This is a genomic window from Erwinia sp. INIA01, assembly GCF_025947915.1.
Lineage (GTDB): Bacteria > Pseudomonadota > Gammaproteobacteria > Enterobacterales > Enterobacteriaceae > Erwinia > Erwinia coffeiphila.
On record NZ_JAPDNC010000006.1, the window covers coordinates 230,686 to 275,047 of the forward strand.

42 protein-coding genes and 6 tRNA genes (1 of these 48 cut by a window edge) are annotated in these 44,362 nt (G+C 55.7%); 28 read left to right on the top strand and 20 right to left on the bottom strand.

Going from position 1 to position 44,362, the window contains the following annotated elements; genetic code table 11:
- The 3 genes from tkt to rpiB form a co-directional block, all read right to left on the bottom strand.
- Window positions 1-740 carry the 5' portion of a transketolase gene (gene tkt, locus OMR58_RS12995; RefSeq protein WP_264546147.1) on the bottom strand. Its footprint begins 1,261 nt before the window's first position, so 740 of the gene's 2,001 nt are visible here — the first part of the coding sequence; the start codon lies at window positions 738-740; its stop codon lies beyond the left edge, outside the window.
- Window positions 741-808: 68 nt separating this feature from the next.
- A complete protein-coding gene (gene tal / locus OMR58_RS13000) occupies window positions 809-1,759 on the bottom strand; it encodes a transaldolase (RefSeq protein WP_264546148.1) in 951 nt (316 codons plus the stop codon).
- Window positions 1,760-1,990: 231 nt separating this feature from the next.
- Window positions 1,991-2,461, bottom strand: coding sequence for a ribose 5-phosphate isomerase B (rpiB, locus tag OMR58_RS13005; RefSeq protein WP_264546149.1), 471 nt, complete (start codon window positions 2,459-2,461; stop codon window positions 1,991-1,993).
- A 314-nt stretch (window positions 2,462-2,775) separates the two neighbouring features.
- Here rpiB and OMR58_RS13010 point away from each other — a divergent pair, with 314 nt between their 5' ends.
- The 7 genes from OMR58_RS13010 (at window position 2,776) to maeB (ending at window position 11,247) form a co-directional block, all read left to right on the top strand.
- Window positions 2,776-3,888 (top strand): MDR/zinc-dependent alcohol dehydrogenase-like family protein, encoded by a 1,113-nt coding sequence (locus OMR58_RS13010; RefSeq protein WP_264546150.1) that lies wholly within the window; start codon window positions 2,776-2,778, stop codon window positions 3,886-3,888.
- A gap of 73 nt (window positions 3,889-3,961) precedes the next feature.
- Window positions 3,962-5,233, top strand: a complete 1,272-nt coding sequence (locus OMR58_RS13015; RefSeq protein WP_105593285.1) for an MFS transporter — start codon at window positions 3,962-3,964, stop codon at window positions 5,231-5,233.
- The gene (locus OMR58_RS13020) at window positions 5,233-5,976 is read left to right on the top strand and encodes an SDR family oxidoreductase (RefSeq protein WP_264546151.1); all 744 of its coding nucleotides are present in this window, start codon (window positions 5,233-5,235) and stop codon (window positions 5,974-5,976) included. The genes OMR58_RS13015 and OMR58_RS13020 overlap by 1 nt, the downstream gene beginning before the upstream one ends.
- A gap of 29 nt (window positions 5,977-6,005) precedes the next feature.
- Window positions 6,006-7,007 carry a dihydroxyacetone kinase subunit DhaK gene (locus OMR58_RS13025; RefSeq protein ID WP_264546152.1) on the top strand — a complete coding sequence of 334 codons (1,002 nt, stop codon included), beginning with the start codon at window positions 6,006-6,008 and terminating at the stop codon, window positions 7,005-7,007.
- Window position 7,008: 1 nt separating this feature from the next.
- Window positions 7,009-7,656, top strand: coding sequence for a dihydroxyacetone kinase subunit DhaL (gene dhaL / locus OMR58_RS13030; RefSeq protein WP_200563802.1), 648 nt, complete (start codon window positions 7,009-7,011; stop codon window positions 7,654-7,656).
- 174 nt (window positions 7,657-7,830) lie between these two features.
- Window positions 7,831-8,793: a sugar-binding transcriptional regulator gene (locus tag OMR58_RS13035; protein WP_105593289.1), complete on the top strand. Its 963-nt coding sequence runs from the start codon at window positions 7,831-7,833 to the stop codon at window positions 8,791-8,793.
- Window positions 8,794-8,967: 174 nt separating this feature from the next.
- Window positions 8,968-11,247, top strand: coding sequence for an NADP-dependent oxaloacetate-decarboxylating malate dehydrogenase (gene maeB, locus OMR58_RS13040; protein WP_105593290.1), 2,280 nt, complete (start codon window positions 8,968-8,970; stop codon window positions 11,245-11,247).
- Window positions 11,248-11,352: 105 nt separating this feature from the next.
- Here the strand turns inward: maeB and hemF are convergent, their stop codons facing one another.
- On the bottom strand, window positions 11,353-12,261 hold the full coding sequence (gene hemF / locus OMR58_RS13045; RefSeq protein ID WP_264546153.1) for an oxygen-dependent coproporphyrinogen oxidase: 909 nt from the start codon (window positions 12,259-12,261) through the stop codon (window positions 11,353-11,355).
- 39 nt (window positions 12,262-12,300) lie between these two features.
- Window positions 12,301-13,182 carry an N-acetylmuramoyl-L-alanine amidase AmiA gene (amiA, locus tag OMR58_RS13050; RefSeq protein WP_264546154.1) on the bottom strand — a complete coding sequence of 294 codons (882 nt, stop codon included), beginning with the start codon at window positions 13,180-13,182 and terminating at the stop codon, window positions 12,301-12,303.
- A 207-nt stretch (window positions 13,183-13,389) separates the two neighbouring features.
- On the opposite strand from amiA, the gene OMR58_RS13055 reads away from it, so the two are divergent.
- From OMR58_RS13055 to OMR58_RS13110, 12 genes are all read left to right on the top strand, one after another.
- Entirely contained in the window at window positions 13,390-13,815 is a 426-nt protein-coding gene (locus tag OMR58_RS13055) for a GNAT family acetyltransferase (protein WP_105593360.1), read from the top strand.
- A 70-nt stretch (window positions 13,816-13,885) separates the two neighbouring features.
- Window positions 13,886-14,335: a DUF2919 domain-containing protein gene (locus OMR58_RS13060; RefSeq protein WP_105593295.1), complete on the top strand. Its 450-nt coding sequence runs from the start codon at window positions 13,886-13,888 to the stop codon at window positions 14,333-14,335.
- Window positions 14,336-14,420: 85 nt separating this feature from the next.
- Complete coding sequence (locus OMR58_RS13065) at window positions 14,421-15,053, top strand: RpoE-regulated lipoprotein (RefSeq protein WP_200563808.1); 633 nt, start codon at window positions 14,421-14,423, stop codon at window positions 15,051-15,053.
- Between the two features lie 104 nt (window positions 15,054-15,157).
- Window positions 15,158-16,054 carry a Dyp-type peroxidase gene (locus tag OMR58_RS13070; protein WP_105593297.1) on the top strand — a complete coding sequence of 299 codons (897 nt, stop codon included), beginning with the start codon at window positions 15,158-15,160 and terminating at the stop codon, window positions 16,052-16,054.
- A 347-nt stretch (window positions 16,055-16,401) separates the two neighbouring features.
- Complete coding sequence (locus OMR58_RS13075) at window positions 16,402-17,415, top strand: sulfate ABC transporter substrate-binding protein (protein ID WP_105593298.1); 1,014 nt, start codon at window positions 16,402-16,404, stop codon at window positions 17,413-17,415.
- A 4-nt stretch (window positions 17,416-17,419) separates the two neighbouring features.
- Window positions 17,420-18,250, top strand: coding sequence for a sulfate/thiosulfate ABC transporter permease CysT (cysT, locus tag OMR58_RS13080; RefSeq protein WP_105593299.1), 831 nt, complete (start codon window positions 17,420-17,422; stop codon window positions 18,248-18,250).
- Window positions 18,250-19,125: a sulfate/thiosulfate ABC transporter permease CysW gene (gene cysW / locus OMR58_RS13085; RefSeq protein ID WP_105593300.1), complete on the top strand. Its 876-nt coding sequence runs from the start codon at window positions 18,250-18,252 to the stop codon at window positions 19,123-19,125. Before cysT ends, cysW begins: the two co-directional genes overlap by 1 nt.
- Window positions 19,115-20,203 carry a sulfate/thiosulfate ABC transporter ATP-binding protein CysA gene (gene cysA, locus OMR58_RS13090; protein WP_105593301.1) on the top strand — a complete coding sequence of 363 codons (1,089 nt, stop codon included), beginning with the start codon at window positions 19,115-19,117 and terminating at the stop codon, window positions 20,201-20,203. The genes cysW and cysA overlap by 11 nt, the downstream gene beginning before the upstream one ends.
- Before the next feature lie 79 nt (window positions 20,204-20,282).
- Complete coding sequence (gene cysM / locus OMR58_RS13095) at window positions 20,283-21,161, top strand: cysteine synthase CysM (RefSeq protein WP_264546155.1); 879 nt, start codon at window positions 20,283-20,285, stop codon at window positions 21,159-21,161.
- A gap of 166 nt (window positions 21,162-21,327) precedes the next feature.
- Window positions 21,328-22,008, top strand: a complete 681-nt coding sequence (locus tag OMR58_RS13100) for a response regulator transcription factor (protein WP_200545537.1) — start codon at window positions 21,328-21,330, stop codon at window positions 22,006-22,008.
- A complete protein-coding gene (locus tag OMR58_RS13105) occupies window positions 22,005-23,354 on the top strand; it encodes an ATP-binding protein (RefSeq protein ID WP_200545536.1) in 1,350 nt (449 codons plus the stop codon). Before OMR58_RS13100 ends, OMR58_RS13105 begins: the two co-directional genes overlap by 4 nt.
- Before the next feature lie 56 nt (window positions 23,355-23,410).
- A complete protein-coding gene (locus OMR58_RS13110) occupies window positions 23,411-24,109 on the top strand; it encodes a GntR family transcriptional regulator (protein WP_264546156.1) in 699 nt (232 codons plus the stop codon).
- A 45-nt stretch (window positions 24,110-24,154) separates the two neighbouring features.
- Here OMR58_RS13110 and crr read toward each other — a convergent pair whose 3' ends face one another.
- The 5 genes from crr to cysZ form a co-directional block, all read right to left on the bottom strand.
- Entirely contained in the window at window positions 24,155-24,658 is a 504-nt protein-coding gene (gene crr / locus OMR58_RS13115; protein WP_105593306.1) for a PTS glucose transporter subunit IIA, read from the bottom strand.
- Between the two features lie 44 nt (window positions 24,659-24,702).
- Window positions 24,703-26,430: a phosphoenolpyruvate-protein phosphotransferase PtsI gene (ptsI, locus tag OMR58_RS13120; protein ID WP_105593307.1), complete on the bottom strand. Its 1,728-nt coding sequence runs from the start codon at window positions 26,428-26,430 to the stop codon at window positions 24,703-24,705.
- A gap of 269 nt (window positions 26,431-26,699) precedes the next feature.
- Complete coding sequence (ptsH, locus tag OMR58_RS13125) at window positions 26,700-26,957, bottom strand: phosphocarrier protein Hpr (protein ID WP_048915267.1); 258 nt, start codon at window positions 26,955-26,957, stop codon at window positions 26,700-26,702.
- A gap of 393 nt (window positions 26,958-27,350) precedes the next feature.
- Window positions 27,351-28,322: a cysteine synthase A gene (gene cysK, locus OMR58_RS13130; protein WP_105593309.1), complete on the bottom strand. Its 972-nt coding sequence runs from the start codon at window positions 28,320-28,322 to the stop codon at window positions 27,351-27,353.
- 194 nt (window positions 28,323-28,516) lie between these two features.
- The gene (gene cysZ / locus OMR58_RS13135) at window positions 28,517-29,278 is read right to left on the bottom strand and encodes a sulfate transporter CysZ (protein WP_264546157.1); all 762 of its coding nucleotides are present in this window, start codon (window positions 29,276-29,278) and stop codon (window positions 28,517-28,519) included.
- A 221-nt stretch (window positions 29,279-29,499) separates the two neighbouring features.
- Here cysZ and zipA point away from each other — a divergent pair, with 221 nt between their 5' ends.
- The 3 genes from zipA (at window position 29,500) to OMR58_RS13150 (ending at window position 32,780) form a co-directional block, all read left to right on the top strand.
- On the top strand, window positions 29,500-30,483 hold the full coding sequence (gene zipA / locus OMR58_RS13140) for a cell division protein ZipA (RefSeq protein WP_264546158.1): 984 nt from the start codon (window positions 29,500-29,502) through the stop codon (window positions 30,481-30,483).
- A 67-nt stretch (window positions 30,484-30,550) separates the two neighbouring features.
- Complete coding sequence (gene ligA / locus OMR58_RS13145; RefSeq protein WP_264546159.1) at window positions 30,551-32,563, top strand: NAD-dependent DNA ligase LigA; 2,013 nt, start codon at window positions 30,551-30,553, stop codon at window positions 32,561-32,563.
- A gap of 1 nt (window position 32,564) precedes the next feature.
- Window positions 32,565-32,780 carry a DUF3820 family protein gene (locus tag OMR58_RS13150; RefSeq protein ID WP_105593313.1) on the top strand — a complete coding sequence of 72 codons (216 nt, stop codon included), beginning with the start codon at window positions 32,565-32,567 and terminating at the stop codon, window positions 32,778-32,780.
- Between the two features lie 544 nt (window positions 32,781-33,324).
- Here the strand turns inward: OMR58_RS13150 and OMR58_RS13155 are convergent.
- Window positions 33,325-33,732, bottom strand: coding sequence for a hypothetical protein (locus OMR58_RS13155; RefSeq protein WP_264546160.1), 408 nt, complete (start codon window positions 33,730-33,732; stop codon window positions 33,325-33,327).
- A 345-nt stretch (window positions 33,733-34,077) separates the two neighbouring features.
- Window positions 34,078-35,094: a bile acid:sodium symporter family protein gene (locus OMR58_RS13160; protein WP_200563829.1), complete on the bottom strand. Its 1,017-nt coding sequence runs from the start codon at window positions 35,092-35,094 to the stop codon at window positions 34,078-34,080.
- 94 nt (window positions 35,095-35,188) lie between these two features.
- Here OMR58_RS13160 and OMR58_RS13165 point away from each other — a divergent pair, with 94 nt between their 5' ends.
- Entirely contained in the window at window positions 35,189-36,109 is a 921-nt protein-coding gene (locus OMR58_RS13165) for a LysR family transcriptional regulator (protein ID WP_264546161.1), read from the top strand.
- A gap of 190 nt (window positions 36,110-36,299) precedes the next feature.
- Complete coding sequence (locus OMR58_RS13170; RefSeq protein ID WP_105593316.1) at window positions 36,300-37,148, top strand: EamA family transporter; 849 nt, start codon at window positions 36,300-36,302, stop codon at window positions 37,146-37,148.
- 3 nt (window positions 37,149-37,151) lie between these two features.
- On the opposite strand, the gene OMR58_RS13175 is transcribed toward OMR58_RS13170, so the two are convergent.
- The 5 genes from OMR58_RS13175 to OMR58_RS13195 form a co-directional block, all read right to left on the bottom strand.
- The gene (locus OMR58_RS13175) at window positions 37,152-37,652 is read right to left on the bottom strand and encodes an Lrp/AsnC family transcriptional regulator (protein WP_264546162.1); all 501 of its coding nucleotides are present in this window, start codon (window positions 37,650-37,652) and stop codon (window positions 37,152-37,154) included.
- 997 nt (window positions 37,653-38,649) lie between these two features.
- A tRNA-Lys gene (locus OMR58_RS13180) sits at window positions 38,650-38,725 on the bottom strand.
- Window positions 38,726-38,729: 4 nt separating this feature from the next.
- Window positions 38,730-38,805: transfer RNA gene (locus tag OMR58_RS13185), tRNA-Val, on the bottom strand.
- Window positions 38,806-38,834: 29 nt separating this feature from the next.
- Window positions 38,835-38,910 (bottom strand) — tRNA-Val (locus OMR58_RS13190).
- A 41-nt stretch (window positions 38,911-38,951) separates the two neighbouring features.
- Window positions 38,952-39,027 (bottom strand) — tRNA-Val (locus OMR58_RS13195).
- Window positions 39,028-39,298: 271 nt separating this feature from the next.
- Here OMR58_RS13195 and gltX point away from each other — a divergent pair.
- Entirely contained in the window at window positions 39,299-40,708 is a 1,410-nt protein-coding gene (gene gltX, locus OMR58_RS13200) for a glutamate--tRNA ligase (protein ID WP_105593317.1), read from the top strand.
- Window positions 40,709-40,740: 32 nt separating this feature from the next.
- On the opposite strand, the gene OMR58_RS13205 is transcribed toward gltX, so the two are convergent.
- Entirely contained in the window at window positions 40,741-41,214 is a 474-nt protein-coding gene (locus tag OMR58_RS13205; RefSeq protein ID WP_105593318.1) for an Rrf2 family transcriptional regulator, read from the bottom strand.
- A 139-nt stretch (window positions 41,215-41,353) separates the two neighbouring features.
- Between OMR58_RS13205 and OMR58_RS13210 the strand changes: the two genes are divergently transcribed.
- Window positions 41,354-42,253, top strand: coding sequence for an NAD(P)/FAD-dependent oxidoreductase (locus OMR58_RS13210; RefSeq protein ID WP_264546163.1), 900 nt, complete (start codon window positions 41,354-41,356; stop codon window positions 42,251-42,253).
- Between the two features lie 200 nt (window positions 42,254-42,453).
- Here the strand turns inward: OMR58_RS13210 and OMR58_RS13215 are convergent, their stop codons facing one another.
- Together OMR58_RS13215 and OMR58_RS13220 are read right to left on the bottom strand one after the other, a co-directional pair.
- Window positions 42,454-42,807, bottom strand: coding sequence for a YfeC-like transcriptional regulator (locus tag OMR58_RS13215; RefSeq protein ID WP_105593320.1), 354 nt, complete (start codon window positions 42,805-42,807; stop codon window positions 42,454-42,456).
- 157 nt (window positions 42,808-42,964) lie between these two features.
- The gene (locus OMR58_RS13220) at window positions 42,965-43,753 is read right to left on the bottom strand and encodes a formate/nitrite transporter family protein (RefSeq protein WP_200548105.1); all 789 of its coding nucleotides are present in this window, start codon (window positions 43,751-43,753) and stop codon (window positions 42,965-42,967) included.
- Window positions 43,754-44,162: 409 nt separating this feature from the next.
- On the opposite strand from OMR58_RS13220, the gene OMR58_RS13225 reads away from it, so the two are divergent.
- Window positions 44,163-44,238 (top strand) — tRNA-Ala (locus OMR58_RS13225).
- 48 nt (window positions 44,239-44,286) lie between these two features.
- Window positions 44,287-44,362 (top strand) — tRNA-Ala (locus OMR58_RS13230).

The window sequence follows — 44,362 nt, forward strand, 5'->3', positions numbered from 1 at the left end:
ATAATCGTTTTACAGATAATCAGTGACGGTTTGTCAGTCACGCTTTGTGCTTCTTTAATCGCGGCGGAGATCGCTTCAGGATTATGTCCGTCAATATCGCGGATCACGTGCCAGTGATAGGCTTCGAAGCGCTTCGCCGTATCATCGGTGAACCAGCCGTCCGTTTCACCATCAATGGAAATGCCGTTGTGGTCGTAAAAACCAATCAGCTTGCCCAGCCCCAGCGTACCGGCCAGGGAACTGACTTCATGAGAGATGCCTTCCATCAGGCAGCCATCGCCCATAAACACATAGGTAAAGTGGTCAACGATCTGATGATCCGGGCGGTTAAACTGCGCCGCCAGCGTCCGCTCGGCGATAGCAAACCCGACGGCATTGGCCAGCCCCTGGCCCAGCGGTCCGGTGGTGGTTTCCACACCTGGAGTGTAGCCGATTTCCGGGTGCCCCGGTGTTTTTGAATGCAGCTGGCGGAAGTTTTTCAACTCTTCCATCGGCAGGTCATAACCGGTGAGATGCAGCAGGCTGTATAGCAGCATGGAGGCGTGGCCGTTGGAGAGAATAAAACGGTCGCGATCGGCCCAGGCGGGATTGGCCGGGTTGTGATGCAGGAAGTCGCGCCACAGTACTTCTGCAATATCCGCCATGCCCATCGGTGCGCCGGGGTGGCCGGATTTTGCTTTTTGTACGGCGTCCATGCTCAGGGCGCGGATGGCATTTGCCAGTTCTCTACGTGAAGACATATTTGCTCCCGAAATGCAGAGGGCGGATCGGTTATCCGCCCTGATGATGGAAAGGATTGGCTGAGGAATTACAGTTTGGCGGCCAGCACGTCTTCCAGCTTTTGCTGGTCAACGGCGAACTGGCGGATACCTTCAGCCAGTTTCTCTACCGCCATGGGGTCCTGATTGTGCTGCCAGCGGAACTCCGCTTCGGAAAGCGGTGCAGGCTGGTGGAAGGCTTCGGTTGACGGTGTGAGCTTGCGTTCAACCGGCGCGGTGCTGGCCTGGAGTTCTTCCAGCAGATTAGGGGAAATGGTCAGGCGATCGCAGCCCGCCAGCGCCAGAATCTGCTCGGTCTTACGGAAGCTGGCTCCCATAATCACCGTGTGATAGCGGTGCTGCTTATAATATTCGTAGATGCTGCGAACGGATTTAACGCCCGGATCTTCATCAACCACATAGGGATCAAGCGGCTTACGGCTGTTGTACCAGTCATAAATACGGCCCACGAACGGGGAGATCAGGAATACGCCGGCTTCGGCACAGGCACGCGCCTGGGCAAACGAAAACAGCAGTGTCAGGTTGCACTGAATGCCGTTTTTTTCCAGCTCTTCAGCCGCTTTAATCCCTTCCCAGGTGGAGGCCAGCTTGATCAGAATCCGCGAGCGGTCAATGCCGTGATCCTCATACATTCTTACCAGCTTTTCAGCCTTAGTTACGCACATGCCGCGATCGAACGACAGGCGCGCATCCACCTCGGTGGAGACGCGGCCCGGCACGCTCTTCAGAATTTCCAGGCCGAGATTCACGGCGACTTTATCGCTGGCGTTGATAATCTGGGTTTCTTTGCTGCCGCCCTGTTTTTTGGCGTAATCGATGGCGTCGGTGATCAGATGTTTGTAGGAATCCAGCCCGGCGGCTTTAAGAATAAGAGACGGATTGGTAGTCGCATCTTCCGGGTGATAGTTGCGGATCGATTCAATGTCGCCGCTGTCTGCCACTACCGTGGTGTACTGTTTCAGTGCGTCTAGCTGATTCATCTGTCTAAGCTCCTTGTAAGCAATCTTGTACCCGACAGCCGGTAACAGATGCGCCCAGTGCGTTTCTGAACCGCGGGGGTACTGCGGTTGTTGCGAAATAATCTCAGGCGGATCACAGTGCATCAGGCAGGATTGAACTGGAATGCGCTTTTTCTGATTGTTGCAATGGGCCTGCCCAATGGTTTGCCGCAGGCCGCGTATACCGGGGCCTGCAGGCAATTCACCTGTCATTTACGAACTTTTGAGCTGTTCGTAGTAGCCTATTTTTTCAACTTTTGGCGCTGAGCGTCCGCCTTCAAATTCCGCATTGAGCCATGCTGCAAGAATCGATTTTGCCAGTTCGGCCCCGATGACCCGGGCACCTAAGGTAATGATCTGCGCGTCGTTACTTTTACGAGCGCGTTCTGCGGAGTACGTATCGTGGCACTGCGCGGCACGAATACCCGGTACTTTATTTGCTGTGATACTCATCCCAATGCCTGTACCACACACGAGAATGCCACGCTGGTGACGGCCATTTTTGATGGCTTGTGCCACCGTCCAGGCGATATCCGGATAGGCACATCCGCCATCGTGCTGCGCATCAGCGCTGTAATCAGCGGTGTAATCAGCGGTGGTAAAGCCGGACTGGTGAAGATAATCAATTAAGGCATTTTTCAACTCAATGGCGGCATCATCAGCGCCAATTGCAATAGAAAGCATAGCAGATCTCCAAAAGAAGGTGACGAAAGTGGCCGGCGATCCGGCGGATCGTGCCCACCGCTTTGCTTACCCTATGCGCAAAATTACAAATGTTCAATACATGAGCATATGATTGATGTGTTTTAAGCGATATAAAAAATTAAAAGAGGGATTGATCACACTAATTTAGATTTTCGAGGGTGTTAAACGGCTAAAAACTACGTTGCACGACGCTCGTCACAGTTTTCATCTTCGGTTGTTGGCTTCCTGGCACGCTATGCGTACTGTTCATTTAATCAATTCATGTTCAAATGATCAATAAACGGAGACGGATTATGTGCCAGACATGTACAGAACAGAACCGACGCGTGGCGGATATCCCGCAGCGAATGAAAGCGGTTGTAGCCTACGCACCGGGGGATTATCGGCTTGAGGAAGTGGATGTGCCCACCATCGGGCCGAAGGAAATCCTGGTAAAAGTTGAAGCCTGCGGTATCTGTGCAGGCGACGTTAAGGCCTATGAAGGTGCACCGAGCTTCTGGGGTGATGAAAAGCAGCCAGCCTATATCAAAGCGCCGATGATCCCGGGCCATGAGTTTATTGCTCACGTTGTGGCGCTGGGTGATGAAGTCACTGAATTTAACCTCGGCGATCGGGTGATCTCCGAGCAGATCGTACCGTGCTGGGAATGCCGCTTCTGCAATCGCGGCCAGTACTGGATGTGTGAAAAACACGATCTTTACGGCTTTCAGAACAACGTCAACGGCGGCATGGCGCAGTACATGAAGTTTACCAAAGAGGCCATTAACTACGAGGTGCCGGCGGATCTGCCGATTGAAAAAGCCATCCTGATCGAGCCATACGCCTGTTCGCTTCATGCCGTGCAGCGCGCCAACATCAAGCTGGGTGATGTAGTGGTGCTGGCCGGGGCAGGCACGCTGGGGCTGGGGATGATCGGCGCGATTAAAAAATCCGGTGCGGAAAAACTGGTGGTTCTGGACCTCTCCGATCGTCGCCTTGAGCTGGCGAAAACCTTCGGCGCCGATCTGGTGATTAACCCCGCGCGGGAGGACGCGATAAAAATCGTCAAAGAGATGACCGAGGGCTACGGCTGCGATATTTACATCGAGGCAACCGGTGCCGCGAAGTCGGTAGAACAGGGGCTGACGATGATCCGCAAGCTCGGCACTTTCGTGGAGTTTTCGGTGTTTAAAGATCCGGTCAGCGTCGACTGGAGCATTATCAGCGACCGTAAAGAACTGGATCTCCTCGGTTCACACCTTGGGCCTTACTGTTACCCGCTGGTCATCAGCGGCATCGCAGATGGATCGCTGCCGACCGAAGGTGTGGTCACCCATACGCTACCGCTGGAACGTTTCGCTGAAGGGTTCGACCTGATGAAGCGCGGCGTTGATTCAATCAAAGTGGTACTCAATCCAAATCTCTGATCCAGGCCTGGCGGGTGCGGCAGTCCTGGTCCACGCCGGGCGCACCTCCTGAAGGCAACACCGGGAGGATACAATGTTACAACGAATGATTGCACGTACGGGGCTGTCGCCAAAGCTGATGCTGGGCTACGCGGGCGTACTGATTTTTATGATGGGCGAAGGGCTGGAGCAGGGATGGCTTTCGCCTTACCTGATTGAAAAAGGGCTGAGCGTGCAGCAGTCTGCGCTGCTGTTCAGCGTTTACGGTTTTGCCGCCGCGATTGCCGCCTGGTTTTCCGGCGTGCTGGCTGAAATCTATACCGCAAAGCGTGTGATGCTGGTGGGGCTGGTGCTGTTTATGATCGGTTCGGTACTGTTTCTGACCATCGGTCTGCCGAGCAATCACCTGATGACCATGATCCCTACCTATGCGCTTCGCGGTCTGGGTTACCCGCTGTTTGCCTACGGCTTCCTGGTCTGGGTGGCCTACGAGGCTCCGCGCGAAAGACTGGGCTCAGCCGTAGGCATCTTCTGGTTCGTCTACAGCGGTGGGCTGAGCGTGCTCGGCGTGCTGTACTCCAGTATCGCGCTGCCGATTCTGGGTGAAATCCATACCCTGTGGAGTGCTCTGATCTTTGTGATGCTGGGCGCAACGATCGCACTGTTCCTCAATCGTGGGAAAGATGAGTCGGAAGCGCAGCGAGAAAAGCCGACGCTGGCCTATGTGCTGAAGGGCATCACCATTGCCTTTGAAAATCCAAAAATCGGCCTGGGTGGCATTGTCCGCACCATTAATACCTCGGCGGCCTACGGCTTCGTGGTGTTTATGCCAACCTACATGATGGATTTCGGCTTTACCCGCACCGACTGGCTGCATATGTACGCCGCGCTTTGGGGCGTCAATATCATCTTCAACCTGCTGTTTGGCATCATCAGCGACGGCCTCGGCTGGCGCAACGTGGTGATGTGGTTCGGCTGCATCGGCTGCGCTATTACCACCGTACTGTTCTTCTATATGCCGCAGTGGCTGGGAGCGAACTATCTGGCCACCATCGTCATCGCCGGACTGTTCGGGGCCTGCCTGGCCGCGTTCGTCCCTCTCTCCGCCCTGATGCCGTCGCTGGCACCGGAAAATAAAGGTGCTGCGATGTCGATTCTTAATCTGGGTGCCGGGTTAAGCACCTTTGTTGGCCCGGCGGTCGTCGGCTTGTTTATCGGTCCGTTTGGTGCCGCCGGGGTGATCTGGATTTATACCGGCCTCTATCTGCTGGCGGCGGTGCTGATGAAATTTGTCACTCTGCCAGCGGGGGATGCGTCTGCGGACAGCGGCAACACCCGATTAATCAAACAGAAAGGAGCACTCTGATGAGCACAGAACTGACGGGCAAAGTTGCCCTTATCACCGGCGGCGCAGCGGGAATCGGCCACGCTATCGCCGAGTGTTTTTTACATCATGGTGCCCGCGTCGCACTTTTCGATCGCGATCCAACGGTCGCCGACGTGGCCAAAGCGCTGGACCCACAGCGGGCAATTGGCCTGGCGGTTGATGTCACCAGCCGCACAGCGGTTTATCAGGCCGTTGAACGGACCGTGGCGCATTTTGGCAGGCTGGATATTGCGGTGAACTGTGCGGGCGTGGCACTGCTGGCCCCCGCTGAGACGTTGAGCGAGGAAGCGTGGGACCGCACGCTGGATATCAATCTGAAGGGGACCTTCCTGGTTTCACAGGCGGCAGGCCAGCATTTCCTGCGGCAGAAAAGCGGCAACATTATCAATATGGCCTCGCAGGCCAGCGTGGTGGCGCTGCCCCAGCATCTGGCCTACTGCGCCAGTAAAGCGGCGGTGGTTGGGCTGACTCAGGTGCTGGCGCTTGAGTGGGGGCCGCACAACATTAACGTCAATGCCATTTCGCCAACGGTGGTGTTGACCGAACTGGGGGCAAAAGCCTGGGCCGGTGAAGCCGGGGAGGCGCATAAAAAACAGATCCCGCTGCGTCGGTTTGCGGAGCCAGCGCACATTGCTGCTACGGCGCTGTTCCTTGCTAGCCCGGGTGCGGCAATGATGAACGGGGCCAACGTGGTGGTCGATGGCGGCTTTACCATTTGCTGAAGTCAGAATTTTGCTAACAGGAGTGACAGATGAATCGCATTATTAACGATCCTGATTATGTTGTAGAGGACGCTATCCAGGGATACCTGAAAGCCCATCCGGCCATTTATCAGGCCACCGACAACCCTCGGGTACTTAAGCGCCCACAGGCTCCGATTACAGGCAAAGTCGGCGTGGTGACCGGCGGCGGCTCCGGCCATGAGCCGGCATTCCTTGGCTACATGGGGAAAAACATGCTGGACGCGGTGGCGATTGGCGAGGTGTTTTCTTCGCCGACGGCGGGCGCTTTCCTCGACGCGTTTAAAGCGGCGGACGGCGGCGCGGGCGTGGCCTGTCTGTACGGCAACTACGCGGGCGATAACATGAACGTTAAGATGGCGATTAAAAAAGCCACCACCGCCGGTATTACTGTCAAAACCGTGGTGGCGAACGACGATGTGGCATCCGCCCCGGTTAGCGAAATCGAAAGGCGTCGTGGCGTGGCGGGCGAAATACTGATGTGGAAAGTGGGCGCGGCAGCGGCGGCGCAGGGATACGATCTGGACGGTGTGATCGCCGTGGCGCAGAAGGCCATTGACCGCTGTCGCTCGATTGGCGCGGGCCTCAGCTCCTGCACGATCCCGGCAGTGGGTAAACCCAACTTTCATATCGAGCCCGGCACGATGGAGATCGGTATCGGCCACCACGGCGAGCCGGGTATTGAAGTGATCCCGACTCAGAGCGCGAAAGAGATGGCTGCCACTATGCTGAACTTCGTGCTTGCCGAGCAGGTTGCTTCGCCGCCGCCGGAAGTGGTGGTACTGGTCTCTGGCCTGGGCGCAACCCCGGTGATGGAGCTGTATATCTACTATGCAGAAGTGGAAAAGTTGCTGACTGAAAAAGGCATTCGCGTTCACCGCGCGCTGGTCGGCAACTACTTTACCTCGCTGGAAATGATGGGCGTCACGCTAACGGTGATGACGCTTGATGATGAACTGAAAAAGCTGGTGGACCTGCCGACTCAGGCACCTGGCCTGATGCAGGGAGAATAAGATGATGACGCAACTTTCAACGCAGCACGGCAGCCAGCTGGTCAGCGAACTGGTCACGGTGATTAAAAGCAATCGTGACTATCTGAGTGAAATTGACGGCGCTATCGGCGATGGCGATCACGGCATCAATATGGCGAAAGGTTTTACCCTTTGTGGCGAACAGCTGAATGAACGACAGTCGCTGGCGGAGGCCTTTGATACCCTGTCCGACGCGTTGATGGAGGGGATTGGCGGATCGATGGGGCCGCTGTACGGCAGCTTCTTTATGGGGATGGCCGATAACATTCGCAGCAAATCCGCCCTGACGGCCAACGATTTTGCCGCTATGCTGCGGGCGGGGCTGACCGAGCTGCAGGATATCAGCGAGGCGGGCGTAGGCGATAAGTGCCTGATGGACACGTTGATCCCGGCGGTTGAGACAGCCGAGCAGCGGGCGGATGAGGGCTATACTGTGATGCTGCAGGCGATTCGCAACGCTGCCCGTCAGGGGCGCGATTCGACAAAAGATCTGGTGGCGAAGATTGGCCGCGCCAGCCGTCTGGGTGAGCGTTCGCGCGGGGTGCTGGATGCCGGTGCGGTATCCTGCTGCCTGCTGCTGGAACAGATGGCGGCCAGCGCACAGCAGCAGCTGTTGGCGGAGACGGCCTGAGCGCTCCGGCAAGAAAAATCCGACCTGCTCGTTCGGTAAAATGGTATAAATTAGCAGCCCGTCAGGCGCATAAGGAGCGGCCGTATGCCGCTCCTTATGTGATAATTGACATCGATCGCGGCAGGAAGACTCCTGCCCAAACAGCACGACTCAGACAGAGAGACGACTGCCCGGATGGAAAAAAACACGCTATCTCAGGATACCGAACTGCTGACGGAAATTGCCGTCGCTTACTATCAGGACGAGATTACCCAGGAAGAGATTGCGCGAAAGTTTGGTATCTCCCGCATCAAGGTCGGGCGTCTGTTAAAGCGTGCAAAAGAAGAAGGCATTGTGGAGATCAACGTGCGCTACCATCCGGTGTTCAGTACCCGGCTGGAGCAGCAGCTACTGGAGCGTTTTTCGCTGCAGCGCGCGCTGATAGCACTCGATCATCACGATGACGAAGAGCAGCGGCGGCAGGTTGCTGCGCTGGTCGCGATGCACCTTTCGCAAACCTTAAAAGACAACGCGGTGGTGGCGGTAGGGCAGGGGCGCAACGTCGCCGCCGTTGCCGATCATCCCGGCAGCGTACCGACCCGCAACTGCCACTTCATCAGCGGTATTGGTGGGACTCATCGCCCCGGTGATGCGATAAACGCCGACCATATCAGCCGCCGTCTGGCGAAAAAATTCGGCGGCATTAGCGAAACGCTGTACGCCCCGGCCTATGTGGAAAACCGCGCGCTTAAAGATGCCTTTATGCAAAACGGAACTATCAAAGAGACGCTGGACCGCGCCCGCAAGGCGGATGTGGCGCTGGTGGGTATCGGCGATATGAACGAAAACAGCTATATGGTGAAGCTTGGCTGGTTTACGCCTCATGAGATTATCGACGCCAGCCTGAATCAGGGAGTGATCGGTGATGTGGCCGGGTACGACTTTTTCAACGCGCAGGGTCAGCATGTCGATACGGTGATGAACGATCGGGTGATTGGCCTGAGCATCGACGAGCTGCGCAAAATCCCCTGCGTGATTGCGATTGCCTCGGAAAATACCAAAGCCATGGCGATCCTCGGCGCGCTGCGAACCGGTGCCATCGATATTATCGCCACCACGGCGCAGAATATCCGTACCTTACTAAATATGACCAAATAACCTGCTGCCCCGGCGGACTGAACCAGACGGTCCGCTGTCATACCTCTCCTTTAACGCACGAACTGCCTGTTTTTCCGATTGCTCCGTGTCAACGATGTGGGCTGCCTCAAGTTTTTCCCTGCGTTGCCACTTCTATACTGGGACGTTTGTACCTACAGAAAAAGGAACGCGTTAATGGACGACCAGTTAAAGCAGAGTGCGCTCGATTTTCATCAGTTCCCCGTCCCGGGAAAAATTCAGGTTTCCCCGACGAAACCGCTGGCAACGCAGCGCGACCTGGCTCTGGCCTATTCGCCCGGCGTGGCGGCTCCGTGCCTGGAAATCGCCGAGGACCCGCAGGCGGCGGATAAGTACACCGCCCGCGCTAACCTGGTCGCGGTCATTTCCAACGGTACAGCGGTGCTGGGGCTGGGCAATATTGGCGCGCTGGCCAGTAAGCCGGTGATGGAAGGGAAGGGCGTGTTGTTTAAAAAGTTCGCCGGTATTGATGTTTTTGATATCGAAGTCGATGAGCTGGACCCGGATAAACTCATTGACGTGGTGGCGGCGCTGGAGCCGACCTTTGGCGGGATCAATCTGGAAGATATTAAAGCGCCGGAGTGTTTCTACATCGAGCAGAAGCTGCGCGAGCGGATGAAAATTCCGGTGTTCCATGACGATCAGCACGGTACTGCTATCATCTGTACCGCTGCGGTGCTGAACGGCCTGCGGGTGGTGAAAAAGACCATTTCAGACGTGCGGCTGGTGGTTTCCGGCGCTGGCGCATCGGCAATCGCCTGTATGAACCTGCTGGTGGCGCTGGGTATGCAGAAACACAATATCGTGGTCTGTGACTCAAAAGGCGTTATCTACCAGGGGCGCGAGGCCAATATGGCCGAAACCAAAGCGGCCTATGCGGTGGTGGATAGCGGCAAGCGTACGCTGGACGATGTGATCGCCGATGCCGATATTTTCCTCGGCTGCTCCGGTCCGAAAGTGATGACGCCGGAAATGGTGAAAAAAATGGCGCGCGATCCGCTGATCCTCGCGCTGGCTAACCCGGAGCCGGAAATCCTGCCGCCGCTGGCGAAGGAAGTGCGCCCGGATGCGATTATCTGTACCGGCCGTTCGGATTATCCTAACCAGGTGAACAACGTTCTATGCTTCCCGTTTATCTTCCGCGGCGCGCTGGATGTCGGTGCCACGGCAATTAATGAAGAGATGAAGCTGGCGGCAGTTCACGCCATTGCCGATCTGGCGCTGGCGGAGCAAAGCGAAGTCGTGGCCTCGGCCTATGGCGATCAGGAACTGTCTTTTGGTCCTGAATATCTGATCCCGAAACCGTTCGATCCACGGCTGATTGTGCAGATCGCACCGGCGGTGGCTAAAGCGGCGATGGACTCCGGCGTGGCGCGCAGGCCGATCGCCGACTTCGACGCCTACCGCGAAAAACTCACCGAGTTTGTTTATAAAACCAATCTGTTTATGAAGCCGGTGTTCTCGCAGGCGCGGAAAGATCCGAAACGCGTGGTGCTGGCCGAAGGCGAAGAGGCGCGGGTACTGCACGCCACTCAGGAGCTGGTCACCCTGGGGCTGGCGAAACCGATTCTGATTGGTCGCCCGAGCGTGATTGAAATGCGTCTGCAAAAGCTGGGGCTGAAAATCGAGCTGGGTAAAGATTTTGAAGTGGTCAACAATGAGTCCGACCCGCGCTTTAAAGAATACTGGAACGAGTATTACCAGATTATGAAGCGTCGCGGCGTTTCTCCGCAGCAGGCACAGCGTGCCGTTATCGGTAATCCGACGTTAATCGGTGCCATTATGGTACATCGCGGTGAAGCGGATGCGCTGATCTGCGGCACCATCGGCGACTATAAAGAGCACTATGCGGTGGTGGAAAAACTGTTTGGCTTCCGTGGAGACGTCAAGGTTGCCGGGGCGATGAACGCGCTGGAGCTGCCGAGCGGGAATACCTTTATTGCCGACACTTACGTCAATGAAGACCCAACGCCGGAGCAGCTTGCCGAGCTGACGCTGATGGCGGCTGAAACCGTGCGCCGCTTCGGGATTGAGCCGAAGGTGGCGCTGCTGTCCCACTCCAGCTTTGGCACTTCCAACGCGCCGGCGGCCTGCAAAATGCGTGAAACGCTTGAACTGGTGAAGGCGCGTGCGCCGGATCTGGAGATCGATGGTGAAATGCATGGTGATGCCGCACTGGTGGAGAGTATCCGCCACGATCTGATGCCGGACAGCCCGCTGAAAGGCGCGGCAAACATCCTGATTATGCCTAACGTCGAAGCGGCGCGAATCAGCTACAACCTGCTGCGTGTGTCCTGTTCGGACGGCGTGACGGTGGGGCCGGTACTGATGGGCATCGCTAAACCGGTACACGTGCTGACGCCGATCTCTTCGGTGCGGCGCATTGTGAACATGGTGGCACTGGCGGTGGTGGAAGCCCAGACGGCACCGCTGTAAGCGGTTAATCAACACTTCCGGACGTACGGTACGGACGGGGGCCGACAGAATCGGCGGTATTTTTGTCGGCCCCCGTTATTGCCGCTATTCAATCATTTCGTAACGTTAAAGCCAGTCTTTCACCGGCAGGAAGTCGCGATACAGTGCGGCCTCCGGGCTGTCATCGGCGGGCTGATAGTCATATTCCCAGCGCACCAGCGGCGGCATCGACATCAGAATGGATTCCGTACGCCCGCCGGTTTGCAGGCCGAACAGCGTTCCGCGATCCCACACCAGATTAAATTCCACATAGCGGCCACGGCGATAGAGCTGGAACTGGCGCTCGCGCTCGCCCCACGGCAGCGCTTTACGGCGTGCAACAATCGGCAGGTAGGCGTCCAGGAAGCCGTTGCCCACGGCCTGCATAAAGCGGAAGCTGTGGTCGAAGTCCGGTGTGTTCAGATCGTCAAAGAACAGGCCACCGATGCCGCGCTGCTCGTCACGGTGCTTCAGATAGAAGTAATCGTCGCACCATTTCTTGTAGCGGGGATAGACGTCTTCACCAAACGGCAGGCACAGATCGAAGGCGGTCTGATGCCAGTGCAGCGCATCCTCTTTGAAACCGTAGAACGGGGTCAGATCGAAGCCGCCGCCAAACCACCAGACCGGGTCCGCGCCAGGTTTTTCCGCAATAAAAAAGCGCACGTTGGCGTGGCTGGTTGGCACGTACGGATTTTCCGGGTGGATCACCAGCGATACGCCCAGCGCTTCGAAACTGCGCCCCGCCAGCTCAGGGCGATGAGCGGTAGCCGAAGCGGGCATCGCATCGCCGTGAACGTGTGAGAAGTTAACCCCGGCCTGCTCAAAAACGCTGCCGTTGCGCAGAACGCGGCTGCGCCCGCCGCCGCCGCCGGGGCGCTCCCAGCTGTCTTCGGTGAAGCTGGCGCTTCCGTCCGCCAGGGACAGCTGCTGGCAGATGTTATCCTGCAGTTCCAGCAGGAACCGTTTGACCACGGCGATATCAGGTACGTTCATGAGTTAACCTTCTTAACGAAAAGACCGACGGAGTATACCTCAGCCCATCCGTCTGCCCGCATCATACTCATTAAAAAAGCTGACAATACCATTGGCGATCGCACCGGCGATCTTCTGACGGAACGCGGTGGTCCCCAGCAGCTTTTCCTCCTGCGGGTTGGTGATAAACGAGGTTTCAACCAGCACGGAAGGAATAGAAGGGGATTTCAGCACGGCAAACGCCGCCTGCTCGGTGTGCTGACTGTGCAGGTGGTGCATCGGGCGGATCTGATTCAACACGTGCTTACCCAGAGTCAGGCTGTTTTTAATGGTGTCGGTCTGTACCAGATCGAACAGCACCTGCTGCAAATAACGATCTTTGGTCGCCACCTCCACGCCGCCGACGTTATCAGCGGCGTTCTCTTTTTCCGACAGATACTTCGCCATGGTGCTGCTGGCTCCGCGATTGGAGAGGGCAAACACCGAGGCACCATTAGCTACCGGGCTGGTAAAACCGTCGGCGTGAACCGACATAAACAGATCCGCGCCGTGCTGGTGGGCGATCTCCACCCGCTCGCCGAGGGGGATAAAGTGGTCGGTTTCTCGCGTCAGGCGTACATCAATATGCGGATGTTCGCTCAGCAGATGGCGAATGTGGTTAGCGATTTCCAGCACGATATGTTTCTCTTCCGATCCTTCCTGTCCCACCGCACCGGAATCAATACCGCCATGGCCCGGATCGATCATTACGATTTTTTTGCCGGTGGCAGGTCGTGGAGGATGAGGCGAAACCGCCGTGTCCTGCATGCGGGGAGTGACTCTAAGAGTGACATCTTCCTCTTTTGCCAGCACTGATTTGCGTGCCATCAGCATCAGTGCCAGGCTGGAAAGGATGAACTGCCGACGTGAGCTGAGCGGCCGGAGCTGAAGAATCTTTTTCATAAGATAATCCTGAAGCAAAAAGTGCTTATTGTTATATCGTAACAGTGACCGGGCGGCGAGAAAGGAGCTATTTCATCTTTTTACTTTTTATTTCAGTATGCTAATGACGTTTTTATTCTTTTTTTCTCCGTACGCAATCGTCAGACTTGCACCAGCAGAAGAATGCGTGATAATCAGCAGATTATGCTTAACCTTAGGTCTATTCCCATGGAAATCCGCGTATTTCGGCAGGAAGATTTTGAAGAAGTGATTACCCTCTGGGAGCGTTGCGATTTGTTACGTCCCTGGAACGATCCGGAAATGGATATCGAACGTAAACAGAACCACGACCCGGATTTGTTTCTGGTGGCGGTGGTCGGCGGTGAAATCGTTGGTTCAATTATGGGCGGCTACGATGGACATCGCGGTTCAGCCTACTATCTTGGCGTTCATCCTGATTACCAGGGGCGCGGCTTTGCCAACGCGCTGATTAACCGACTTGAGAAGAAGCTGATTGCGCGCGGCTGCCCGAAGATCCACGTCATGGTGCGGGAAGAAAATGACGCGGTGCAGGGTTTTTACGAAAAACTGGACTACGAAACCGTCGACAGCGTGCTGCTGGGGAAACGACTTATTGAAGATCGTGAGTACTGATTAACCCCGTCTTATTGTCGCCGGGCAGTATGTGCCCGGCGGCTACCGTTACGTCACCATCTTGAAGACTATGCTCAAATACACTCCCGATGACTACGATGCTCGCGGCCAGCTGCGTCTGCCGCTGAGCTTCTGGGCGATTCTATTATTACAGGCGCGCACATGGGTGCTGTTCGTGATGGCCGGAGCGTCGCGCCAGCAGGGAGCCGCGCTGCTGGAGCTGTTCTACCCTGATACCCACACCTTTTGGCTTGGCCTTGCGCTGGGTGGCCCGGCGGCGGTGGGCCTGCTGCTGACCGGCTACCGCCAGCGGCTGCCGCGTCTCTGGCAGGCATGGCGCTGGGTACTGATGGCGACGCTGGCAGTGATGCTTGTAATGCAGGGCGTGTCGCTGTGGCAGCAGGATGAGCAAACCTCGCCGCTGGTGCTGTTTGTCTCCCTGCTCGATCTGCTGGGCCTGCTTGCCCTGTGGCGCCAGCGTCGGCTGGCCGACTGTTTTGATCCAGAGCAAAATCAGTAGCGTCATCCATCCTGCGGGTTAAACTTTTTGGCGATCCGCGACTCAAAGCAGTTCGGACGTTTTGCTACTGATACCAGGAGTTGTAATGAATAATTTTCGCCCGGCGCTACTGATCGCCACTGTGTTACTGGCTGGCTGTGCCGGCTCCGGCAGTCAAACGGGCAGCGCCAGCCAGTCCACCTGGTGGAACCCCGTTTCCTGGTCATGGTCCGGGCTGAATCCCGTGAACTGGTTTGGTTCCTCTCTTCAGATCGCCGAGCAGGGGGTGGGTGGTGTTAACGGCAGCACGCCGCTGCAGCAGAAAGCCATTGAAGACGGTCTGAAGGGGCAATATACGCTGAGAAACGGTATGCGCATGGTCGATGGCAGCGTGGTTTCTTTCTGGCAGGCGCTGGATGACAACAAAAAGGTAGAGATGGAGCTGAGTGGCCGCACCACCGTCAAACGTATTGAGGTCATGGATAAAGATGTGGCAACCGACAGCGGTGTGAAAATTGGCACTCGCTTCAGCGACCTGTACAGCAAAGCCTTTGAGTCCTGTAAAAAGGGCACAGGCGCGGATCGCGATGGCGTGGAATGCCGTGCGCCAAACAGCCAGCATATCAGCTATGTGTTCAGCGGCGACTGGCGCGGGCCGGAAGGGCTGATGCCGTCGGATGACACGCTGAAAAACTGGACGGTCAGCAAAATTATCTGGCACAGCCAGAACGCCGACTAAAACCACAATTATCTTGCGCTTAAGCAGGCTCCTGGCGCAGGCTTCAGGTATCATACTGGCGTAAAAACCGACCAGATATAACCTGAGAGCCAGGAGTTTACAGTATGTCCGATTTTCAGAGCGGGATTTTGTTAGAACACCGCCGTTTTGCTATCTACATTGAAGCGATGTGCCAGGGTGATATTGCCGCGATCCGCAGCGGCAGCCATCTTTTCCTCCAGCAGCTGTCACTGCTGCAACAGCGTTATCCCGACGCCGGTCTTGGCGCGGTCATTGCCTTCGGCAGCGGCCTGTGGAACGACCTCAATCCGACCAACAGCACCGCTGAGCTGAAGGATTTTCAGCCGCTGGGTAAAGGCATTGCGCCCGCTACCCAGCGCGACATGCTGATTCATATTCAGTCGCTGCGCCACGATGTGAATTTCAGCCTGGCGCAGGCCGCGCTGGCCGCCTTTGGCGATGCGATCCGTATTGAAGAGGAAACTCACGGCTTTCGCTGGGTGGAAGAGCGGGACCTCAGCGGCTTCGTTGACGGCACGGAAAACCCGCAGGGCGAGCAGCGTGAAGCGGTGGCGATTATTGCCAGCGGCGAAAATGCAGGCGGCAGCTACGTCCTCAGCCAGCGCTGGCAGCACAATCTGAAAATGTTTAACCGCCTGGCGGTGGAAAAACAGGAGCAGATTATTGGCCGCACCAAAGAGAGTAATGAAGAGCTGGAGGGCGATGCCCGGCCTGCGACCTCACACGTGGCGCGCGTGGATCTGAAAGAAGAGGGCAAAGGGCTGAAAATTTTGCGCCAGAGCCTGCCTTACGGCACCGCCAGCGGCGTTCACGGCCTGTTCTTCCTTGCCTACTGCGCGACGCTGTATAACATTGAACAGCAGCTGCTGAGCATGTTCGGCGAAGCGGACGGCAAGTATGATGCGATGCTGCGCTTCACTAAACCCTTGACCGGCAGCTACTTCTACGCGCCTTCACTGTCGCAGCTGGCCGCGCTGTAACCCGTATTGCCTCCGGCGTCGTTGCTTTATGCTGCGCCGGATAAAGATTGTTGTCATGTGGCTTGCAGCTGCCCGCTCGTATCGGCTACAGCGTTTTATCAGATGCCGGGGAGATTCCTGCCCCGGTGTTTTGGAGCAGGGGCTTATACCATTCACCGCAGTGCTCGCCTGTATCATTTTTCAGCATAGTATTCCCACCCACTGCATAATCAATTCCACACCCTTATAGCGTTTTCTGCTTGCAAATCACCAAACGGTATATAAAACCGTTACAGCTTTTACCCGGGTTATAAATAAACTGAAGGCACTTCAGGCGTAAGCCTTTCCATCTCTCTTCAGGGTGCTACATGACGTTACCGACGGTGAAAAAATTAGTCAGCGCGACCGCTTTCTCGTTACTGCTTGCCGGTGCCGCACAGGCCACGGAGCTGTTAAACAGTTCTTATGATGTCTCTCGCGAGTTGTTTACCGCCCTGAATACACCGTTTGAAAAACAGTGGGATGAACAGCATCCGGGCGACAAGCTGACCATCAAGCAGTCCCATGCCGGTTCTTCCCGCCAGGCGCTGGCTATTCTGCAAGGCCTGAAAGCCGATGTGGTGACCTACAACCAGGTGACCGATGTGCAGGTGCTGCACGATAAAGGCAAGCTGATCCCGGCCGACTGGCAGCAGCGCCTGCCGAACAGCAGCTCACCGTTTTACTCCACCATGGCGTTCCTGGTACGTAAGGGAAACCCTAAAAATATCCACGACTGGAACGATCTGGTCCGTGACGACGTTAAGCTGATTTTCCCTAACCCGAAAACCTCGGGGAATGCGCGCTACACCTATCTGGCGGCATGGGGTGCGGCTGACCGCGCCGATGGCAAAGACAAAGCCAAAACCGAAAAATTTATGACGCAGTTCCTGAAAAACGTTCAGGTGTTTGATACCGGCGGACGCGGCGCGACGACCAGCTTCGTCGATCGCGGTCTGGGCGACGTACTGATTAGCTTCGAATCGGAAGTGAATACCATCCGTAATCAGTACGAAAAAGACGGTTACGAAGTCATTGTGCCGAAGACCAACATTCTGGCTGAATTCCCGGTGGCGTGGATCGATAAAAATACCGAAAGCAACAAAACCACCGATGCGGCAAAAGCCTATCTGAACTATCTCTACACGCCAGCGGCGCAGCAGATCATTACCCAGTTCTACTACCGGGTGAATAATCCGCAGCTGATGGCCGAGCATAAAGACCGCTTCCCGCAGACCGATCTGTTCCGCGTGTCCGATGCGTTCGGCAGCTGGGAAGAGGTGATGAAAGTCCACTTTGCCAACGGCGGCGAACTGGACAAGCTGTTAGCGGCAGGACGGTAACCGGATGTTTGCAACCAGTAAGCGCGTGCTGCCCGGCTTTGGCATCAGCCTCGGCAGCAGCCTGTTTTTCACCTGTTTAATTCTGCTGTTGCCGATCAGCGCGCTGCTGATGCAGCTGTCGCAGATGACGCTGGCACAGTATTGGGAAGTGATCACCAACCCGCAGGTGGTGGCAGCTTATGAAGTGACGCTGCTGGCCGCCGGTGTGGCGTCGATTTTTAATGCCGTCTTCGGCATGCTGATGGCGTGGATCCTGACGCGCTACCGTTTTCCAGGGCGCTCAATCCTTGATGGCCTGATGGATTTACCGTTTGCGCTGCCGACGGCGGTAGCGGGCCTGACGCTGGCCGGTCTGTTCTCGGTGAACGGCTGGTACGGTGAGTGGCTGGGGCAGTTTGGTATTAAAGTCTCCTACACCTGGCTGGGCATCGCGGTGGCGATGGCCTTTACCAGCATCCCGTTTGTGGTGCGTACGGTGCAGCCGGTGCTGGAGGAGTTAGGCCCGGAATACGAGGAAGCGGCCGAAACGCTGGGTGCTACTCCGTGGCAGAGCTTCCGCCGCGTGGTGCTGCCGGAAGTGGCTCCGGCCCTGCTGGCAGGAACCGCGCTGTCGTTTACCCGCAGCCTCGGCGAGTTTGGCGCGGTGATTTTTATCGCCGGTAACATCGCGTGGAAAACCGAAGTCACCTCGCTGATGATTTTCGTGCGCCTGCAGGAATTTGATTATCCGGCGGCCAGCGCCATTGCCTCGGTGATCCTTGCCGCGTCGCTGCTGCTGCTGTTTGCAATTAACACCTTACAAAGCCGCTTTGGCCGTCGTCTGGGAGGCCACTAATGGCGGATGTAAGCGAATTTAAAGGCGTGGGCCGCGCACGTTTTCAGTGGGGTAAGTGGATTCTGATTGGGCTGGGTATGCTGATCTCCCTGCTGCTGCTGGTGGTGCCGCTGATTGCCATCTTTACCGAAGCGCTGTCCAGCGGGCTGATGGCGACGTTCAGCAATCTGCAGGATGGCGACATGCTGCACTCCATCTGGCTGACGGTGCTGATTGCGCTGATCGTCGTGCCGGTGAACCTGGTGTTCGGAACGCTGCTGGCCTGGCTGGTCACGCGTTTTAACTTCCCGGGCCGCCAGCTGCTGCTGACGCTGTTTGATATTCCGTTTGCCGTTTCGCCGGTGGTTGCCGGTCTGATGTATCTGCTGTTCTGGGGCGTAAATGGTCCGGTGGGCGGCTGGCTGGATGCGCACAGCATCCAGCTGATGTTCTCCTGGCAGGGGATGGCGATGGTGACCATCTTTGTTACCTGTCCGTTCGTGGTTCGCGAGCTGGTGCCGGTGATGCTGAGCCAGGGCAGCCATGAAGATGAAGCAGCAGTGCTGCTGGGTGCGTCCGGCTGGAAAATGTTCTGGCGCGTGACGCTGCCAAATATCCGCTGGGCGCTGCTGTACGGCGTGGTGCTGACCAACGCCCGCGCGATCGGTGAATTTGGTGCCGTGTCGGTCGTCTCGGGCTCTGTGCGCGGCGAAACCTACACGCTGCCGCTACAGGTTGAATTACTGCATCAGGATTACAACACCGTGGGGGCATTTACCGCCGCCGGATTGCTGACCCTGATGGCGATAGTCACACTGTTTCTGAAAGGTGCGCTGCAGTGGCGCTTAGAAAGCCAGCAGCACCGCCTGCAACAGGAGGGGAATAATGAGCATTGAAATTGGTAACATCAATAAATCCTTCGGTAAGACGAAAGTCCTGAACGATATTTCCCTGGATATCCCTTCCGGGCAGATGGTTGCGCTGTTAGGGCCTTCCGGCTCGGGAAAAACCACCCTGCTGCGGATTATCGCCGGGCTGGAGAATCAGAACAGCGGTCGCCTGAGCTTCCACGGTAAAGACGTCAGCCGCGTTCACGCGCGCGATCGTCAGGTTGGCTTTGTATTCCAGCACTATGCCCTGTTCCGCCATATGACGGTGTTCGACAACATCGCCTTCGGCCTGACCGTGCTGCCACGCCGCGAACGTCCGTCAGCGGCAGAAATTAAGCAAAAAGTGACCCGTCTGCTGGAGATGGTGCAGCTTTCCCATCTGGCAGGGCGTTTCCCGGCCCAGCTTTCCGGCGGTCAGAAACAGCGCGTGGCGCTGGCACGCGCGCTGGCGGTAGAGCCGCAAATTCTGCTGCTGGATGAGCCGTTCGGTGCGCTGGATGCCCAGGTGCGTAAAGAATTGCGCCGCTGGCTGCGTCAGCTGCATGAAGAGCTGAAGTTCACCAGCGTCTTTGTGACCCACGACCAGGAAGAGGCGATGGAAGTTGCCGATCGCGTGGTGGTGATGAGCCAGGGCAATATCGAACAGGTCGGCACCCCGGACGAAGTGTGGCGCGATCCGGCCACCCGCTTTGTGCTGGAGTTCCTTGGTGAAGTGAATCGCTTTGACGGCGAAGTTCACGGTTCGCAGTTCCACGTTGGCGCGCATCAGTGGCCGTTGGGCTATGCGTCGGCGCACCAGGGTAAAGTCGAACTGTTCCTGCGCCCGTGGGAAATCGACGTCAGCCGCCAGAGCAGCCTGCAAACCCCGCTGCCGGTGCAGATTCTGGAAGTCAGCCCGCGCGGCCATTACTGGCAGCTGGTGGTTCAGCCCGCAGGCTGGAGCAGCGAGCCGGTGACCGTGGTGCTGGAAGGCGAGCAGTCAACGCCGATCCGTGGCGAACGTCTGTTCGTAGGCCTGCAGCAGGCGCGCCTGTATAATGGCGATACGCCGCTGAGACCCGTTGCCTTTGCGCAAAGCGCCTGATATTTTTCTAAGCTGACTCTTTTTAGCAACAGGGGCTGGATTTTTCCGGCCCTTGTCATTTCATGCCTGGAACCGGACTTTGACCACTCTCGAACATACCATTGGTAATACTCCGCTGATCAAACTTCAGCGCCTTGGCCCGGATAACGGCAGCGAAATCTGGCTGAAACTGGAAGGGAATAATCCCGCAGGATCGGTGAAGGATCGGGCAGCGCTGTCGATGATCCAGCAGGCCGAACTGCGCGGTGAAATCCAGCCCGGCGACGTATTGATTGAAGCGACCAGCGGCAATACCGGCATTGCGCTGGCGATGATTGCAGCGATGAAAGGTTACGTTCTCAAGCTGCTGATGCCCGATAACATGAGCATCGAGCGGCAGGCAGCGATGCGCGCCTATGGCGCAGAGCTGATTCTGGTCAGCCGCGAACAGGGTATGGAAGGCGCACGCGATCTGGCCAGTGACATGGCGGCACGCGGCGAGGGCAAGGTGCTCGATCAGTTTAATAATGCCGATAACCCGCTGGGCCACTACCGCACCACCGGCCCGGAAATCTGGCAGCAGACCGCTGGCCGGGTCACGCATTTTGTCTCCAGCATGGGTACCACCGGAACCATTACCGGCGTCAGTCGTTTCCTGAAAGAGCAGAGCGATACGGTGCAAATTATTGGCCTGCAGCCTTCCGAAGGCAGCAGTATTCCAGGTATCCGCCGCTGGCCGGAAGCCTATCTGCCCGGTATTTTCCGCCTGGAACTGGTCGATGAAGTGATGGATATGTCGCAGCAGGAAGCGGAAGAGACCATGCGCCAGCTGGCGCAGCGTGAAGGCGTCTTCTGCGGCGTCAGCTCCGGCGGTGCGGTCGCCGGTGCGCTGCGTATTGCTCAGGCGAACCCCGGCAGCGTGGTGGTGGCAATCATCTGCGATCGCGGCGACCGTTATCTCTCCACCGGCGTGTACTGATTCCGCTGCTTTTTTTGTCATCGCGTGGAATCTTTTGCCATCCCAGGGTTCAAAACCCGCCGTACGTTCGCTGTCGGATTTGCCATACTGTAAGGATTAGGTAAAACCGGCTGCGGATTATTTTCTGACAGGCGAAAATAGCGGCTGTATCACTAAGAGATCCCCAATGAAAATTTTACTCGTTGATGACGACCTTGAGCTGGGCACCATGCTCAGCCAGTATCTTATTGCCGAAGGTTTTGATGCCTCGCTGGTGCTGACCGGTAAAGCGGGCGTAACCGGCGCGCTGTCCGGCGAATACAGTGCGATGATCCTCGATATTATGCTGCCGGATATGAGCGGGATTGACGTGCTGCGCCAGGTGCGACAGAACAGCCGCCTGCCGGTGATTATGCTGACGGCGAAAGGGGACAACATCGATCGCGTGATCGGCCTGGAAATGGGTGCCGATGACTATATGCCAAAACCCTGCTACCCGCGCGAGTTGGTTGCACGCCTGCGTGCCGTGCTGCGTCGCGTTGAGGAACAGCCTGCGGCAGTGGAAAACAAAGATGTGATTAGCTGGGGTGAGCTGACGCTGAACCCGGCAACGCGTATCAGCGAATGGCAGAATAAACCGTTCGATCTCACCGCCTCTGAATTCAATCTGCTTGATTTGCTGCTGCGCGCCCCCGATCGCGTGGTGTCAAAAGATGAACTGTCTGAGAAAGGTCTGGGCCGCCCGCGTGAAGCCTACGATCGCAGCGTGGATGTTCATATCAGCAACATTCGCCAGAAGCTGGCTGCACTGACTAACGATACGATTAATATCGAAACGGTTCGCAGCATCGGCTACCGCATCCGATGACCTCCCGGTTTCGCGGCTTCCTGTTCTGGAAGATCCTGCTGGGCTTCTGGCTGACCTACATTGCGATTACCCAGTTGATGTGGCTGGGCTTCAGTCTGTACGGCAATCACCGCGAACCGCCGGAAAACCTGGCCGCCCGGCGCATCGTTAATCTGCAAATGACCTCGGCGGTGTCGGTGCTGCAAAACGGCGGGCCTGAGGCGCTGCGGGATATGATGATCGACTGGCCCGATAGCGACCGGCGCTTTTTCTCGGTCCAGCAGGTTGATTCTCTGCCGCCGGGTGCGCCTGAGGATGAACTCAGCCGTGAGATGGCCTCCCGCGAGTTTCCGCAGCAGGTGGTGGAATGGGTGACCGGTGCCGACGGTAACTATTATCAGCTGCGCTACGACGTGGCCGGTCTGCGCCGCGACAGCCAGATGAACCGTCATCCGCGCAGCATTCTCAATATGCCCGAACCGTTGTTTATCGTCGGCTGCTTCTGCGGCCTGCTGTTCAGCCTGTTCCTGGCCTGGAACCTGACGCGCCCGATGCGCCAGCTGCGTGAAGGGTTTGCGAGGGTTTCGACCGGCGACTTGTCGGTGCGGCTGTTCCCTAAAATGCGCCGCCGCCACGATGAGCTGTCGGCGGTGGCCAGCGACTTTGATGCGATGGTAGAACGTCTGTCGGTGCTGGTCAGCGCCCGTGAAGAGCTGCTGCATGATGTTTCCCACGAGCTGCGATCGCCGCTGGCAAGGCTACAGCTGGCGACCGGACTGGCGCGACAGACCCCCGCCTCGGTTGAAAGCTCGCTGGATCGGATTGATGAAGAGGCCCGTCGACTGGATAAAATGATCGGCGAGCTGCTGTCTCTCTCCCGCGCCGAGCAGCAAAAAATTCCCGATGAGCAGTATTTCGATCTGCTTGGCCTGCTGGAAGCGGTAACCAATGATGCACGTTATGAAGCGCAGGTCCCAGGTGTGGAAATCCTGCTGAATGCGGACACGCAGCAGGATTACACGGTCAAAGGGGATGCGAACCTGATCCGCTCCGCCATTGAAAACGTGGTGCGTAATGCGCTGCGCTTTTCCATTCAGGGCCAGCAGGTGACCATTACCCTGCGGCAGGAAGGAGCCTGGCTGACGATTATCGTTCGCGATCAGGGGCCGGGCGTTGAGGCCGATAAGCTTTCCAGTATTTTCGACCCGTTTGTGCGCGTCAGTTCGCCGCTTTCCGGTAAAGGGTATGGCCTCGGTCTGTCGATAGTACGTAAGGTAGTGCTGGCGCATCAGGGCGAAGTGAAAGCCATCAATGCTCGTGAAGGTGGCCTGGAGCTGACGCTTCGCCTGCCGCACTGGGTAGTGTAAACCCTGCGCCTGTTTCACGACGGTAACGAATGATATTTCAGATTTGAGGTTAAGGCATGAGCAGTTTGGCTAGCGGCAGGCAGCAGGAAGTTCAGCGCATCGTTGACGCATTATCGATTGCGATTGCACAGCACCGGCTCAGGCCCGGCACGCGGCTGATTGAGGCACAGATCGTGGAGGTGCTCTCTGCCAACCGTAACCACGTTCAGGCGGCGCTACAGCGGCTGGCCCTGCAGCATATCGTCACTATCTCGCCGAATCGTGGCGCAAAGGTGTCACAGCCCTGCGCCAGAGAAGCGCGTGAGGTATTTATTGCCAGACGAGCGGTGGAAGATGCTATTGTCGCCGGAATTAGTGCGGAAAAGCTGGCGCGATCGAGTGCAGAAGTTGAGGCTCATCAGCAGGCGGAGCAGTTGGCGCTGGCCAGCGGGGATCGCCGTAACATTATTCGCGAGCTGAGCGCATTTCATCTGCTGCTGGCAAAAATTAACGAAAACCAGGTGCTGAGTGAGATTCTGGCGAACCTGATGGTGCGCAGTTCACTGATCGTCGCGCTATATCAGCGCAATGACACGCCGGCTTCTCAATGTGATGAACACTGCGCCGTGCTGGACGCGCTGAGGGGGGGGCAGAACGATGTTGCCCGTTCGATAATGCGCGACCATCTGGATCATCTGGAACAGCAGCTGGATTTAATGGACTCACCTGCCGAGTCCCTGACGCTGCGCGATGCGTTGACCGGCAGCCAGCCATAAAAAAAGCCCCCTGATTGCTCAGGGGGCTTTCTGGTTTATCTGCTCTTACTTCTTGATGCGGATAACCGGAGTCTCACCGACGGTCACGCTGCCGGTCAGTTTAGTCAGCTCTTTGATCTCATCCATGTTTGAGATGACCACTGGCGTCAGCGTTGATTTCGCTTTCTCTTCCAGTAAAGGCAGATCGAATTCGATGACCACGTCACCTTTCTTCACTTTCTGACCTTCTTCAGCGATGCGCTTAAAGCCTTCGCCTTTCAGTTCTACCGTATCAATACCAAAGTGAACAAACAGCTCAATACCGCTGTCGGACTCGATGGAAAACGCATGATTGGTTTCGAAAATTTTACCGATGGTGCCATCAACGGGAGCAACCATTTTATTGCCAGAGGGTTTGATAGCGATACCGTCGCCAACAATTTTCTCTGCAAACACTACGTCCGGTACGTCTTCGATATTGACGATTTCACCAGACAGGGGGGCTACGATTTCAATCGCACCAGATGCAGAATCTGACTTATCGCCAAAAAGTTTTGAAAACAAACCCATGTTCTTCTCCTAAGCAGTAATATTGGGCCAGCCGTCTCCGGGCCTTAGCAGAGTGTCTTTTCTTCAATGAACTTGTTGACCAGGTTCATCAACTCGTCCGCTGTTGGTTGTGCCAGAGCCTGCTCTGCTAGCGCCTTCGCGTCTTCAAAATTCGTATTACGAATAATTTTTTTGATGCGTGGAATAGAAATAGAGCTCATGCTGAATTCATCCAGCCCCATTCCCAATAGCAGTAGTGTAGCACGTTCATCGCCTGCCAGCTCACCGCACATACCGGTCCACTTCCCTTCGGCGTGAGAAGCATCAATAACCTGCTTGATCAGCGTCAGAACGGACGGAGACATCGGATTGTAGAGATGGGAGATCAGATCGTTACCACGATCAACAGCCAGAGTATACTGCGTCAGGTCGTTTGTCCCAATACTAAAGAAATCAACTTCTTTTGCCAGATGGTGCGCAATCACCGCCGACGCCGGGGTTTCCACCATGATACCCACTTCAATGCTTTCGTCGAAGGCTTTGCCTTCTTCACGCAGCTGGGCTTTCAGGGTTTCCAGTTCGGCCTTCAGGAAGCGCACTTCCTCAACGGAAATCACCATCGGGAACATGATGCGCAGTTTGCCAAACGCGGAAGCACGCAGGATGGCACGCAGCTGCGCATGCAGAATTTCGGTACGGTCCATGGCAATACGGATCGCGCGCCAGCCGAGGAACGGGTTGTCCTCTTTCGGCAGGTTCATATACGGCAGATCTTTGTCACCGCCGATATCCATAGTACGAACAATCACCGCCTGCGCGCCTACGGCTTCGGCTACGGCTTTGTACGCATGGAACTGCTCATCTTCAGACGGCAGCGACTCACGGTCCATAAACAGGAATTCGGTACGGTACAGGCCCACGCCTTCAGCACCGTTGCGCTCTGCACCGGCCACGTCACGCACGGTTCCGATGTTGGCGCAGACTTCAACCTGATGACCATCAAGGGTGATTGCCGGCAGGTCTTTCAGCTTAGCCAGTTCGTTCTTTTCAGAAGTGTACTGATGGGCAACCGCCTTCAGTTCATCAATCACGTCGGCCGTAGGATTAACGTAAACTTTGTTGTTTACGCCGTCCAGAATCACGTAGTCATCGTTTTGAATCTGGCTGGTCACATCACCGGTACCGACGATGGCAGGCAGCTCCAGAGAACGCGCCATGATAGAGGTGTGTGAGGTACGGCCACCGATGTCGGTAATAAAGCCCAGCACCTTGTTCAGGTTCAGCTGTGCCGTTTCAGACGGGGTCAGATCCTTGGCAATCAGCAGCACTTCTTCGTTGATCGCGCTTAAATCGACAATATGCAGACCCAGGATATTCTGCAGCAGGCGTTTACCGATGTCGCGAACGTCAGCAGCACGTTCTTTCAGGTATTCATCGTCAAGCTCTTCCAGGGCTTTAGCCTGGCCTTCAATGACGGAAAAGGCAGCAGCATCCGCAGTCGCGTGCTCGTCTTTAATCAGGGCGATGATTTCCTGCTCAAGTTCTTCATCTTCCAGCAACATAATGTGGCCTTCGAAGATCGCTTCTTTCTCTTCACCGAAGGTTTCCCCGGCTTTGATTTTGATCGCTTCCAGCTGCACGGCAGCTTTTTTACGACCATCAAGAAAACGCTGAACTTCCTGATCGCACTGATCGGCAGAAATCTTTTTCCGGTTGATGACAATTTCATCTTCTTTCAACAGAAGAGCTTTGCCGAAAGCGATACCCGGTGATGCTAAAATGCCTGAAATCATAACCCTACCTTTCCTGTCTCTGATAATCATCGAAGGCGATGAACCGCTGATGACTGCATCGGTTAATTCACTCAGCGAGCCTGGCGTTTTCTGCGGCCTGTCTTGTCAGCTTTTGGATATTTTATGAAAGCAATAACGCGGACATGCTGTCCGCGATCAAGATACCTACAGTATATCCGTTTAGTTTTATCCTGCCGCTGTGTGACAGGAAAGCGCTACGGTTACTTTCAGCCAAAGCTTTACGCTGGATGATGGAAAAACGACCGTGATTACTCGAGCTCGGCCATCAGTTTAACCAGATGCTCAACCGCTTTCTGCTCGTCTTCGCCTTCAGCAGACAGGGTAACAACGGTACCCTGAGTCAGGCCCAGAGTCTGCAGCTTGAACAGGCTCTTAGCGCTGGCTGATTTGCCGTTAGAGGTTACGGTGATTTCAGAAGAGAATGCTTTCGCTTCTTTAACGAACTGAGCAGCAGGGCGGGTGTGAAGGCCGTTTGGTGCAGTGATGGTAACTTCTTGCTGGAACATTATATTTCCCCAACTTAATTTGGTTTGGTGTTGTAGGCCTAAAGTTCAGGCGAAAGCCGGAACCTTAGCCGGTATGAGTCGCGCTGGCTTGGTACAAAGACTCGCCAAAAAATGCGCTGATAAGGTGGAAGCCAGACGGAGAGAAAATCCGCGATTAAACTCTCGCTTTTCCACACTTCATTATGCCGCTATTTGCCGCAGTGCGCCAAATCAGTAAAACGATTCAGCACGATCCAGGTCACGCGGCGATTAATTTTACGGATCAAAATAATTGGCAGCTTAAATACCAGACACTGGAGGGTAAAAGCAATCTGCAGGATGGTAAAAGTTTGACGGACTCCACAAAAAAGCACCCAAATGGGTGCTTTTTTGAGCAAATCTGCGGATCGGCGATTACTGCTGCAGCTCTTTTTCAGTGAACAGATCGGCGAACAGTGCGGTAGAGAGATAGCGCTCGCCGGAGGACGGCAGAATCACCACAATGTTCTTGTTCGCGAAGGCTTCATCTTCCTGCAATTTCAGCGCTGCGGCGACCGCTGCGCCGGAAGAGATACCGGCCAGAATGCCTTCGTCTTCCATCAGGCGACGGGCGGTAGAAATCGCTTCTTCATTGGAGATTGCGACAACGCGGTCAACCAGGTTCAGGTCAAGGTTACCCGGAATGAAACCGGCACCGATGCCCTGAATCTTGTGCGGGCCTGGCTTGATTTCGTCACCGGCCAGCGCCTGGGCGATCACCGGAGAGTCGGTTGGCTCAACCGCGACGGTGATCAGCTCTTTTTTGCCTTTGGTGTTTTTGATGTAGCGGCTGACGCCGGTCAGCGTACCGCCGGTACCCACGCCTGCGATAAACACATCGACTTCACCATCGGTGTCTTCCCAGATTTCCGGGCCGGTGGTTTTCTCGTGGATTTCCGGGTTGGCCGGGTTGCTGAACTGCTGCAGCAGCACGAACTTATCCGGGTTGCTGGCCACAATCTCTTCGGCTTTAGCAATCGCGCCTTTCATACCTTTGGCGCCTTCGGTCAGCACCAGGTTTGCACCCAGCGCTTTCAGCAGTTTGCGGCGTTCCACGCTCATGGTTTCCGGCATGGTCAGCGTCAGTTTGTAACCGCGAGCTGCGGCCACATAGGCCAGAGCAATACCGGTATTGCCGCTGGTTGGTTCAACCAGTTCAATGCCGGGTTTAAGAATCCCGCGTTTTTCTGCGTCCCAAATCATATTGGCACCGATACGGCATTTGACGCTGAAGCTTGGGTTGCGTGACTCAACTTTCGCCAGAATGCGTCCATTACCGATGCGGTTCAGTCGAACCAGCGGCGTATGACCGATTGTTAACGAGTTGTCTTCATAGATCTTACTCATAGCCTGTCCTTAACTGTATGAAATATTGGGAACGGTTTAGAGCATACCGTGTTCAATTTATCAAGGAAGTGAAGAAATCGTATATATATATGTTCTGTCGAAATAAGCCCTGTCGAAACGGCATATAGATAAATCTAAGGCTGCGCAGGGCGCATGGCTACCCTGTCGCAGCGAAAGATTCGGACGGCCTTTGCTTAGCGGCTCAGCCCAAGCGTAGCGCGGTAGCGGTCTACCCACATGGCGGTGGCACCGCATACGGCCACCGGCATGATCGCCAGATTGAGGATGGGGATCAGGGTGAACAAACTGACCAGCGCGCCGAATTGTAAATTATCGGTCTTATTCTGACGCAATGCTGCACGCATCTGAGTAAAACTGACTTTGTGGTTATCGAAAGGGTAGTCGCAGTACTGAATAGAGAGCATCCATGCGCTGAACAGGAACCACAGCACCGGGGCCACCGTCTGACCAAATCCGGGAATAAAGTAGAGCAACAGCAGTACGATGGCGCGCGGTAAATAGTAGGCCAGTTTCTGCCACTCGCGTTTCATGATGCGTGGAAAATCTTTCAACAGAGCCGCCCAGCCGCTATCGGGCAACGGCTGACCGGTGAGCCTGGCTTCCAGCTGCTCGGCCAGCAGGCCACAAAACGGTGCCGCAATCCAGTTCGCGATAGTGGAGAAAAAATAGCTAAAGACTAGAATAATGGAGAGAACGACCAGCGGCCAGAGCAGGTAGCTAAGCCATTGCAACCAGCCGGGTACCATAGCCATCAGTTCGGGTATCCACTGGCCAAGACGGCCAAACAGCCAGATAAAGGCGCCGCCCATCAGAAGGATATTGACCAGCAGCGGCAGGATGACGAAGCGGCGAATGCCGGGCAGGCGGATCAGCTGCCAGCCCTGGGCAAAATAATGGACCCCGTTATGACCATTGTTGGAATTATTTAGTACCATGTAATGCTTTATCTCCTATTCACATGCTGGTTTCGGCTATCATAACCCAGCTGTTTGCGCTTTCCAGGGCAAGATTGCGCGAAATTACAGCAAAAAAGCGTCCTCGACTCGGGATATTTGTCAGAAAATACTGCACAGACTTGCACTTGTGTACTTGGGCAAATACAGTTAGAGGATAAAGTTTGCCGCGGTGGCAAGGTATTGGAACAACAGAGAATACAATGATGCAGGATTTGCGTCTGATATTAATCGTTGTTGGCGCGGTCGCAATTATAGCGCTTTTACTGCACGGCCTGTGGACCAGCCGTAAAGAGCGCTCATCAGTTTTTCGCGACCGTCCGCACAAGCGTTTAAAGCAGGACAGAGAAGAAGCTTTCGAGGATGACGAAGAAGGTATGGATGACGTGCGTGCCACGCGCAGCCCTCCTGAACCGTCGGACCCTTCCCTGGGTGGATTCAATGCCGGGGATGAACCGCCGCGTCAGCCTAAACCTCGCCCGGAGCCGGTTCGTCACCAGCCCCCGGTTATTGAGGAACAGCCTGAACAGGATCCGCTGTTCGGTGGCGAAGTACGCCATAGTGCACAGTCTGAGCCTTATCATGATGAGGTTCTGCCGCGCCGCGCCGAGCCCGTGCTGAACGCAGAACCCGTTGCCCGCGCTGAAGAGCCGGTGGTAAAACCGGTCTCTGTCCCTGTTGCCGAGCCGCAGCGGGTTGAACCTGCACAGCCAGCGGTACAGCAGGCACCTGCCCATACCGAGGCTCCGCGTGCACCAGCACCGAAGGAAACTGTTCTGGTCCTGCACGTTTCTGCTCACGCCGGTGGCAGTATCAGCGGTGAAGCGCTGTTGCAGGGTGTGCTTCAGGCAGGCTTCCAGTTTGGCGAAATGAATATTTTCCATCGTCACCTGAACCCGGCGGGCAGCGGCCCGGTGTTGTTCAGCCTGGCGAACATGGTGAAGCCGGGTTCATTTAATCCGGATAACATGTCGGACTTTTCCACCCCGGGCGTCTCTATCTTTATGATGGTGCCGTCCTACGGTGATGCGAATCAGAACTTCAAGCTGATGCTGCAATCCGCGCAGCGCATCGCTGATGATGTGGGTGGCGTGGTACTGGACGATGAACGTCGTATGATGACGCCGCAGAAGCTGGAATCGTACAAAGGGCGCATCCGCGAAGTCGTCGAAGCCAACAGTCACTAAACGTTTTTCTAATCCCGCTTAACTAACCCCCGATTTCGGGGGTTTTTTATCTCTGATGGTGCCGCATATGCAATCCGTACAAGACAAACTTACCCATCTGAAAGCTCTGCTTCACCACCATGAATACCAGTATCACGTGCTGGATGCACCGGAAATTCCGGATGCGGAATACGATCGTCTGATGCATGAACTGCGCGATCTGGAAGCGACCCACCCGGAGCTGATTACTCCCGATTCGCCAACCCAACGAGTGGGGGCCGCACCGCTGGCGGCGTTTGAGCAGGTCCGCCATGAAGTCCCGATGCTGTCCCTGGATAATGCCTTCGATGAAGAGAGCTATCTGGCCTTCAACAAGCGCGTGCAGGATCGCCTGAAAAGCAGCGATGACATCCTCTTTTGTTGCGAACTGAAGCTGGACGGTCTGGCGGTCAGCCTGCTGTATGAAGACGGTCTGCTGGTTCGCGCGGCGACCCGTGGTGATGGCACCACCGGTGAGAATATCACTTCCAACGTGCGTACTATCCACGCCATTCCTCTGCGCCTGAAGGGCGACAATATTCCGGCCAGAGTAGAAGTGCGTGGCGAAGTCTTTATGCCGCAGGCCGGTTTCGAAAAAATGAACGACGGAGCGCGTCGTTCCGGCGGCAAAGTGTTTGCCAACCCGCGAAATGCGGCGGCAGGCTCGCTGCGCCAGCTGGACCCGCGCATCACCGCCAAACGCCCGCTGACCTTTTTCTGCTACGGCCTGGGTCTGCTGGAAGGCGGTGACATGCCGCGTAGTCACATTGAGCGCCTCAAACAGTTTAAAGCCTGGGGATTACCGGTCAGCGATCGCGTCCGCCTGTGCCACAGCGCCGACGAGGTGCTGGCCTTCTATCGTCAGGTTGAGGCCGATCGCCCGCAGCTGGGGTTTGATATCGATGGTGTGGTGATCAAGGTGGATTCCCTGGATCTGCAAGAGCAGCTCGGTTTCGTTGCCCGTGCGCCGCGCTGGGCGGTAGCGTTTAAGTTCCCCGCGCAGGAGCAGATCACCACCGTACGTGATGTTGAGTTCCAGGTAGGACGCACCGGTGCGATCACCCCGGTTGCACGTCTGGAGCCGGTACTGGTTGCCGGCGTGATGGTGAGTAATGCCACGCTGCACAACGCTGATGAAATCGATCGTCTGGGGTTAAAGATTGGCGATCGCGTGGTGATCCGCCGTGCCGGTGACGTTATCCCGCAGGTCGTTAGCGTGGTCGAATCCGCCGAAGACGCGCGAGAAATTATATTTCCGACCCACTGCCCGGTTTGCGGCTCGGACGTTGAACGCGTAGAGGATGAAGTCGTGGCCCGCTGTACCGGTGGCCTGATCTGCGGTGCACAGCGTAAAGGCGCGCTGAAGCATTTTGTTTCCCGCCGGGCGATGGACATTGACGGCATGGGCGAGAAGATTATCGATCAGCTGGTGGACAAAGAGTACGTACTGAATGCGGCCGATCTGTTCGATCTGACCGCCGGGAAACTGACCGGTCTGGATCGCATGGGGCCTAAATCGGCGCAGAACGTAGTCGATGCGCTGGCGAAAGCGAAGCAAACTACCTTTGCCCGCTTCCTCTATTCGCTGGGGATCAGCGAAGTGGGAGAGGCGACCGCCGCTAACCTTGCCGCGCATTTCGGTACGCTGGAGGCGCTGATGGCGGCCGATATCGAGGCGCTAATTGCCGTACCGGACGTCGGTAAAGTGGTGGCCAGCCACGTGCGTAATTTTATGGATGAAGAAAGCAACCGCGAGGTTATCCGCCTGCTGGTTGAGAAAGCCGGCATTCACTGGCCGGAAGTGGTGGTGGTGAAGGCCGAAGAAATCGACAGCCCGTTTGCCGGTAAAACCGTGGTGCTGACCGGTTCATTAAGCGTGCTGTCGCGCGATGAGGCTAAAGATCGCTTAACGGCGCTGGGCGCGAAGGTGAGCGGCAGCGTGTCGAAGAAAACCGATCTGGTGATTGCCGGTGAGGCCGCAGGTTCTAAGCTGGCGAAGGCAACGGAGCTGGGCATTCCGGTGATCGACGAAGCGGAAATGATTCGTTTACTCGGTGAGTAATATGGAAAAGGAACAGCTGGTTGAGATTGCCAACATGGTGATGCCGTTTGGCAAGTACAAAGGGCGGGTGTTGATCGATCTGCCCGAGGAGTATTTGCTGTGGTTTGCCCGCAAGGATGAGTTTCCACAGGGCAAGCTCGGCGATCTGATGCAGATTACGCTGGCGATCAAGATTGAGGGGCTGGAAGGGCTGGTTAAGCCGCTGAAGCGGGGATAATGGTTGGTGGGGAATGCCCGTTGCCTGCGTGCCCGGAGAGTTCGCTGGCTGGCTGTTCCCCCGTTCGGTCTGGTCCTCGCGCCGCTTTGCGGTGCTCTCACTTCGTGCGTCAGCCGGGCGGAGCGCCACAGACGGGCGATGCCTGTTGCCTGCTGATTCGGAGAATGCGCTGGCTGGCTGTTCCCCCGTTCGGTCTGGTCCTCGCGCCGCTTTGCGGTGCCCTCACTTCGTGCGTCAGCCGGACGGAGCGCCACAGACGGGCGATGCCTATTGCCTGCGAGCTCGGAGAATGCGCTGGCTGGCTGTTCCCCCGTTCGGTCTGGTCCTCGCGCCGCTATGCGGTGCCTTCACTGCGTGCGTCAGCCGGACGGAGCGCCATAGACGGGCCGTCCTGGCCCGGCTTTGGCTTTCCCCCGCGTCCATGCGGGTGAATCCTGGCTTCCTCTCTGCGCTCAGCGCTGCGGATGACTCGATCGGGGGAACGGCCAGCCTGCTGCCGAAAAATTGTGTCGTCTGATAAACACCCTGATTTGCCTGTGCGGTTCTATGTGGCGGTGGTTTCAATCTCGAGCCCATTGAAAGTAATCCTGATGCTCAGAGCTAAGAACATCGGCGGTTGGCTGAATTCCATTTTGCGGCTAAAAACTGATAATCCGTACCAGAAATTACCTGCCTGTTGAGCAACTTTCAGCTTACCTGCCTTTAAGAAACAGCGAGCAAAATGTATCAAGGGGAACAGCCTCTGCGGATGACGGGCAATCCGCAGCGCTGAGGTGCAGGCAGCGGGGCCGGAGATGGCAGCAGGGATGCTGACATCAGGCGTGGCGTGGGCAGGACGCCCGCTCCAGGCCGGTCCGAAAGACCCGATGCCGAAACCGAAGGCACCGCAAAGCGGCGCGAGGACCGCCCGGCAGCCGCAGAGGCTGTTCACCAGCACCTGTGCGCCAGCCATTCAGCAAAAAAGTCAGTATCATTGACTGGTGCCGAAACCGAAGGCACCGCAAAGCGGCGCGAGGACCGCCCGGCAGCCGCAGAGGCTGTTCACCAGCACCCGTGCGCCAGCCATTCAGCAAAAAAGTCAGTATCATCGACTGGTGCCGAAACCGAAGGCACCGCAAAGCGGCGTGAGGACCGCCCGGCAGCCGCAGAGGCTGTTCCCCAGCCCACCATGCGCCAGCCATCCAGAAAAAATTAAACCTCAGTAACTTAAAATTGCAGCCAAAAAAATAGCCGCTCCAAAATGAAGCGGCTATTTCAGCATTCCGACAGGTCACAGGCTAAACGCCCTGCAACCAGATTACTTCTGTGACTCCACCAGCGGCTTACCCGCTGCTGCCGACTGCGCCGCCAGCTTCTCACCCGACTTTTTATAACGCTGGGCCAGCATCGAACACACCATCAACTGCACCTGATGGAAAATCATCAACGGTAGCACGATAATCCCCACCGCCGACGACGGGAACAGAATATTCGCCATCGGAACCCCGTTCGCCAGACTCTTCTTCGAGCCGCAGAACAGAATGGTAATTTCATCCGCCCGATTGAAGCCAAACAGACGCGCCGCAGCAAGGTTGATAGCCAGAATCAGGAACAGCAGAACCAGGCTGCCGACCACAATCCACAGCAGAGTACTAACGCCAACGCGCGTCCAGATACCGTTCACTACCGCTTCACTGAAGGCAGAGTAAACCACCAGCAGAATCGATGCCTGATCGGTCTGGCCGATAAGCTTACGGTTTCTTTCCACCCACTCACCAATCCAGCGGCGGGAAATATGCCCGACAATAAACGGCACCAGCAGTTGCAGCATAATCTTGCCGATCTGCTCAAAATTACCGGTGGCTGCATCGCTATTCACATTCATCAGCAGGCCAACCAGCAGAGGCGAAACAAATACCCCCAGCAAACTGGATGCCGATGCGCTACAAACCGCCGCCGCAACGTTACCACCCGCCAGTGAAGTCAGAGCTATCGACGACTGTACGGTAGCAGGCAGAATGCACAGATACATAAAGCCGGTGTAGATCTCGGTACTGAGCGGCAGCGGATGCCACCAGACCAGCAGCATACCGAGCGCCGGGAAGATAACGAAGGTGCTGAACATCACCCACAGATGCAGCCGCCAGTGGCCGCCGCCGGCAATAATCTTCTCTTTCGAGAGCTTGGCACCGTGCATAAAGAACAGCAGGGCTATTGCGGCAGTGGTCAGCCATTCAAAAAAATCAACGAAGTGGCCGCGTGCAGGAAGGAAAGAAGCCAGCAGAACGGTGGCGATCAGTTTCAGCATCAGAGGATCGAGACGAAATTTACCCATTGTTAAAGCCTTGTTATACAAACATGCGGCTATTGTGCGATGGGTAGGTTTAGAAATAAAATTGATTTATTAAATGAATATATGAGAAGAATCGATGAATTACACGTTGCGTCAGCTTCGGGTGTTTGTGGCCGTTGCCGCACAGGGCAGCTTCAGCCAGGCAGGGCAGGCGATAGGCCTGAGTCAGTCAGCGGTCAGCCACAGTATTAAAGAGCTGGAAGGGGAGATGGGGATTCGTCTGCTTGACCGCACAACGCGTGAGGTCGTGCTGACGGAGGCCGGGGAGCAGCTCGCCAGCAGGCTGGAACATCTGCTGGAGGAGTTAAACAACACCCTGCTGGATGTACGCAGCTACGGCCAGCAGCGCAGCGGTACGGTGCGCGTTGCCGCCAGCCAGACCATTTCAGCACATCTGATGCCCCAGTGCCTTGCTGCCGGGCAGCTGAACTATCCCGAAATCCGGGTGATGCTGCGCGATCGCCCGCAGCAGTGGGTGCTGCAAAGCATTCGTAATGCCGAAGTCGACTTCGGCATCGTTATTGGCCCGCTGCATTCGGACGATCTGCAGTGTGAAGCCATTCTCGATGAACCCTTCCTGCTGCTGTGCCGGATGGACGACCCGCTGGCGCAGCAGCAAACCATTCACTGGCATATGCTCAACCAGCGCACGCTGGTGCTACAGGATTACGCCTCCGGAAGCCGGGTACTGATTGATGAAGCGCTGCGCCAGCAGCAGGTACAGGCTGATATCGCGCAGGAAATTGGTCATCCGGCCACACTCTACCCAATGGTGGAGGCGGGGATTGGCATCAGCATTCTGCCTGCGCTGGCACTGCCGCTGCCGCAGGGGAGGCCGCTGATGGTCAGAAGGTTAGTGCCGGAAATCAACCGCACTATTATGCTGGTGCGGCGTAAGAATCGTTCGCTGACCCCCGCCGCCGAGGCCATCTGGCAGGAGGTTCGCCAGCAGGCCTCGCTGTTGATGGAGCAGCGCAACTTGACGCCGCCGTACTAAGCGGACAGGGGGCAATGTTGACGCCGGGATGGCAAAAGCCTGACGATAACGCCTCCGTTGGCAAAGATAAGTTATTGCCTCACGGACGGTGGAAACTTGAAGATAAAAATCATTTAAACCTGATTTATGAGAAAACGACTCGCCGCTGCGGTTTACAATTCTCTATCCCTCTCTTTTATGAATAGATTCAATGCAGAGCAATCGTAATTTGCCTTTTGTTGCCGCCTTTGCCGGGATGATTTCCGTGCAGTCCGGGGCGGCCTTCGCCAAGACCCTTTTCCCCTTAGTGGGAAGCGACGGGGTGGCAGCATTACGGCTGGGAATTTCAGCCATTGTGCTGCTGGCTGTCTTTCGTCCCTGGAATATCAAAAAAGGCGATATTTCATGGCCTTCAATGCTGCTTTATGGCGTGATTCTGGCGCTGATGAACCTGCTGATTTACCGCGCCTTTGCTTATATTCCAGTGAGTATTGCGATTTCTATTGAAGTGATGGGGCCGCTGCTGGCCGCGCTGCTCACTTCGCGGCAAAAGTCCGATCTGATCTGGATTGCACTCTCAGCTCTGGCGATGGTGCTGCTGGCCGCCGGGGATGTAAAAGGGGAAATCGATCTGCGTGGCGTCGGGTTCTCGCTGGCGGCGGCGATGTTTTGGGGGCTTTATGTGATTATCGGCCGGCGGGTTTCCGGCGGCGGCGGGCGTTCGGTGGCGATTGGCATGACGATTGCGGCGTGCATCGCGGTGCCGCCGGGAACCGTTCAGGCCGGGATGGCGCTGTTCTCGCCCGAAGTCCTGCTGGTGGGCTTTAGTGTGGCGGTGCTGTCGAGCATGTTGCCGTTCCTGCTGGATATGTACGCCATGCGCTGGCTGCCTTCACGGGTGTTTGGCGTGCTGCTGAGCGGCTCTCCGGCGGTCAGCGCTATTGCCGGGTGGCTGGTTTTGCACGAAACCCTGACCCTGATTCAGTGCCTTGGTATTGCCTGCGTGATGGCCGCCTGCGCCGGGTGCGCGCTGTTTTCCCGGCAGAAAACGGCATCGTGACCGTTATGGCCTGTCGTCCAGATCGAATAATGGAATTTTCAGGCCAGTTTTCACCGGGTCGAGTACGATCAGCGTGCGGTAGGTCAGAATATCCATGTTATCGGCAAAATGTTGCCTGACCAGCTGTTCGAAGTGCTGTAAATCGCGGGAAATCATAATGATGATAAAGGAGACGCCGCCGTTAACGAAGTAGCACTGCTGGATCTCCTCCACATTGCGAAAATAGCGTTTCGCCCGATCCATCACCAGGCTGCGATCTTCAACCAGCCGCGATTCAATCACCGCGGTGATCGGATTCCCCACCGTTGCCGTATCGATCACCGCAACATGACTTTTAATCACGCCTTTCTCTTCCAGTCGGCTGATGCGCCGTTGAATTGAGGGTGTGGAAAGCCCCACCTGTTCTGCTATGGCCGAATGCGGCAGGCGATTATTGCTTTGCAGGATGTCGAGGATCGCGAGGTCGAAACGGTCCAGGTCGTTTTTGGTGATTTTTTTTCTCATTTCTTCTGTGAGTTAGGTGCTTAATGGCCAGTTTGGCGAGTGTTTTAATCATTGGGTTCGGGAACTTTAACACAGTGGGTGAGGGGAGGTATCTAAGCCGCGATGGGCTAAGTTGAGTTTTCTGGCTATGAAGTCAGATATGGGTAATTTGAGGTGCTGAATGCTGAATGCTGAATGCTGGGTGCTTTTTTGGGCTATGGAGGTTGCGCTGGCTGGCTGTGCCCCCGAGAGGGCGGTCCTCGCGCCGCGTTGCGGTCCCATCACTTCGCTCGTCAGCCTGTCGGACCGCCAAAGACGGGCCGTCCATGGCCCGGCTTTGTCTTTCGCCCGCGTCCTGCAGGCGAATCCTGGCTTCCTCTCTCCGTTCAGCGCTGCGGATTGCCCTTTCGGGGGCACAGCCAGCCTGCTGTATTGCTTTCGTAGCCCATGACAGATGCAAAAAATAACGATCGCGACGTTCAAGGGGAATCTGCCTGGTTATGTCTGTTCCTGAATTAAACGTTCTGACAGCAGACGCATAGGCGATTCAAATCCTGGCTTCCTCTCTTCGCTCAGCGCTGCGGATTATCCGGTCGGTGGACCGGCCAGCCTGCTGTGTTGCCTGCGGAAATATACAAACTGCGAAAAAAACAGCCAGCACGATACTCTGGGGAGTTTAAAGTCAGCCGTTCAGCAGATCTGGATTTTGTTTGAAAGCCGCGTTCGCGTTACGTAAAGGGGGAACGTCGCTGCTGCGAGTGGAGGGCAATCCGCAGCGCTGAGGTGATAGCCGTGGGACAGGAGATGGCAGCAGGGACGATGCCATCAGGCGTGGCGCGGGCAGGACGCCCGCTCCAGGCCGGTCCGGGAGGCACGCGGCTGTTGCCGAAGGTATCACGCAAAGCGTGACGCGAGGACCGCCCGCAACCGCAGCAGCGACGTGGACCTGGGCGCTCACCCAGCCAGAATCACAAATCACAAATAGCAAAAAGGCGCCTTTAGGGCGCCTTCTTAACACTGGTGGGTCGTGCAGGATTCGAACCTGCGACCAATTGATTAAAAGTCAACTGCTCTACCAACTGAGCTAACGACCCGATATGGTGGGTGATGACGGGCTCGAACCGCCGACCCCCTCCGTGTAAAGGAGATGCTCTACCAACTGAGCTAATCACCCATATCGTTACTGCTTTGATAAGTTGAGATTGGTGGGCGATGACGGGCTCGAACCGCCGACCCCCTCCGTGTAAAGGAGATGCTCTACCAACTGAGCTAATCGCCCAATCTCACTACTTATCTACACTGCGAGCCTACCGAAGTAGATGGTGGGTGATGACGGGCTCGAACCGCCGACCCCCTCCGTGTAAAGGAGATGCTCTACCAACTGAGCTAATCACCCCCGCTGTGTGGAGTCGCATTATAGGGATCCGCGAAAATGAGTCAACGCTTTTTATGAGTAAAATGTGAGTTCGCCTTAAAAATAGTCAGGATGTTCTGATTTCAGGCAAAAACAGAGGCTTGCCGAAGAAAATCACCGCGATGACCGGGGCAGAAGTGGGGATTGGCGTTGAGGATTCGTCTGCGAGTGATAGAATATCTGCCACGAAAATCAGACTGGCATAATTTGCCCTGACTCTGGCCAAAGCATCCGCGTAATAAGGCATTCATTAATGAAAATCAAAACCCGCTTCGCTCCCAGCCCAACTGGCTATCTGCACGTTGGCGGCGCTCGTACTGCACTTTACTCCTGGCTGTTTGCCCGTAATCACGGCGGTGAGTTTGTGCTGCGCATCGAAGATACCGATCTGGAGCGGTCAACCCAGCAGGCGATCGATGCCATTATGGATGGTATGAACTGGCTGAATCTCGACTGGGATGAGGGCCCGTACTATCAGACCAAGCGTTTCGATCGCTATAACGATGTTATCGATCAAATGCTGGAAGCCGGCACCGCGTACAAATGTTACTGCTCTAAAGAGCGTCTGGAAGCGCTGCGTGAGCAGCAGATGGCGAACGGCGAGAAGCCGCGTTATGACGGCCGCTGCCGCGATAGCCATGAGCATCACGCTGACGATGAGCCTTGCGTAGTCCGCTTCCGCAACCCGCAGGAAGGTTCGGTTATTTTTGACGACCAGATCCGCGGCCCGATTGAGTTCAGCAATCAGGAACTGGACGATCTGATTATTCGCCGCACCGACGGTTCGCCGACCTACAATTTCTGCGTGGTTATCGATGACTGGGATATGGGCATTACCCACGTAATTCGTGGTGAAGACCATATCAACAACACCCCGCGTCAGATCAACATTCTGAAAGCGATCGGTGCTCAGGTGCCGGTTTACGCCCACGTTTCGATGATCCTCGGCGACGATGGCAAAAAGCTGTCCAAACGCCACGGCGCGGTCGGCGTAATGCAGTATCGCGATGACGGCTACCTGCCGGAGGCGCTGCTGAACTATCTGGTACGTCTGGGCTGGTCACATGGTGACCAGGAGATTTTCTCCGTCGATGAGATGAAAAAGCTGTTCGATCTGGATGCGGTCAGCAAATCTGCCAGCGCCTTCAACACCGAGAAGCTGCAGTGGCTGAACCATCACTACATCAACACTCTGGCACCGGAATATGTGGCGACTCACCTGCAGTGGCACATTGAGCAGGAAAACATTGATACCCGCACGGGGCCGCAGCTGTCTCAGCTGGTGACCCTGTTGGGCGAGCGTTGCAAAACGCTGAAGGAGATGGCGGCATCCTGCCGTTACTTCTACGAAGACTTCGATGATTTCGATGCCGATGCGGCGAAGAAACACCTGCGCCCGGTGGCGCGTCAGCCGCTGGAAGTGGTACGCGATAAGCTGGCAGCCGTTGCTGACTGGACGGCAGAAAACGTTCATCACGCCATTCAGGCGACCGCGGACGAGCTGGAAGTCGGTATGGGTAAAGTGGGTATGCCGCTGCGCGTTGCGGTAACCGGTGCCGGGCAGTCGCCGGGTCTGGACGTTACCGTACAGGCTATTGGGAAATCACGCAGCATTGCGCGTATTGAGAAAGCGCTGGCGTTCATCGCCACCCGCGAAGGCTGATTTCAGTCTGTACCTGATTTTATCCAGATAACTTAGCCCTTCAAACAATGCCGGCCACTCAGATGGTCGGCATTTTTTTCAGCTCCCGCAAAGCGTTGCTCAAAATCCTCCGCCAGCTGTTCCAGCGTTACGCTTCCCAGACGTTCAAGCAGGAGCGCCTGAGCGGCATCAAACGCCTCGCTAAGCGCCGCGTTAACGGCCTGTTCAACCAGGCATTCCGCATGATCGGTGGATAATCCAATGGCAAAGATCGTTGACGATCCCAAAGCCTGGTGAATATCCAGCAGGGTGATCTCCGCCAGCGGCTTAGCCAGCATCCATCCCCCACGATGACCTTTTTCTGAGCGTACAAATCCTTGTTCCCGCAGCAGGGCCATGGTCCGCCGTACGACTACCGGGTTGGTATTCAGCATTTGCGCGATGGTATCGGAAGTGGTGGCCGTTTCATGGCGTGCAATATGGATGAGTACGTGAAGCATGCGTGACAGACGTGTGTCGTTTCTCATAACGGTACGATCCTGAGCAAAGTTGTACGAATTATTACATGAAACAATAAAAGTTACGAGATGATTGACAGTGCGATATCACGTAACTTATGTTGTGACGATATTGATTCGGATGAGTCAACCAGACAGGAGATACCTTATGACTTTTGAAGCGATCGTTATTGGCGGCAGCTATGCTGGCCTTTCTGCGGGTCTGCAGCTGGCACGTGCGCGCCGTAAGATCCTGATGATTGATGCCGGCCTGCGCCGTAATCGATTTGCCGGACATTCCCATGGATTTCTAGGGCAGGATGGCCGCGAGCCGGGCCAGATTGCCGATGAAGCGCGCAGGCAGCTAATGGCCTATCCCAGCGTTGAATGGCTTGCGCAGTCAGCGATCGGGGTGAAAAAAGAGGCGGGTGGTTTTATTGTCAGCACCCAGGACGGGCGAAGTTTTCATGGTCTGCGGCTGATTCTGGCGACTGGCGTGGTGGATGAACTTCCCGGCATTCCGGGGCTGCAGGAACGCTGGGGAAAACAGGTTTTTCACTGTCCCTACTGCCATGGCTATGAGCTGAACGGTGGTCCAATCGGTGTGCTGGCGGCTTCTCCCGGCGCTATTCATCATGCCATGATGTTGCCCGACTGGGGACCAACGACCTTCTTTTTAAATCAGGTATTCGAACCTGATTCAGAGCAGCTTGCCGGGCTTGCAGCACGCGGTGTCTTACTGGAGCGTGAGGCCGTGATCGCGATGGGGGGCGATACGCAAATTAACATAACGCTCGCCGACGGGCGGGTGTGTAAACTGGCGGGGGTCTTTACCCAGCCGCGAACCCGCATGGCCAGTCCGATAGCTGCTGCATTAGGATGCGAATTTGAGGAGGGGCCGACGGGGCCGTTTATCAAGGTTGATGCCATGCGTGAAACCAGCGTTTCCGGCGTGTTTGCCTGCGGTGATGCAACGGTAGCGGCAGGAACAGTCGCTATTGCCGTCGGGGAGGGCGCACGCACGGGTAGTGCCGTTCATCATTCGCTGATTTATCGGGAAGTGCGTTAGCCAGGAAGATGTTGAAAAGTTCCACCGCCACTCAGCCAGGCTAAATCAGGTAAAGCGTGGCTCAGGTGGTATTTCTATTCAGGTTATCGCTAATCACTCCATTAAAAAGGGCCCATGAAAATCATGAGCCCTTTAATTACTCCAGTTACTGCGTTAATTAACCGAATGACATGAAGCGGTTTGGTCGCAGAACGGGTTGGTTAAACGTTACGAATTCCTAACCTTTGCAGTATCCCCTGAATCCCTTCACGCAGCAGTAATGCCGTCAACTTTTCCTGTTCATCGGTGCTCAGCTGTTGCAGCGATGAAACCAGTAAAGCAGAAAGAGAACTCTGGTTAACGCGATAATGCGCCGTGGGTTCAGTTGCGTGACGCGTTGATTTAAGGAATGATTTTACCTGTTCATCGATAAAAATCATCCTGGCTTTCCCACCCTGAACTCCGGGTTTTGGGGCGGTTGTCCAACCCTCTTTCTTAACCCATTTATTGATGGTTTGTCTGCTGAAACCTGTTTGCTGTGCCAGTTCTTCCGGCGTTAACCAATCCTTTTTCACTATCTATCCCTTTTAGCCGAACAAAGTAATTGAACATATTACAACAATTCATCACTTGAACAACTAATACAAATTACTAACCTTTAGTCAAATGAAAGGAAAAATACGTGGAACAATAGGAAATTTCCCCCGCAGCGGGCGCGCGGGGGAGGATAAATTAGCGGGAAACAGCCACTTCTTCGGTGCGAGGACGGTAGGCGATGTAATATGCCAGTCCTACAAATACCGCGCCGCCAACGGTATTACCGAGGAATACGGCAACAAAGTTTGGCAGATATTCGGCCCAGCTCAGGTAACCGGCAAAAATTGCGGCAGGAACGATAAACATATTTGCTACGACGTGCTGGAAGCCGATGGCCACAAAGGCCATAACCGGGAACCACATGCCGAAGATTTTACCGACCACATCTTTACTGGCAAAAGCCAGCCAGGTTGCCAGGCAAACCAGCCAGTTGCAGCCAATACCTGAAATAAACGCGTGCATAAAGTCTGCATTAACTTTCGCGCTGGCAATCGCTACGGTTTTCTTCAGGTAATCACCTTCGGTCATGCCAATCATATGGCCAAACAGCCAGGCAATTGCCACGCTGCCGATAAAATTACCGATAGTGACCCAGAACCAGTTACGCAGCAGGCTTAGTGCGCTAATTTTGCGTGCAAACCAGGCAACAGGTAATAGCATCATATTTCCGGTCAGCAGCTCACCGCCGGCCAGAATGGTCATAATAATGCCTACAGGGAAAACAGCAGCGCCAAGCAGCACGCCGAAGGAACCCCAGTCGGCAGGTAGCTGGTTAATAACGTGGATATAGAGCAGGAAGCCGAAGGCGATAAAGGCACCGGCCATGAAACCCAGAATTAATAACGAAGAGACGGATGAACGACTTTTAACCACGCCAGCCTGAACGGCAAGAGCAGCGATTTCTTTTGGTGTGTGCAAAGACATGGGGGCTCTGATTTTTAGTAATGATAAACTGCCGGATTCCGTCGCGTGCTGAAACGCGCGCATCCAGCGCAGAGAAGGCCCGGCATCCAAATTCGGGCGCAAGTTTTGCACGCTCAGTTAACAAAAACAAGCAACTTTACTTATAAAAATTACCAATAATTAACAGCGAAAGCTAAGTGGCTGAACCAGGGGAATTCTTAGGGGATTCCTGACGGAACTCCAATCTTGGTGATAATAACCTGTCGTAATGAGTCTGGCGCAGTGAGGGGGTTAAAACAGGAAATTAACGCTTTTATCATCGCTTTGGCGTCTTTTTCAGCGATCGATCTCAGATTGTTAATTTGCCGTTGACACCAACCGTGCTGTTTCATATTATCCCCGCCGTCAACACGACACGGTTTTTCGGACTGGGGGTATAGCTCAGCTGGGAGAGCGCTTGCATGGCATGCAAGAGGTCAGCGGTTCGATCCCGCTTATCTCCACCAAATCTTACCAGAAGATTCAGGTGGCACCGAAAAACAGAGTTTAGCAGTGGGGGTATAGCTCAGCTGGGAGAGCGCTTGCATGGCATGCAAGAGGTCAGCGGTTCGATCCCGCTTATCTCCACCA

Excerpts from the sequence above, each read along its gene's own strand:
- cysT (WP_105593299.1), top strand. The coding sequence starts at position 17,420 with ATGTTTGCAACCAGTAAGCGCGTGCTGCCCGGCTTTGGCATCAGCCTC.
- cysW (WP_105593300.1), top strand. The coding sequence starts at position 18,250 with ATGGCGGATGTAAGCGAATTTAAAGGCGTGGGCCGCGCACGTTTTCAG.
- rpiB (WP_264546149.1), bottom strand. The coding sequence starts at position 2,461 with ATGCTTTCTATTGCAATTGGCGCTGATGATGCCGCCATTGAGTTGAAA.
- OMR58_RS13025 (WP_264546152.1), top strand. The coding sequence starts at position 6,006 with ATGAATCGCATTATTAACGATCCTGATTATGTTGTAGAGGACGCTATC.
- OMR58_RS13035 (WP_105593289.1), top strand. The coding sequence starts at position 7,831 with ATGGAAAAAAACACGCTATCTCAGGATACCGAACTGCTGACGGAAATT.
- OMR58_RS13020 (WP_264546151.1), top strand. The coding sequence starts at position 5,233 with ATGAGCACAGAACTGACGGGCAAAGTTGCCCTTATCACCGGCGGCGCA.
- OMR58_RS13165 (WP_264546161.1), top strand. The coding sequence starts at position 35,189 with ATGAATTACACGTTGCGTCAGCTTCGGGTGTTTGTGGCCGTTGCCGCA.
- gltX (WP_105593317.1), top strand. The coding sequence starts at position 39,299 with ATGAAAATCAAAACCCGCTTCGCTCCCAGCCCAACTGGCTATCTGCAC.
- OMR58_RS13210 (WP_264546163.1), top strand. The coding sequence starts at position 41,354 with ATGACTTTTGAAGCGATCGTTATTGGCGGCAGCTATGCTGGCCTTTCT.
- OMR58_RS13160 (WP_200563829.1), bottom strand. The coding sequence starts at position 35,094 with ATGGGTAAATTTCGTCTCGATCCTCTGATGCTGAAACTGATCGCCACC.
- maeB (WP_105593290.1), top strand. The coding sequence starts at position 8,968 with ATGGACGACCAGTTAAAGCAGAGTGCGCTCGATTTTCATCAGTTCCCC.
- cysA (WP_105593301.1), top strand. The coding sequence starts at position 19,115 with ATGAGCATTGAAATTGGTAACATCAATAAATCCTTCGGTAAGACGAAA.
- OMR58_RS13220 (WP_200548105.1), bottom strand. The coding sequence starts at position 43,753 with ATGTCTTTGCACACACCAAAAGAAATCGCTGCTCTTGCCGTTCAGGCT.
- OMR58_RS13175 (WP_264546162.1), bottom strand. The coding sequence starts at position 37,652 with ATGAGAAAAAAAATCACCAAAAACGACCTGGACCGTTTCGACCTCGCG.
- OMR58_RS13075 (WP_105593298.1), top strand. The coding sequence starts at position 16,402 with ATGACGTTACCGACGGTGAAAAAATTAGTCAGCGCGACCGCTTTCTCG.
- tal (WP_264546148.1), bottom strand. The coding sequence starts at position 1,759 with ATGAATCAGCTAGACGCACTGAAACAGTACACCACGGTAGTGGCAGAC.
- OMR58_RS13055 (WP_105593360.1), top strand. The coding sequence starts at position 13,390 with ATGGAAATCCGCGTATTTCGGCAGGAAGATTTTGAAGAAGTGATTACC.
- zipA (WP_264546158.1), top strand. The coding sequence starts at position 29,500 with ATGATGCAGGATTTGCGTCTGATATTAATCGTTGTTGGCGCGGTCGCA.
- ligA (WP_264546159.1), top strand. The coding sequence starts at position 30,551 with ATGCAATCCGTACAAGACAAACTTACCCATCTGAAAGCTCTGCTTCAC.
- OMR58_RS13155 (WP_264546160.1), bottom strand. The coding sequence starts at position 33,732 with ATGGCTGGCGCACAGGTGCTGGTGAACAGCCTCTGCGGCTGCCGGGCG.
- OMR58_RS13010 (WP_264546150.1), top strand. The coding sequence starts at position 2,776 with ATGTGCCAGACATGTACAGAACAGAACCGACGCGTGGCGGATATCCCG.
- OMR58_RS13205 (WP_105593318.1), bottom strand. The coding sequence starts at position 41,214 with ATGAGAAACGACACACGTCTGTCACGCATGCTTCACGTACTCATCCAT.
- OMR58_RS13070 (WP_105593297.1), top strand. The coding sequence starts at position 15,158 with ATGTCCGATTTTCAGAGCGGGATTTTGTTAGAACACCGCCGTTTTGCT.
- ptsI (WP_105593307.1), bottom strand. The coding sequence starts at position 26,430 with ATGATTTCAGGCATTTTAGCATCACCGGGTATCGCTTTCGGCAAAGCT.
- cysZ (WP_264546157.1), bottom strand. The coding sequence starts at position 29,278 with ATGGTACTAAATAATTCCAACAATGGTCATAACGGGGTCCATTATTTT.
- amiA (WP_264546154.1), bottom strand. The coding sequence starts at position 13,182 with ATGAAAAAGATTCTTCAGCTCCGGCCGCTCAGCTCACGTCGGCAGTTC.
- ptsH (WP_048915267.1), bottom strand. The coding sequence starts at position 26,957 with ATGTTCCAGCAAGAAGTTACCATCACTGCACCAAACGGCCTTCACACC.
- OMR58_RS13100 (WP_200545537.1), top strand. The coding sequence starts at position 21,328 with ATGAAAATTTTACTCGTTGATGACGACCTTGAGCTGGGCACCATGCTC.
- OMR58_RS13065 (WP_200563808.1), top strand. The coding sequence starts at position 14,421 with ATGAATAATTTTCGCCCGGCGCTACTGATCGCCACTGTGTTACTGGCT.
- OMR58_RS13060 (WP_105593295.1), top strand. The coding sequence starts at position 13,886 with ATGCTCAAATACACTCCCGATGACTACGATGCTCGCGGCCAGCTGCGT.
- OMR58_RS13105 (WP_200545536.1), top strand. The coding sequence starts at position 22,005 with ATGACCTCCCGGTTTCGCGGCTTCCTGTTCTGGAAGATCCTGCTGGGC.
- crr (WP_105593306.1), bottom strand. The coding sequence starts at position 24,658 with ATGGGTTTGTTTTCAAAACTTTTTGGCGATAAGTCAGATTCTGCATCT.
- OMR58_RS13150 (WP_105593313.1), top strand. The coding sequence starts at position 32,565 with ATGGAAAAGGAACAGCTGGTTGAGATTGCCAACATGGTGATGCCGTTT.
- OMR58_RS13170 (WP_105593316.1), top strand. The coding sequence starts at position 36,300 with ATGCAGAGCAATCGTAATTTGCCTTTTGTTGCCGCCTTTGCCGGGATG.
- dhaL (WP_200563802.1), top strand. The coding sequence starts at position 7,009 with ATGATGACGCAACTTTCAACGCAGCACGGCAGCCAGCTGGTCAGCGAA.
- OMR58_RS13015 (WP_105593285.1), top strand. The coding sequence starts at position 3,962 with ATGTTACAACGAATGATTGCACGTACGGGGCTGTCGCCAAAGCTGATG.
- cysK (WP_105593309.1), bottom strand. The coding sequence starts at position 28,322 with ATGAGTAAGATCTATGAAGACAACTCGTTAACAATCGGTCATACGCCG.
- hemF (WP_264546153.1), bottom strand. The coding sequence starts at position 12,261 with ATGAACGTACCTGATATCGCCGTGGTCAAACGGTTCCTGCTGGAACTG.
- OMR58_RS13110 (WP_264546156.1), top strand. The coding sequence starts at position 23,411 with ATGAGCAGTTTGGCTAGCGGCAGGCAGCAGGAAGTTCAGCGCATCGTT.